This window comes from Cellulosimicrobium cellulans (assembly GCF_006539945.1).
In the GTDB taxonomy this organism is placed as follows: domain Bacteria; phylum Actinomycetota; class Actinomycetes; order Actinomycetales; family Cellulomonadaceae; genus Cellulosimicrobium; species Cellulosimicrobium cellulans.
On the sequence record NZ_BJNZ01000034.1, the window covers coordinates 1 to 52,319 of the forward strand.

Annotated in this window: 43 protein-coding genes; 24 read left to right on the forward strand and 19 right to left on the reverse strand. The window is 73.8% G+C overall.

Annotation, left to right across the window (positions count from 1 at the left end; translation table 11 throughout):
* Positions 1-364: 364 nt before the first annotated feature.
* Entirely contained in the window at positions 365-3,754 is a 3,390-nt protein-coding gene (locus CCE02nite_RS18350) for a 3-keto-alpha-glucoside-1,2-lyase-like domain-containing protein (protein WP_255318958.1), read from the reverse strand.
* Between the two features lie 154 nt (positions 3,755-3,908).
* The gene (locus CCE02nite_RS18355; protein ID WP_141391050.1) at positions 3,909-4,913 is read right to left on the reverse strand and encodes a LacI family DNA-binding transcriptional regulator; all 1,005 of its coding nucleotides are present in this window, start codon (positions 4,911-4,913) and stop codon (positions 3,909-3,911) included.
* A 304-nt stretch (positions 4,914-5,217) separates the two neighbouring features.
* Here CCE02nite_RS18355 and CCE02nite_RS18360 point away from each other — a divergent pair, with 304 nt between their 5' ends.
* The 8 genes from CCE02nite_RS18360 (at position 5,218) to CCE02nite_RS18395 (ending at position 13,679) form a co-directional block, all read left to right on the forward strand.
* Positions 5,218-5,505 (forward strand): adenine nucleotide alpha-hydrolase family protein, encoded by a 288-nt coding sequence (locus CCE02nite_RS18360; RefSeq protein WP_047231465.1) that lies wholly within the window; start codon positions 5,218-5,220, stop codon positions 5,503-5,505.
* A 473-nt stretch (positions 5,506-5,978) separates the two neighbouring features.
* A complete protein-coding gene (locus tag CCE02nite_RS18365; RefSeq protein WP_141391051.1) occupies positions 5,979-6,806 on the forward strand; it encodes a sugar phosphate isomerase/epimerase family protein in 828 nt (275 codons plus the stop codon).
* On the forward strand, positions 6,803-7,762 hold the full coding sequence (locus CCE02nite_RS18370) for an ABC transporter permease (RefSeq protein WP_255318959.1): 960 nt from the start codon (positions 6,803-6,805) through the stop codon (positions 7,760-7,762). Before CCE02nite_RS18365 ends, CCE02nite_RS18370 begins: the two co-directional genes overlap by 4 nt.
* A gap of 69 nt (positions 7,763-7,831) precedes the next feature.
* Positions 7,832-8,854 carry an ABC transporter substrate-binding protein gene (locus tag CCE02nite_RS18375; RefSeq protein WP_141391053.1) on the forward strand — a complete coding sequence of 341 codons (1,023 nt, stop codon included), beginning with the start codon at positions 7,832-7,834 and terminating at the stop codon, positions 8,852-8,854.
* Complete coding sequence (locus CCE02nite_RS18380; protein ID WP_218027157.1) at positions 8,851-9,666, forward strand: ABC transporter ATP-binding protein; 816 nt, start codon at positions 8,851-8,853, stop codon at positions 9,664-9,666. Before CCE02nite_RS18375 ends, CCE02nite_RS18380 begins: the two co-directional genes overlap by 4 nt.
* Positions 9,663-10,763, forward strand: coding sequence for a Gfo/Idh/MocA family protein (locus tag CCE02nite_RS18385; RefSeq protein ID WP_255318960.1), 1,101 nt, complete (start codon positions 9,663-9,665; stop codon positions 10,761-10,763). The genes CCE02nite_RS18380 and CCE02nite_RS18385 overlap by 4 nt, the downstream gene beginning before the upstream one ends.
* Positions 10,764-10,953: 190 nt before the next feature.
* Positions 10,954-12,561: a mannitol dehydrogenase family protein gene (locus tag CCE02nite_RS18390; RefSeq protein WP_255318961.1), complete on the forward strand. Its 1,608-nt coding sequence runs from the start codon at positions 10,954-10,956 to the stop codon at positions 12,559-12,561.
* Positions 12,562-12,563: 2 nt separating this feature from the next.
* Entirely contained in the window at positions 12,564-13,679 is a 1,116-nt protein-coding gene (locus tag CCE02nite_RS18395; RefSeq protein WP_255318968.1) for a mannonate dehydratase, read from the forward strand.
* A 28-nt stretch (positions 13,680-13,707) separates the two neighbouring features.
* Here CCE02nite_RS18395 and CCE02nite_RS18400 read toward each other — a convergent pair whose 3' ends face one another.
* Genes CCE02nite_RS18400 through CCE02nite_RS18410 form a run of 3 tightly spaced genes read right to left on the reverse strand, consistent with a single transcriptional unit; the run spans position 13,708 to position 17,341 of the window.
* Entirely contained in the window at positions 13,708-14,127 is a 420-nt protein-coding gene (locus tag CCE02nite_RS18400) for a TIGR03618 family F420-dependent PPOX class oxidoreductase (protein WP_141391055.1), read from the reverse strand.
* Positions 14,128-14,186: 59 nt separating this feature from the next.
* Entirely contained in the window at positions 14,187-15,368 is a 1,182-nt protein-coding gene (locus CCE02nite_RS18405) for a Gfo/Idh/MocA family protein (protein ID WP_255318962.1), read from the reverse strand.
* Positions 15,365-17,341 (reverse strand): DUF6807 family protein, encoded by a 1,977-nt coding sequence (locus tag CCE02nite_RS18410; protein ID WP_141391056.1) that lies wholly within the window; start codon positions 17,339-17,341, stop codon positions 15,365-15,367. The genes CCE02nite_RS18405 and CCE02nite_RS18410 overlap by 4 nt, the downstream gene beginning before the upstream one ends.
* Positions 17,342-17,582: 241 nt before the next feature.
* Between CCE02nite_RS18410 and CCE02nite_RS18415 the strand changes: the two genes are divergently transcribed.
* From CCE02nite_RS18415 to CCE02nite_RS18465, 11 genes are all read left to right on the forward strand, one after another.
* On the forward strand, positions 17,583-18,506 hold the full coding sequence (locus CCE02nite_RS18415) for a carbohydrate ABC transporter permease (RefSeq protein ID WP_141391057.1): 924 nt from the start codon (positions 17,583-17,585) through the stop codon (positions 18,504-18,506).
* Positions 18,499-19,476: a carbohydrate ABC transporter permease gene (locus CCE02nite_RS18420; RefSeq protein ID WP_141391058.1), complete on the forward strand. Its 978-nt coding sequence runs from the start codon at positions 18,499-18,501 to the stop codon at positions 19,474-19,476. The genes CCE02nite_RS18415 and CCE02nite_RS18420 overlap by 8 nt, the downstream gene beginning before the upstream one ends.
* A gap of 100 nt (positions 19,477-19,576) precedes the next feature.
* A complete protein-coding gene (locus tag CCE02nite_RS18425; protein WP_141391059.1) occupies positions 19,577-20,923 on the forward strand; it encodes an ABC transporter substrate-binding protein in 1,347 nt (448 codons plus the stop codon).
* A gap of 152 nt (positions 20,924-21,075) precedes the next feature.
* Entirely contained in the window at positions 21,076-22,500 is a 1,425-nt protein-coding gene (locus CCE02nite_RS18430; protein ID WP_304363338.1) for a Gfo/Idh/MocA family oxidoreductase, read from the forward strand.
* On the forward strand, positions 22,497-24,047 hold the full coding sequence (locus CCE02nite_RS18435) for a UxaA family hydrolase (RefSeq protein WP_141391060.1): 1,551 nt from the start codon (positions 22,497-22,499) through the stop codon (positions 24,045-24,047). Before CCE02nite_RS18430 ends, CCE02nite_RS18435 begins: the two co-directional genes overlap by 4 nt.
* A 76-nt stretch (positions 24,048-24,123) precedes the next feature.
* On the forward strand, positions 24,124-25,149 hold the full coding sequence (locus CCE02nite_RS18440) for a 3-oxoacyl-[acyl-carrier-protein] synthase III C-terminal domain-containing protein (RefSeq protein WP_141391061.1): 1,026 nt from the start codon (positions 24,124-24,126) through the stop codon (positions 25,147-25,149).
* A 130-nt stretch (positions 25,150-25,279) separates the two neighbouring features.
* The gene (locus tag CCE02nite_RS18445; RefSeq protein ID WP_141391062.1) at positions 25,280-26,329 is read left to right on the forward strand and encodes an aldo/keto reductase; all 1,050 of its coding nucleotides are present in this window, start codon (positions 25,280-25,282) and stop codon (positions 26,327-26,329) included.
* Positions 26,330-26,773: 444 nt separating this feature from the next.
* Positions 26,774-27,466, forward strand: coding sequence for a Rho termination factor N-terminal domain-containing protein (locus CCE02nite_RS18450; protein WP_141391063.1), 693 nt, complete (start codon positions 26,774-26,776; stop codon positions 27,464-27,466).
* Positions 27,463-27,663, forward strand: coding sequence for a hypothetical protein (locus CCE02nite_RS18455; protein ID WP_141391064.1), 201 nt, complete (start codon positions 27,463-27,465; stop codon positions 27,661-27,663). The genes CCE02nite_RS18450 and CCE02nite_RS18455 overlap by 4 nt, the downstream gene beginning before the upstream one ends.
* Positions 27,650-27,874: a hypothetical protein gene (locus CCE02nite_RS20685; RefSeq protein WP_174774936.1), complete on the forward strand. Its 225-nt coding sequence runs from the start codon at positions 27,650-27,652 to the stop codon at positions 27,872-27,874. Before CCE02nite_RS18455 ends, CCE02nite_RS20685 begins: the two co-directional genes overlap by 14 nt.
* A gap of 14 nt (positions 27,875-27,888) precedes the next feature.
* Entirely contained in the window at positions 27,889-28,152 is a 264-nt protein-coding gene (locus CCE02nite_RS18465) for a hypothetical protein (RefSeq protein ID WP_141391065.1), read from the forward strand.
* Between the two features lie 23 nt (positions 28,153-28,175).
* On the opposite strand, the gene CCE02nite_RS18470 is transcribed toward CCE02nite_RS18465, so the two are convergent.
* The 3 genes from CCE02nite_RS18470 to CCE02nite_RS18480 all read right to left on the reverse strand — a co-directional run bounded on the left by CCE02nite_RS18470 (position 28,176) and on the right by CCE02nite_RS18480 (position 30,909).
* On the reverse strand, positions 28,176-29,534 hold the full coding sequence (locus tag CCE02nite_RS18470) for an RNA polymerase sigma factor (protein WP_141391066.1): 1,359 nt from the start codon (positions 29,532-29,534) through the stop codon (positions 28,176-28,178).
* Positions 29,535-29,556: 22 nt separating this feature from the next.
* On the reverse strand, positions 29,557-29,994 hold the full coding sequence (locus CCE02nite_RS18475; RefSeq protein WP_141391067.1) for a YciI family protein: 438 nt from the start codon (positions 29,992-29,994) through the stop codon (positions 29,557-29,559).
* Positions 29,995-30,111: 117 nt separating this feature from the next.
* Positions 30,112-30,909, reverse strand: coding sequence for an ABC transporter ATP-binding protein (locus tag CCE02nite_RS18480; protein ID WP_141391068.1), 798 nt, complete (start codon positions 30,907-30,909; stop codon positions 30,112-30,114).
* A 260-nt stretch (positions 30,910-31,169) separates the two neighbouring features.
* Between CCE02nite_RS18480 and CCE02nite_RS18485 the strand changes: the two genes are divergently transcribed.
* On the forward strand, positions 31,170-33,452 hold the full coding sequence (locus tag CCE02nite_RS18485) for a SpoIIE family protein phosphatase (protein ID WP_255318964.1): 2,283 nt from the start codon (positions 31,170-31,172) through the stop codon (positions 33,450-33,452).
* Between the two features lie 23 nt (positions 33,453-33,475).
* Here CCE02nite_RS18485 and CCE02nite_RS18490 read toward each other — a convergent pair whose 3' ends face one another.
* From CCE02nite_RS18490 to CCE02nite_RS18520, 7 genes are all read right to left on the reverse strand, one after another.
* Entirely contained in the window at positions 33,476-33,949 is a 474-nt protein-coding gene (locus CCE02nite_RS18490) for an ATP-binding protein (RefSeq protein WP_218027158.1), read from the reverse strand.
* Positions 33,946-34,278, reverse strand: coding sequence for an STAS domain-containing protein (locus CCE02nite_RS18495; protein ID WP_255318965.1), 333 nt, complete (start codon positions 34,276-34,278; stop codon positions 33,946-33,948). Before CCE02nite_RS18495 ends, CCE02nite_RS18490 begins: the two co-directional genes overlap by 4 nt.
* A 223-nt stretch (positions 34,279-34,501) precedes the next feature.
* Positions 34,502-38,101: an RICIN domain-containing protein gene (locus tag CCE02nite_RS18500; protein WP_141391069.1), complete on the reverse strand. Its 3,600-nt coding sequence runs from the start codon at positions 38,099-38,101 to the stop codon at positions 34,502-34,504.
* Positions 38,102-38,274: 173 nt separating this feature from the next.
* On the reverse strand, positions 38,275-40,431 hold the full coding sequence (locus tag CCE02nite_RS18505) for a beta-galactosidase (protein ID WP_141391070.1): 2,157 nt from the start codon (positions 40,429-40,431) through the stop codon (positions 38,275-38,277).
* A gap of 108 nt (positions 40,432-40,539) precedes the next feature.
* Entirely contained in the window at positions 40,540-41,880 is a 1,341-nt protein-coding gene (locus tag CCE02nite_RS18510; protein ID WP_141391071.1) for an ABC transporter substrate-binding protein, read from the reverse strand.
* Positions 41,881-41,980: 100 nt separating this feature from the next.
* Positions 41,981-42,937 carry a carbohydrate ABC transporter permease gene (locus tag CCE02nite_RS18515; RefSeq protein ID WP_141391072.1) on the reverse strand — a complete coding sequence of 319 codons (957 nt, stop codon included), beginning with the start codon at positions 42,935-42,937 and terminating at the stop codon, positions 41,981-41,983.
* Between the two features lie 2 nt (positions 42,938-42,939).
* Positions 42,940-43,878, reverse strand: coding sequence for a carbohydrate ABC transporter permease (locus tag CCE02nite_RS18520; protein WP_141391073.1), 939 nt, complete (start codon positions 43,876-43,878; stop codon positions 42,940-42,942).
* A 175-nt stretch (positions 43,879-44,053) separates the two neighbouring features.
* Between CCE02nite_RS18520 and CCE02nite_RS18525 the strand changes: the two genes are divergently transcribed.
* The gene (locus CCE02nite_RS18525) at positions 44,054-45,121 is read left to right on the forward strand and encodes a LacI family DNA-binding transcriptional regulator (RefSeq protein WP_218027159.1); all 1,068 of its coding nucleotides are present in this window, start codon (positions 44,054-44,056) and stop codon (positions 45,119-45,121) included.
* A 334-nt stretch (positions 45,122-45,455) separates the two neighbouring features.
* Here the strand turns inward: CCE02nite_RS18525 and CCE02nite_RS18530 are convergent, their stop codons facing one another.
* A complete protein-coding gene (locus CCE02nite_RS18530) occupies positions 45,456-46,685 on the reverse strand; it encodes an ROK family transcriptional regulator (RefSeq protein WP_255318966.1) in 1,230 nt (409 codons plus the stop codon).
* Between the two features lie 102 nt (positions 46,686-46,787).
* Here CCE02nite_RS18530 and xylA point away from each other — a divergent pair, with 102 nt between their 5' ends.
* The gene (gene xylA, locus CCE02nite_RS18535; protein ID WP_141391075.1) at positions 46,788-47,969 is read left to right on the forward strand and encodes a xylose isomerase; all 1,182 of its coding nucleotides are present in this window, start codon (positions 46,788-46,790) and stop codon (positions 47,967-47,969) included.
* A 1-nt stretch (position 47,970) separates the two neighbouring features.
* Complete coding sequence (locus tag CCE02nite_RS18540; protein WP_141391076.1) at positions 47,971-49,566, forward strand: xylulokinase; 1,596 nt, start codon at positions 47,971-47,973, stop codon at positions 49,564-49,566.
* Between the two features lie 101 nt (positions 49,567-49,667).
* Here CCE02nite_RS18540 and CCE02nite_RS18545 read toward each other — a convergent pair whose 3' ends face one another.
* Together CCE02nite_RS18545 and CCE02nite_RS18550 are read right to left on the reverse strand one after the other, a co-directional pair.
* Positions 49,668-50,000 (reverse strand): hypothetical protein, encoded by a 333-nt coding sequence (locus CCE02nite_RS18545; protein WP_141391077.1) that lies wholly within the window; start codon positions 49,998-50,000, stop codon positions 49,668-49,670.
* Between the two features lie 119 nt (positions 50,001-50,119).
* Complete coding sequence (locus CCE02nite_RS18550) at positions 50,120-50,581, reverse strand: tRNA (cytidine(34)-2'-O)-methyltransferase (protein ID WP_141391088.1); 462 nt, start codon at positions 50,579-50,581, stop codon at positions 50,120-50,122.
* Between the two features lie 146 nt (positions 50,582-50,727).
* Between CCE02nite_RS18550 and CCE02nite_RS18555 the strand changes: the two genes are divergently transcribed.
* Positions 50,728-51,123: a YybH family protein gene (locus CCE02nite_RS18555; RefSeq protein ID WP_255318967.1), complete on the forward strand. Its 396-nt coding sequence runs from the start codon at positions 50,728-50,730 to the stop codon at positions 51,121-51,123.
* Positions 51,124-51,210: 87 nt separating this feature from the next.
* On the opposite strand, the gene CCE02nite_RS18560 is transcribed toward CCE02nite_RS18555, so the two are convergent.
* On the reverse strand, positions 51,211-52,128 hold the full coding sequence (locus tag CCE02nite_RS18560; protein WP_141391078.1) for a LysR family transcriptional regulator: 918 nt from the start codon (positions 52,126-52,128) through the stop codon (positions 51,211-51,213).
* Positions 52,129-52,319 lie beyond the last annotated feature (191 nt).

Here is a 52,319-nt window from a genome sequence, read left to right on the forward strand (position 1 = left end):
GCGTGCGGACCAGGGCGAGACGACGCCGGGCGGGGTGGGTGGTGGTGCCGCGTCGTGGCGGGCCTGGCGGGAGCCGCGAGGAACGAGCGGCGGATGGTAGACGCGGCACCACCACCCACCCCGCCCACCCAAGGTGACCAGATCGCCGTCGGGCAACGTGACCACGGCTCTACCTCGGCCGACCATGGCTCTACCTCGGCCGACCATGGCTCTACCTCGGCAGACCAGGGCTCTACCTCGGCAGACCAGGGCTCTATCTCGGCGGACCAGGGCTAGCGCGGCCCTGCCTCGGACGACGACGAAACCGGGGCCGCCTCGCGCACCGTGCGGCACGCGAGACGGCCCCGGGTCCGGACCGGGCTGGTCAGCCGCAGGACGGCTGGCCGTGCTCCGGGGTCGCGACGGTCTCCCGCTCGTCAGAGGTGTCGGACGGACGGGCGGTGACGGTCACGGATCCGGCCGTCGGGTCCTCGACCCCCCGGACGGCGAACGACTGGTAGGCGTTCTTGCCGGGGGCGACGTCGGTGAACGTCTTGGACCCGAACGGCGTGTCGAGGACGACGTCCAGCGGGACGGTGTCGTCGTTGAGCGCGCGCACGGTGACGTACGGCGTGCCCGCGAGGCACCGGACCTCGGCGGTCGCGGTGATCGCGACCTCCTCCTGGCCGGGCTCCTCCACGCTGGGGAGGCGCTCGATCCAGATGTTGCGGAACCGGGGGTTGAGGCCCGGGTCGCCGTGGTCCTGGAGCTTGATGTACCCCGACGTGGGTCCCTCCGCCCGGCCGTTGCCGGTCTTGCCGGTGACCGCGACGTCGTCGTGCACGACCTGCCCGTTCCACACGAGCGTGAGACGCGCGTCCTCGGTCTTCTTGCCGTCGGGGCCGAAGCGCGCACCCCGGAACGTGATGTCGTACGTCTGCCACGTGCCCATCGGGGTCGCCGCGTTCACGTCGGGAGCCCTCTGCAGGTAGATCGCCCCGGCGTGGTCGTTCCTGGGCGGGTCGATGCCGAAGGACTCGAGCACCTGGACCTCGTAGCGCTCCTGGATGTAGACGCCGCTGTTGCCGCGGGCCTGACCGGTCTGGGAGGGGGCGTGCTCGGGCTGGTACCACTCGACGTGCATCTGGAAGTCGTCGAACTTCTCCTTGGTGCGGATGTCGCCGCCGAAGGACTCCATGGACCCGTCCGCGACCGGCCACGTCGCGGGACCGCCGCCGTTGACCGCAGCCCACGCGTCGAGGTCGTCGCCGTCGAACAGGGTGGTGCGCTCGCTCGGCGTGACGGTGAGGCTGTCCAGGTTGACGTGACCGATGTCGTCGTCGTCGTGCCGGATCGTGATCGTGTTGGCGCCCTCGCGCAGCGGCACGGTCTCGACCTGCGTGGCCCAGGTGGACCAGGCCACCGTGCTCTCGAACCAGACCTGCTTGAGCTTCTCGCCGTTGACGTAGAGGCTCAGGTTCCTCGGCAGTGCCGTGGGGTCGATGTTCTGGCCGTTGGCGTAGCGGATCGCGAGGTCGTGCGGTCCCGCCTCCTCGGTGCGGACGGCGAACGTCGTCTGCGCGCCCGGCTCCCAGTTGCGGTCCACGAACCCGGAGCCCGAGTAGCCGGCGTGGTTGCTGTTCCACCCGGCGCCGCCGGTGATGTCTGCCGCCTCGGCCTCGTAGACCGGCGGTGCGACGGATCCGTCGGGCAGCCGGGTCAGCGTGTACCAGGCCTCCGTGCTCCACAGCTCGTTGCCGCTCTCCGACGCGAACGGGCGCGGGGAGTGGACGTTCACGACGCGACCGGCCTTCAGCCCGTCGATCTGCAGCGTCACCGTCTTCCGGTCGTCGGAGACGGTCGCGGCCGTGACCTCGAGGTCCTCCTCGTCGACCTTGGGGCCGCCGTACTGCGGGGTCGCGACGTAGCGCCACTGCGCGGCCGTGTACTTGGACGCGAGGTCCTGCGCCGTCTCCTCGGACAGCGGCTGCGTGTACTCGATCTCGAACCCGCCCTCGACGGCGCGCATCTCGAGCATGTCGAACGCGTTGTTGTCGTCGTACGTGAGCTTCTGCAGGCCGTAGGAGAGCTTGCCCGCCTGGCCCCAGTTGCCCGACCAGCCGATGCCGCCGACGTAGATCGCGCCGTCGGGGCCGACGCTCGTGCGGCTGACACCGGATTCCAGGCCCTGCGTCATGCGGAAGACGGCGCCCTGCTCCTGGCCCGCGACGTCCTCGAGGTAGGCGCGCTGGAGGCCGCCGTAGGTCACGTCGCCGATCGCCATCTGCCCGGCGAACACGCCCTCGGTGAGCACGACCGGGTTGCTCGGCGAGTTGGAGATCTCGCTGTGCGGCATCCACAGGACGGGCTCGGTGACGGGCTGGTCGTCGTACGGGCCGTCGGGGTTCGTGAAGTGGTTGTAGAACGCCCCCTCCTCGACGCGCACCAGCTTCGAGGTCGGGATGCGGACGCCCTGGTTGTCGGTGACGTACATGCCGCCGTCGACGCCCCAGCCGAGACCGTTGGGCGTGCGCAGGCCGCCCGCGACGTACTCGACCTCGCCGGTGTCCTTGCTGATCTTCATGACCGAGCCGCGGTTCTCCGCGAGCTGCGGGTCGAGCGAGTTGCCGCCGGGGATCATCGCGATGCCGGTCGTGACGTAGAAGTACCCGTCCTCGTAGAGCAGGCCGAACGCGAACTCGTGGTAGTTCTCGCCGAACGGCCAGGTCGCGAACGTGTCGTACTCGTCGGCGACCTCGTCGCCGTCGGTGTCGACGAGCGCGGTGAGGCCGTCCTTCTCGGAGACGTAGATCGTGCCGTCGACGTACTTGAGGCCCATCGGCTCCGTCAGGCCCTCCGCGACCTTCGTGTAGGTCACGTCGTCGGCGCCCGTGTCTCCCTGGACGTGGTCGATCAGGTAGACCTCGCCGCGCTGCGTGAGCCGGTCGCCGCCCCACGTGGAGATGGCCAGACGGCCGTCGGGCAGCCAGTCCATGCCCGTCACCTGGGGCTGGAATCCCTCGGGGCGCAGGTCGGTGAGCGTGTAGTCGGGGTGCACCTCGGTGAGCGGCAGGCCGTCGCCGGGGGCCTCGGTGACGCCCTCGCACTCCTTGCGGCCGGGCGACGTGACGCGTGTGACGTCGGCGTCGGTGCTCAGCACGGAGTTCGGCACGACGACGTAGCCCGACGCGCCCGGCGGGCGCCACTCGAGCTTGAGCCGCTGGTCGAACTCGCCGTCGAAGTGGTCGATGCGCAGTGCGCGGTAGCCCGCCTCGAGGTCGATCGACCCCTCCTTGGCCGTGGCGCCGTGGCGGCCCGGGTGGTCGACCACGAGCTCGTCGTCCAGCAGCAGCCGCGCGCCGTCGTCGTTCGTGATCCGGAAGTCGTACGTGCCGGCCTCGGGGACGTTCAGGTACCCCGTCACCTCGGTGACGAACTTGTCCGTGAGGCCGAAGTCGGCCGCCGTGGTCCAGTCGATGGTCGGCATGATCTTGTCGACGTTGGGCGTCTGCCCGGGCTTGAGCGTGCAGTAGTCGTCGAGGATGACCTGGACGTCGAAGACGCGCAGCGTCACGCCGGGCTCCTGCGGGCGGATGTCCGCCTGGGTCGCCGCGGGTGCGGCGGCCGGCGCCGCGGTCGGGACGGCGGCCTGGGCCGTGAGGACGCCGGACGGCACGGCCAGGGCGGCGAGCGCGGCGACGACGGCACGCCGTCTTCTGCGTCGGTGCCGGGGCGTGACGTGCGTGGGTGGTGCGTCGGTCGAGGGGTGTTCCATCAGCCTGCCTCTCCGTCGAGGACCGTGCGTCGGACTGCGCACAGGGCGCGCATCGGTGCGCTGTGCCGTCACTATCCGGGGGCGCGCGCGGTCCGGGCAACGAGTTGCCACTTGTTGCCCCTGGCCCGCCGGCGGCTGTGCCCGCGGGGTGCGGTCAGGCCGGGCGGCCGGTGGAGCCGCGCTCGACGAGCTTCGCCGGGAGCAGCGTCGGCCCGGCGGCGGGGGCGGGCGCCGTGCGGAGCTGGGCCAGGAGCCGCTGGACCGCGAACGACCCGAAGTGGCGCAGCGGCGCGGCGACGGTCGTGAGCGGCGGGGTGCAGAAGTCCGAGCCGAAGATGTTGTCGAACCCGACGATGCTCAGGTCGCGCGGCACCTCGACCCCGAGCCGACGCAGGCCGCGCATCGCACCGATCGCGATGAGGTCGTTGTACGCGACGGCCGCCGTGGCGGGGTGCTTGACGAGGGACTTGGCCGCGGAGAGCCCGCCGGCGAGCGTCGGCGCGAACGGGCCGATCCGCCGCGCCTGGACCTCGGTCTCGCGCGTCGCCTCCCGGAACGCGCGCCAGCGCATCCCGTCGGCCCACGACGCCTCGGGCCCTGCGACGTAGGCGAGGCTCGTGTGCCCGAGCCCGGACAGGTGCTCGACGGCGCTGCGCATGCCCTGCGCGTTGTCCGTCAGGACGCTCGGCACGTCGGTCATGTGCCGGTTCATGACGACGGTGGGTCGCTGCTTCGCCGCGACCCGGATCGAGGAGTCCGAGAGCCGGGACGTCGCGAGGATCAGGCCCTCCACGAGGGGCAGCGTCCGGTCGAGCGCGCGGCGCTCCGCCTCGTCGGACTCGTGGGCGTCGACCATGAGCAGCGTGTACCCGGCGTCGCGGGCCGTCTTCTCCGCGCCGCGGATGATCTCGAAGAAGAACGGGTTGGTCACGTCGGCCACGACGATCGCGAGCAGCGACGTCCGGCCCGTCGGCAGGCCCCGCGCCAGCGGGTTCGTGCGGTAGCCGAGCTCGTTGGCGACCTGGCGGATGCGCTCCGCGGTCTGCGCGTTGACGCGACCGGGACGCGAGAACGTCCGGGACACGGTCGAGGGCGCGACGCCGGCCGCCTGGGCGACGTCGTAGATCGTCGGGCTGGCACCATTGCCGGCTGAGGTCATGCGGTCGGACTGTAACGGCCCTGACAACGGTGGACAACAACCGGTTGTCGCCCTCGTGTCGCGGTCGTGCCGCGTGACCAGCCGGTACGCGCGCTGTGCCGGCCTCGTGCCCGCCCTGCCCGGGGCGCGTCCCGTGGCAACCCCACGGCAACCGACGGCAACTCCTTGACGGGCCCCGACGGGCATCCTCCAATGGCTCCGTGATCTCGCGTGCGAACGCGTCCCTGCGCCCGACGGCGGCACGTCGGCGGCCTGGACCCCGACCCTCCGGTGCCGTCGCGGTCGTGCCCGGCGGGCGGCGCGGATGAGCCGCACCGACCAGGCGCCGCCGGTCGACCTCGCCGTCGACCGGGCCCGCGACGGCGAGGCCGCCGTCCAGGTCGAGGCGGCCGAGAGCGAGCTGCGCCGGCTCGGCCTGGAGGACCTGCGGGTCCACCACCACGGTGACCTCGCCCGGGTCGAGGCACCCCAGGCCGAGCTGCCCGTCGTGGCGAGCGAGCCGCTGCGCGGCGAGGTCCTGCGGGCCGTCCGGTCGGCGGGCTTCCGGCTCGTCGCGCTCGACCTCGGCACCCCGGCCGATCCCGGCACCTGACGCGCCGGCGCACCCTTCGGGTGCCGTGCCCGGACCGCCACCCCCGCCGGCAGCCGTCGACGGTCCGTCGCCGAGACGTCACCGAACCGTCGCCGGGCGTCGCCCAGCGCCGCCGACCGGTGGCAACCCACGGCAACCGCGCCCTCCCGCGCCCGTCGCGCTCACGCACGGTCCAGCACCCGCGACCCGGTGCGCTTCGCGAACCGCCCGCTCGTCCAGCGCTGTCAGGTGCAACAAATGGCAACTCGTTGTCCATGCCATGGCCCGCACCTACTGTCCATGCCAGGCGCACGGAGAAAGAGCTCCGTGCGCAGGACCTCGACCACCGTCCCGTACGACCCCGCGTCCTCGCCTCACCGGCCCCGCCCCGCCCCTCCGCACGAGCCCCTCCCCGGGCCGGAGGCTGCGGCCGGCGGGCTCACGGTGCCGGCCGCGTCGTCGCACCAGGGCCACCAGCAGAAGGAGTGCGCAGGATGTGGACGCTCTCGGGCTTCGCGGACGAGATCTCGCCCGACGTCGAGACGCAGTGCGTCGTCGCCTCCGAGCTCGGGCTGGGTTTCGTCGAGCTGCGCAGCGCGTGGGGCACGAACGTGCTCGACCTCGACGACGACCAGCGCGAGCGGGTCGCGGGTCTCCTGCGCCGCCACGACCTCCGGGTCTCCAGCATCGGGTCTCCCGTCGGCAAGATCTTCGTCGACGACGACTTCGAGCCCCACCTCGACCGGATGCGGCACGCCGCGCGCGTCGCCCGGCAGCTCGAGGCCCCGTACGTGCGGGTGTTCTCGTTCTTCGTACGCCCCGGGACGGACCCGGCGTCCTGGCGCGACGTCGTGCTGCACCGGATGGCGGCGCTCGCCGACGTGGCGCGCGCGGCCGGCGTCGTGCTCGTCCACGAGAACGAGAAGGACATCTACGGCGACGTCCCGGAGAGGTGCCTGGACGTGGTCGAGTCCGTCGGGTCGCCGCACCTGGCGCTCGCGTGGGACTCGGCGAACTTCGTCCAGGTGGGCGTGCGGCCCTTCACCGACGGTTACGCGCTGCTGCGCCCGTACCTGGAGTACGTCCAGGTGAAGGACGCGCTCGCGGCGACGGGCGCCGTCGTGCCCGCGGGACGCGGCGACGGCGAGGTGCCCGAGACCGTGCGCGCCCTGCGCGACGACGGGTTCGACGGGTTCTTCTCGCTCGAGCCGCACCTGAGCGACGCCCACAGCCTCGGCGGGTTCTCGGGGCCGGAGCTGTTCACGGAGGCCTGGGAGGCCTTCACCACGATCCTCGACGCCGAGGCGGTGCCGTTCCGATGACCGACGCGCCCGGCCCGGGCGTCCCGCCGACCACCAGGACCACGACCATGGAGGACCGCACGATGACGACAGCCCAGGAAGCGCGGCCCGCCCCACCGGCGCCGCGCCCGCCCGCCTCCGCGGCCCGGCGCTCCGGTCCGCGCAGGAGCGGCACGACGTCTCTCGGGAGCCGGGCCCTCGCGGTCGTGTCGGCCGCCTGGAGGCCCGCCCTCGTGCTCCTCGCGATCTTCGCCGTGTGGTGGTTCGTCGCGTGGCGCGAGCTCGTCCCGGCCTACCTGGTCCCGTCGCCCGGCGCCGTGTGGGACACGATGGTCGAGGACTGGGCCATGCTGGCCGAGCACACCTGGGTGACCACGATGGAGACGGTCGTCGGGTTCGTGCTCGCGTCCGTGATCGGCGTCGCGACGGCCGTCCTGCTCGTCTACTCGCCGACGGCCGAGAAGTCGCTCTACCCGCTCATCCTCTTCGCCCAGGTGATCCCCAAGATCGCGATCGCCCCGATCCTCGTGGTCTGGTTCGGGTTCGGTGCGGCCCCCAAGATCATCCTCGCGGTGCTCATCGCGTTCTTCCCGGTCGTGGTCTCGGCCGTCGCGGGGCTGCGGTCGATCGACCCGGAGCTGCTGGAGATGTCGGCGACCATGGGCGCGTCGCGCTGGAAGACGTTCCGCAAGATCCGTTTCCCGGGGTCGTTGCCGCAGCTCATGTCCGGGCTCAAGGTCGCCGTCACGCTCGCGGTCGTGGGCGCCGTCGTCGGCGAGTTCGTCGGCGCCGACCGCGGCCTCGGGTACGTGCTGCTCCTCGCGAGCGGCAACCTCGACGCACCGCTCCTGTTCGCCGACCTCATCCTCATGTCGCTCATCGGCGTGGTGCTGTTCCTCCTGGTCGAGCTGCTCGAGCGGCTCCTCATCCCGTGGCACGCGTCGCGGCGCGGGAACCTCGTCCTCGCGTCCTCCTGACCCGCCCTTGACCCACCCCAGAGTTCGCCGCCCCGACGACGAGGCGGCGCGAGCAGAAGGAGTCTTCCCATGCGTGGTGCACGTCTGACAGTCTCGCTGGCCGTGGCCGGCGTCGTGGTGGCGGGGACGGCGGCCTGCGGGCAGTCGTCCGACCCGTCCGGGCCGGGGGAGGGCGAGGGCGGCCTCACCGAGGTCACCGTCACCCTCAACTGGGTGCCCTACGGCGAGCACGCGCCGTTCTACTACGGCGTCGAGCAGGGGATCTTCGAGGAGGAGGGCATCGACCTCACGATCCAGCCGGGCAACGGCTCGGGGAACACGGTCCAGCAGGTCGCGCAGCGCAACACCGACTTCGGCTGGGCCGACACCCCGCCGCTCGCGAACGCCATCAGCTCGGGGATGCCGGTGCGCAGCGTGGGCGTGTTCCTCCAGACCGGGCCCAGCTCGGTGGAGTTCTTCGCCGAGCAGGGCATCACCGAGCCCGCCGACCTGGTGGGCAAGACGGTCGGCGGCACGCCGGGCGACGCGATGTACGGGACGTTCCCGGCCTGGCTGGAGCTCAACGGCGTCGACCCGGCGGACGTGACCGTGGTCAACGTGGACGCGGCGGGCAAGATCGCCGCGCTCATCGAGGGCAAGGTCGACGCGATCCAGGGCTTCCACCACGACCAGGCGCCGACGATCGAGAACCAGACCGGCGAGGAGGTCGACGCCCTGCCCTTCGCGGACTTCGGGATGAACCTGCTCGGCACCGGGCTGGTGGCCAACGAGAAGCTCATCGCGGACGACCCGGAGCTCGTCGAGGCGATGGTGCGCGCGACGTCGCGCTCGTTCCTCGCGGCGTCGGAGGACCCGGACGCGGCGGTCGCGGCGATGGCCGCGGGCGCGGAGCAGGCGCCCGACGAGGCGGTGCTGGCGGCCCAGCTCGCCGCGACGATCGACCTGCTGAACCTCGAGGACGCTCCTGCCCCCGGCGTGAACACCGAGGAGCAGTGGACGGACACCCTGACCTTCCTGTCCGAGAACACGGACTTCGACGGCGGCACGACCCCGGCCGACTTCTGGGACGGCGCGTTCGGGGCGGACCAGTGACCGCGACCGAGCTCGACGCCCGCGCCGACGCGGTCGACGCCGATCCCATCATCGAGGTCCGCGACCTCACGATGCGCTTCACGTCGAAGCGGTCGGAGACCGTGGCGCTCGACGACGTCTCCCTGAGCGTCCAGCCGGGGGAGTTCGTCACGATCGTCGGGCCTTCCGGCTGCGGCAAGTCGACGCTGCTGAAGATCGTCGCGGGCCTCACGGCCTACACCGAGGGCGAGGTGCGCCTGTACGGGCAGCGCGTGACGCGCCCGCAGCGCGACATCGGCTTCGCGTTCCAGCGCTCCGCGCTGCTGGAGTGGCGCGGGGTGCGCAAGAACATCCTGCTCCAGGCGGAGATGCGGGGCATGGACAAGCGCCGGGCGCAGGAGCGCGCGGACGCGCTCATCGCGCTGACCGGGCTCACGGGCTTCGAGAAGGCCCTGCCGCACGAGCTGTCCGGCGGCATGCAGCAGCGCGTCGCGCTGTGCCGGGCCCTGCTGCACGAGCCTCGGGTCCTCCTCATGGACGAGCCGTTCGGCGCGCTCGACGCCCTCACGCGCGAGCAGATGAACATCGAGATGAACCGCATCTGGCGCGAGACCGGCACGACCATCGTGCTCGTCACCCACTCGGTGCCCGAGGCGGTGTTCCTCGGGAGCCGCATCGTGGTCATGAGCCCGCGCCCCGGACGGATCGTGGAGACCCTCGAGCCCGGGCTGCCCGACGAGCGCGACTACGGCACGACGCTCGTCGACCCGCGGTTCACGGGTGCTGCCGAGCGGCTGCGCGACCTGCTCGGCGCCAGCCACGTCGCCGAGTGAGCGGGCCCGTGCGGGGGTCCGGCGTCGGCGTCGGGATCGTCGGGATGGGCAGCATCGGCGTGCTGCACGCCCGGGCGCTGCGCGACCTGGCACCGCGGGCGCGGCTCGTCGCGTACAGCGGGGGGTCGGCCCTCGACGAGGACCTGACCCCGTCCGGGCACGCCGTGCAGGTGGCGCCGGACGAGGTGGTCCGCCACGAGGGCGTCGACGTCGTGGCGGTCTGCACGCCGAGCGGGAGCCACGCGCGCCTCGCGCTCGCGGCGCTCGAGGCGGGCAAGCACGTCGTCGTGGAGAAGCCGCTCGCGGTGACCGTCGAGGACGCGGTCCTCGTCGAGCGCGTGGCGCGCGAGCGGGGCCTGGTCGTCTCGATGGTCTCGCAGCGCCGCTTCGAGCCCCAGCACCAGGCGCTCCGGCGCGCGCTCGACGACGGCGCGCTCGGCGAGCTGCGCCTCGTCGCGACGCACGTGCCCTGGTACCGCGACGACGACTACTACGCCGCCGCGGCGTGGCGGTCCTCCACGGCGGAGGGTGGCGGGTCGCTCATGAACCAGGGCGTGCACAACGTCGACCTCCTGCGCTGGTTGTGCGGGCCCGTCGAGTCGGTCACGGCCCAGGCCGGGACGCTCGCGCGCGCCGCGTGCCCGGTGGTCCCCGGGCCGGGCGGCGGCGACGACACCGCCGAGGACACGACGGTCGCGACGCTGCGCCTGGCGTCGGGCGCGCTCGGCGTCGTCACGACCACGACGGCGACGCCTCCCGGGTTCCCGGCCACCCTCGCGCTCCACGGGTCCCGCGGATCGGTGGAGCTCGCGCAGGACGAGGTGCTCCGCTGGGACGTGCCAGGCGTCCCGCCGCCCGCGTCGGGCAGCTCGGCGGGCGGCGCGGCGGACCCTCTCGCGATCGGTCATGCCGGTCACCGCACCCAGTGGGAGCGGGTGCTCGCAGCCCTCGAGGGCGCCGCGCCGCCTCCCGTGGGTGCGGCCGACGCGGTCGAGACCGTCCGGCTCCTGTGCGCGATCCGCGAGGCCGCCGCGACCGGGCGGGCCGTCCGCCCGGCCGACCTCGCGGCGCCCGGGCCGGCGACGCCGCCGCACTGACGCTGCCGGCACCGTGACCCGGAGCGCATCGGTGCCACCGAGCCTGCGAACGTTTGCACGCAGTGGTCGTGAACCCTCACCGCGAGCAGTGCTGCTATGACTACAATCGTTCGCATCAGTCCCCGGGGCCTGTCCCCGTCCCGATCGCCGGCGACACCCGTCGCCGACCCCGACACCCGCAGGAGGTCGCGTGACCGCCCCGACCGACGTCCCGAGCCGACCCGGACCGGCGTCCCACGCCGAACCGCCGGCCGACACCGCGCGACCGCGCCTGCACCGCGACGCGCACCCCGCGTTCCCGCCGGCTCCCGTCCGTCCGACGCAGGTGGGGATCGTCCACCTCGGCATCGGCGCGTTCCACCGGGCGCACCAGGCGGTCGTCACCGAGGACGCCGCACGGGCGACCGGGGAGACGCGCTGGGGGATCCTCGGCGTGACGCAGCGCACCGCGTCGGTGCGCGACCAGCTCCGGCCGCAGGGCGGGGTCTACACCGTGCTGACGGTCGGGCCCGACGGCGCGTCCCCGCGCGTCGTGGGGTCGGTGACCGACGTCGCGTGGCCGGCGGAGGAGACCCCACGGGTGCTCGCGGCGCTCGCCGCTCCCACGACCCACGTCGTGACGCTGACCGTCACCGAGAAGGGCTACGCGCGCCGCGCCGACGGCCGCCTCGACGTCGCCGCCGTCGCGGCCGACCTCGACGTGCTGCGCCGCGAGGAGGCGTCCGCCGGTTCACCGGACGCGGGCGCGGACGTCGCGAGCGGCGAGGCGGCCGGCGTCGCCGCGGCGACCAGCGCCGTCGGGCTCCTCGTGCGCGGGCTCGCCGCGCGCCGTCGGGCCGGGGGCGCGCCCCTGACCGTGCTGAGCTGCGACAACCTCGCCGACAACGGGCACGTGCTCGCGCGGCTCGTGGGGGAAGCGGTCGACGCCGCGCTCCCGGGCGCCGACGGCGACGCGCTGCGCGCCTGGATCGCCGCGTCGGTGACCTTCCCGTGCAGCATGGTCGACCGGATCGTGCCCGCGACCACGCCCGCGCAGCGCGACGAGGTCGAGACGCTGCTCGGTGCGCGCGACGAGGGCCTGGTCGTCGCCGAGCCGTTCCTGCAGTGGGTGATCGAGGATCGCTTCGCCGGCCCGCGCCCCGCGTGGGAGCGGGGCGGGGCGACCCTCACGCGCGACGTCGCGCCCTACGAGCGCGCGAAGCTGCGCCTGCTCAACGGCGCGCACTCCTACCTCGCCTACGCGGGCTCGCTCGCCGGGCACGCGACGATCGCCGAGGCCGTCGCCGACCCGGCGCTCGCCGCAGGCGCCCGGGCGCTCCAGGCCGACGCGCTCGCGACGCTCGAGGCGCCCGACGGCGTCGACCTCGCCGCGTACGCGCAGACGCTGCTCGACCGGTTCGCCAACCCCGCGACGGGGCACACGACCCGGCAGGTCGCGATGGACGGGACGCAGAAGATCCCGTTCCGCTGGGGTGCGACCCTCGCCGACCTCCTCGCCGCGCGGCCGGGCGCCCCGGCGCCGCACGGCGTCGTCGCGGCGCTCGCGGCGTGGGCCGGGTACGTCGTCGCGGAGTCGCGGGCCGGGCGCACGGTGGACGACCCGCGCGCCGACGCGCTGCGGGCGGTCGTGGAGGGCGCGTCGGACGACGCCGCTGCGGTCCGTGCGCTCGTCCTCCTCCCCGGCCTGCTGCCGGGCGTCCCGGAGGAGCGCCTGCCCGAGGTGGCCGACGCGGTCGTCGGCGCGAGCACGACCACGACCCGCACGACGAGCACGAGGAACGAGGAGACCGCGCCGTGAAGATGGGATTCCGCTGGTACGGCGAGGGGAACGACACGGTCACGCTCGACCACGTGCGCCAGGTGCCCGGCGTCGAGACGATCGTGTGGAGCCTGCACGGCAAGCAGGCCGGCGAGGTGTGGGAGCAGGCGGAGATCGACGCCGAGGTCGCGAAGATCACCGGCCTGACGGACGAGGCGAGGGCGCGCGGGATCACCCGCACCTTCGACGCCGAGGTGGTCGAGTCCGTCAACGTGCACGAGTCGATCAAGCTCGGCAAGACCGTCCTCGGGCGCAGCCGCGACGAGGCGATCGAGAACTACGTGACGACGATCCGCCGGCTGGGCCGGGCCGGGGTGAAGGTCGTCTGCTACAACTTCATGCCGGTCTTCGACTGGCTGCGCACGGACCTGTGGCACCCGCTGCCGGACGGATCGACCGCGCTGTTCTTCGAGCGGGCCGTCGTGGACGAGCTGTCGCCCCAGAGCCTCATCGCCGACATGGAGGCGAACACGCACGGGCTCACGCTGCCCGGCTGGGAGCCCGAGCGGCTCGCGAGCTTCACCGAGCTCGACGCCGCCTACGAGGGCGTGACGCGCGAGGACATGTACGCCCACTACCGCTACTTCCTCGACGCCGTGATCCCCGCGTGCGAGGAGGCCGACGTCAGGCTGGGCGTGCACCCCGACGACCCGCCCTACGACGTCTTCGGCTGGCCCCGCGTCGTGTCGACCAAGGACGACCTCGCGCGCGTGCTCTCCCTGAACGACAGCCCGTACCACGGCCTGACGCTGTGCCTCGGCAGCTTCTCCGCGAACCCCGAGCAGGACGCGGTCGACGCCGTGCGCACGTTCATGGACCGCATCCACTTCACGCACGTGCGCAACATCAAGCACCTGGGGAACGGGGACTTCACCGAGGTCGCGCACCGCGCGTGCGAGGGCAGCGTCGACACCACGGGCATCATGCGCGCGTACGCCGAGGCGGGCTACCAGGGCTACGTGCGTCCCGACCACGGCCGGCACCTGTGGGACGAGAACACCACCAACAAGCCCCGGCCCGGCTACGGCCTCTACGACCGCGCGCTGGGCATCCAGTACCTGCTGGGGGCGTGGGACGCGTTCCGCTACGACGCGTGACGGCGCGCCGTCGCCCGGGGAGCGTGGTTCACGCGCTCTCCGCGGCGGCCTTCGCCTCGCCCCAGCCGTACCAGCGCTCGACCGCGATCCACGCGCTCACGCGCGGGCTGTGCCGGTTCGCGTACTCGTGCCCCGTGTAGTGGCGCGAGATCCGGTCGATGTCGGCCAGGCCCTCGTCGGCGCGCAGCTCCGTGACGCGCCCGACCAGGGTCACGTGCGTGTACCAGTTCTCGTCGAGCACGGTGAGCGAGACGCGCGGGTCGTTCCGCAGGTGCTTGAGACGCACGCGCGACTCGTCGAGGTTGACGAGCACGCGACCGTCGTCCTCCCAGACGTACCAGGTGGCGGCGGTGACGGGAGCGCCGTCGGAGCGCACGGTCGCCATGACGGCGGCGTTCGGGCGGCGCAGCAGCTCGACGAGAGGGGCGGGCAGCGGGGGGCGTGACACGACGGTTCCTCCAGGCGCGGGACGGCGGGACGTCCCGACGCTACGTCACGCGGGGACCGTCAGCGCGTCCAGGGCGCGCCGAGCTCGGTGAACGTCCGGGCCGTGCGAGCGGCCTCCTCGCACCACCGCGCGACGTCGTCGACGACGGGGCGGCGGTCGTCGCCCTCGCCGGTCCACGTCACGGCGCCCGGGTCGAGGGCCCGCGGGTCCGCGGCCGTCCGCACCGCCTCCATGACGCGCATGAACGCCCCGGTGTCGCGCACGTCGCACGCGAGCCGACGCTCCGGGTCCCTCCGGGCGGCGAGCAGGTCCTCCAGGAGCCCGGTGCGGCCGTACGTCTTCTCCACGTGCGCCCGGGTCGTGCGGACGAGCACGCGGTCGTGCTCGTACTCGAGCGTGACCTCGCCGTCCGTCCCGAGCACGAGCACCTGGGCCGGGGTGCGCTCGGGCGCGCAGAGGGTGAGCCCGAACCCGTAGGGCAGGCCGTCGCGCGCGACGACGCGCAGCGACGAGGTGTCGTCGGCCTCGATCGGGTTGGCGCGCCAGAGGTCGGTCACGACGTGGGCGACGTCGTCGGCCGTCCGCGCGCCGCCGATGCGCAGCGCGGTCGCGACCGCGTGGGCGAGGGGGTTGGTGACGACGCCGTCCACGACGTCGCGCCCGTCGAGCCGGCGTCGGCCCGCCCACGGGGCGCGGCGCCAGTAGCCGGTCGTCCGCACCCACGTGCCGACGGCCCCGATGCCCACGACGTCGCCGATCTCGCCGTCCGCGACGAGCTCGGCGACCGCGTCCACCGCGTGCGAGCCGAAGGTCTGGAAGCCCACCTGGCACCGGCGGCCCGTGCGCTCGGCCACCTCGACGAGCGCGAGGTGCTCCGCGAGGGACGCGACGGTCGGCTTCTCGAGCAGGACGTCGACGCCCGCCTCCATCGCGGCGCGCGCGAGCGGGAGGTGGGTCGGGATCGGGGTCGAGATCACGACGACCTCGGGGCGGACGGCCGCGTCGGACGACGAGAGCAGGTCGCCCAGCGTGGGGAACCAGGGCGCGGGGGCGTCGTCGGGGCGACGCGGATCGACGACCGCGCTCAGCCGGACGCGGCCCTGCTCCGCGAGCGCGGCGACCGTGCGCAGGTGCGACCCGCCGTGGCCGTGCACCCCGACGACGGCGACCGGGACGGCCGCCTGCCCGGGGTCGAGCACGTGGTTGGTCCCGGGCGTGGCAGCCCGCAGGGCCCCGCTCACCGGACGCGGTCCGCGAGCGCCGCGGCCTCGTCGAGGTCGAGCCCGCGGTCGACGAGCACGGCGCGCGCGCCCGTCTCGAGCGTGCCGCCCGCCGGGATGGTGCGGGGCGAGTCCCAGGCCAGGGCCGGGCCGGCCCCGGGGTACTCGGCGGCACGCAGGAACCACGGCACCGTCTCGCCCTGCTGGACCAGGAGCAGCGTCGTCGTGTGGGAGGGGTGCTCCTGCACGAACGCGACCCACGGAGACGTGCTGCCGTGAGCGCTCTCCTCGCCAGGCCCGTGCGCGCTGAGCACGGTCGTCGAGGCGGCCGTGCGCAGGCGCCAGAAGAAGCCGCCGTATCCGGCGCCCGGGCGGCCGTTGGTCGCGGGCGAGCCGATGACGAGCGCGCCGCGCTCGGCGCGCAGGGTCGAGCGCCAGTCGAGGACCCACGACTCGTCGTCGAGGATCCACGCGTCGAGCCGGCGGTCCTCCTCGAGCTGGGGGACGCCCTGCTCGTCGTGCCAGCGGACGCCGTCGTGCAGCAGGTGCTGCTCCACGGGGTCGACGGCGAGCGCGTGGCTCACCTGGCGACCGTGGTTGGGCAGGAGCGTCGGGCCGACGTCGGCGACGAACGTGCGACCGCCCCAGTACGACGTGCCGTTGACGTCGGCGACGGCCATCGAGGCGCCGTAGTGGTGGCGGTGGTCGACGGGCCCGGCGTCGGTGAGCGGGACGCCGGCGAGCGTGTGGACCGGGTGCAGGAAGGAGCGCGGTGCGTGCACGGCGGGGATGCGGTCGCCCTGCTGGTAGCGGGCCAGGCGCAGGTCGCCGGCGCGCAGGACGACGGCCTCCCCGTCGGGCGTCCAGCGGACCTCGCGGGACGCTGGCTGTGCCGATCCGGCTTCGGCGCTCTCTGCGACGACCGCACCGACGGGCTCGGCCGGGGGGACCACGCGGGCGCGGGCGACCTGGCGCGGCACGGGCCCCGTCGTCGCGCGGACCTCGAGCCGGGGCTCGAACCGGGTGGTGCGGGACGTGGGAGCCGAGTCGTCGATGAGGGCGGACAGCTCCTTCCAGGCGTGGCGGCCGAGCTCGGTCTGCGGCACGGCGACCGTCGTGAGCGACGGCGTGGCGAAGCGCGCGAGCTCGATGTCGTCGAAGCCGACGACCGACATGTCCTTGGGCACGGCGACGCCGGCCTCGTTGAGCCCGGCGAGCAGACCGAACGCGACGAGGTCGTTGAACGCGACGACGGCGGTCGGCCGGGCGGTGAGGACCTCGTCGACGGCGGCGTGGCCGGCGGCGATGTCGGGCCCGGCGGGGAGCTCGACGAGCTCGAGCTCGGGCGTGCGGTCGAGCACGCGGCGCAGCCCGGTGCGGCGCAGCGCGTCGGACGCGCTGCCGGGTGGTCCGGCGAGGTAGGCGACCCGGCGGTGGCCGAGGGAGAGCAGGTGCTCGAGCACCTGGGCCGCGGCGTCCGCGTAGTCGACGACGAGCGACGGCACCGCCGCCTCGCCCGGGTGCGCGAGCTCGCGGTTGACGAGCACCACGGGCGCGACGTCGGGGACGAGCCGCGCGAGCTCGGCGGCGGGCATGCGCGGGGAGACGAGCACGAGGGCGTCGCAGCGCAGCCGTGCCTCGAGCGCGATCGCGGCCTCCTCGGTGGGGTCCTCGGCGGTGTCCGCGACGAGGACGCGGTACCCGGCCGGGGCGGCCGCCGAGGTGACGCCGCGCAGGATCTGCTGGAAGACCGGGTTGCCGAGGTCGGGAACGACGAGCGCGACCGTGTTGGTCCGCCCGAGCGACAGGCTCCGCGCGACGTTGCTGGGCCGGTAGCTCAGGTCGGCGGCCGCCTGGCGGACGCGCGCGCTGATCTCCGGGTCGACCGTCGCGCGGCCGTTCATGACGCGCGACACCGTCGCCCGGGAGACGCCTGCGGCGGTCGCCACGTCGGCGATCGTCACCCCGCCTCGCCGTGTGCTCACGCTTGCCATCGTTCTCCCTCGAGTCGTGGTCCGCGCGTCGCGGGCACGCACGGCAGCGTGGTGCCCGCGCTCGCCGGGGTCGGCCGGTGCTGCGCGATGACCTGACGGTACACCATGGGAAACCGGTTCCACATGTGCTACGGTCCTCACCCAGCAACCGGTTTCCCCTCGACGGGGGAACGCAGGACTACCGATCGACGACGACCGGAGGGTGACGGATGACCGGCACGAGGTGCGAGGAGGGTCTCGCATGGCGGTGACCGAGCTCGCGAGAGGGACCGCCACGCGGCGGCCCGGACGCAAGAAGGGGGACGGGAGGGTCGCAGCGCTCTTCCTCGCCCCCTGGTTCGTGGGCCTCGCGCTCATCACGGCGGGCCCCATGGTCGCGTCGCTGTACCTGTCCTTCACGGACTACAACCTGCTCCAGGCTCCGAGCTGGATCGGGTGGGACAACTACGAGCGGATGTTCGCCGACCCGCGGCTGCTCAACTCGCTCCAGGTGACGTTCACGTACGTGTTCGTCTCCGTGCCGCTCCAGCTCGCGGCCGCGCTCGGCCTCGCGCTCCTGCTCGACAAGGGCCTGCGCGGGCTGGCGGTCTACCGCTCGATCTACTACCTGCCCTCGCTGCTCGGCGGGAGCGTGGCGATCGCGATCCTGTGGCGCCAGGTCTTCGGCGCGGACGGTCTCGTCAACCAGGTCCTGGCGCTCGTCGGGATCGAGGGGCAGGGCTGGGTCTCGCACCCCGACTACGCGCTGGGCACGCTCGTCGCCCTCAACGTGTGGACCTTCGGGGCTCCGATGATCATCTTCCTCGCCGGGCTGCGCCAGATCCCGCGCATGTACTACGAGGCGGCCTCGATCGACGGCGCCGGCCGGTGGCGCCAGTTCCGCTCGATCACGGTGCCGATGCTCACGCCGATCATCTTCTTCAACCTCGTGCTCCAGCTCATCAACGCGTTCCAGTCGTTCACGCAGGCGTTCGTCGTGAGCGGCGGGACCGGTGGGCCGGCCGACTCGACGATGTTCTACACGCTCTACCTCTACCTCAAGGGCTTCGGCTCGCTCGAGATGGGCTACGCGTCGGCGATGGCCTGGTTCCTGCTCCTGATCATCGGCGGGATGACGTTCGTCAACTTCCTCGCCTCGAAGTACTGGGTCTTCTACGATGACTGACACCACGCACCCCGCCACGGGGATCCCCACCGATGCCGCCGTCCCCGAGGACGCGGCCCCCGGCGCCCGCTCCCGGTCGACGCTCTCCCAGCTCGCGGCCGACGCGCCGCCCACCGCCCCGCGACCCCGGCGCCGTGCGCAGTCGGCCCGGGCCCGGTCCGTGCTCAAGCACGTGCTGCTCATCGCGTTCGGGCTCGTCATGCTGTATCCGCTGCTCTGGATGCTCGCGAGCTCGTTCAAGCCCTCGGCGCTGATCTTCCGCGAGCCGGGCCTCATCCCGTCGGCGGTCGACCTCGGCAACTACACCGACGGGTGGAACGCGCTCACCCACCCGTTCGGCCACTACCTGCTCAACTCCGCGGTCGTGGTGCTCGGCTCGGTGCTGGGCAACCTCGTCTCGTGCTCGCTCGCCGCCTACGCGTTCGCCCGGCTCCAGTTCCGGGGCCGCGGGGTCTGGTTCGCGATCATGCTCATGTCGATCATGCTGCCGATCCACGTCGTGATCGTGCCGCAGTACGTGCTGTTCTCCTCGCTCGAGTGGATCAACACGTTCCTGCCGCTCATCGTGCCCAAGCTGCTCGCGACCGACGCCTTCTTCATCTTCCTCATGGTCCAGTTCTTCCGCGGGATCCCCAAGGAGCTGGACGAGGCCGCGCGGCTCGACGGCTGCGGCCACGGCCGGATCTACCTGCGCATCATGATGCCGCTCGCGCTCCCGGCGCTCGCGACGACGGCGATCTTCACCTTCATCTGGACCTGGAACGACTTCTTCAGCCAGCTCATCTTCCTGACCAAGCCGGACATGTACACGGTCCCGATCGCGCTGCGCACCTTCGTCGACGCCACGGGCCAGAGCTCGTGGGGGCCGATGTTCGCCATGTCGATCGTCTCCCTGGTCCCCGTGTTCCTCGTCTTCCTCTTCGGTCAGAAGTACCTCGTCAAGGGCATCGCCACGACGGGGATCAAGTAGCTCCTCCGGCCCGCGGGCACCCGCCCGCGGGCCACCCGGTGCCGACCGGCACCGCTCCGCACGACAGAACGACGACGTCCCGTCACGCACAAGGAGAGTCATGAACACCTCGATCCACCGCTCGCGCCGGATCGGCGCACGCCGCACGGCGCTGGCCGCCGCACTGACCGTCGGTGCCCTCGCCCTGACCGCCTGCGGCGGCGACGGCGGCGTCGCGAACCCGGGCGGCGACGACGAGTCGTCGTCCGCGGAGTCCGGGCCGGTCCAGATCCGCTTCTCGTGGTGGGGCTCGGACACGCGCCACCAGACGACGCAGCAGATCATCGACCTCTTCGAGGAGGAGAACCCCGACATCACGGTCGTCGCCGACTACACCGACTGGGGCGGGTACTGGGACAAGCTCGCGACCTCCGTCGCGGCCGGCGACGCACCCGACGTCATCACGCAGGAGGAGCGCTACCTCGCGGACTACGCCTCGCGCGGCGTCCTCGCGGACCTCGGGGAGCTCGACATCGACACGAGCTCGATCGACGAGTCGGTCGTGGGCTCGGGCGAGACGGGCGGGGCGCTCTACGGCATCCCCACCGGCGTCAACGCCTACGCGGTGCTCGCCGACCCGCAGGTGTTCGCCGACGCCGGTGTCGAGGTGCCTGACGACGCCACGTGGACGTGGGAGGACTACGTCGAGGTCTCGAACGCGGTGACCGCGGGGTCGGCCGACGGCATCTACGGCACCCAGGACTACGGCTTCAACGAGGCCGGGCTGTCGATCCTCGCGCGTCAGCGCGGCGAGGCCCTGTACACGCCCGAGGGCGAGCTCGGCGTCTCCGCGGAGACCGTCGCGGACTTCTTCCAGCTCTCCCTCGATCTCCAGGCGGGCGGCGGCCAGCCCGACGCCGCGCGGTCCGTCGAGCTCGAGGGCGCCGGCCCGGAAGGCTCGCTCCTCGGGACCAACCAGGGCGCCATGGGCATGTGGTGGACCAACCAGCTCGGCGCCATCAGCACCGCGTCGGGTCGCGACCTGGAGCTCCTGCGCCTTCCGGGCGAGTCCGAGGGTGAGCGCACGGGCATGTACTTCAAGCCCGCGATGTACTACTCGGTCGCCAAGACGTCCGAGCACCCCGAGGCGGCTGCCAAGTTCGTGGACTTCCTGCTCAACGACCCCGAGGCCGGCGCGCTCATGCTCTCCGACCGCGGCCTGCCCGCGAACACGGAGGTGCGCGCGGCCGTCAAGGACAGCCTCTCCCCGGCCGACAAGCAGGCCGCGGACTTCCTCGAGGCGCTCGGCGCCGACGTCGTGGACGGCCCGCCCGTCCCGCCGCAGGGCGCCGGCGACGTCGTCGAGATCCTCAAGCGCATCAACACCGAGGTGCTGTTCGAGCAGAAGTCTCCGCAGGACGCTGCGACGCAGTTCCTCGACGAGGTGGGCGCGGCCATCGGGCAGTAGCCCCGCCGTGGCGTCCCGCCACCCCTGACCGGCCGGGCCGGTCCGTCGCCCCACGGACCGGCCCGGCCAGGCCCGACGAGGACTCGCACCGGCACGACCCCCAGACCGTCGCACAGACCCCGCGCCCAGGACCCCGAGAGGACCGCAGACCCGTGCACCACCCCAGCACCACCCCGACCGAGACCGCGACGCCCCGCCGCCCCCGGCGCTACGCCGTCGCCGGCACCGGGCACCGCGCCCGCATGTTCGTCGACGCGCTGCTCGGTGAGCACCGCGAGGACGGTCACCTGGTCGCGTGGTGCGAGCCCAACCCGGTGCGCGCCGCCTGGTACGACCGTCGCCTCGAGGCCGCGGGCCTCGGTCCGCTGCCGCGCTACGAGCCGTCCGACCTCGGCCGGATGCTCGCCGAGCAGGCCGTGGACGCGCTGGTCGTGACGACGCCCGACCACGCCCACGCGGACTACGTCGTCGCGGCGCTCGGGGCCGGTGTCGACGTCGTGTGCGAGAAGCCGCTCACGACCGACGCGGCCGGGATGGCGCGCATCCGCGCGGCCGCCGAGCGCTCGTCGGCCACGCTCACCGTGACCTTCAACTACCGGTACTCGCCGCGCAACACCGCGCTGCGGCGCGTGATCGCCTCGGGCGAGATCGGCGACGTCGTCTCGGTGCACTTCGAGTGGCTGCTCGACACGGTCCACGGCGCCGACTACTTCCGGCGCTGGCACCGCGACAAGGCCGCCTCGGGCGGGCTCGCCGTGCACAAGGCGAGCCACCACTTCGACCTCGTCAACTGGTGGCTCGACGACGTCCCCGAGACCGTCGTCGCGCGCGGCGGCCTCCGCTTCTACGGCGACGACGGCGCCGGGCGGCCCCCGGGGGACCGGCCCGGCCTCGGGCGCGACGCCGCGCCGGACGACCCGTTCGGCATCGACCTCGCCGGGGACGACACGCTGCGCGCGCTCTACCTCGACGCGGAGTCCGAGGACGGCTACGTGCGCGACCGCGACGTGTTCGCGCCCGGCGTCACCATCGAGGACACGATCGGCGCGCTCGTCGGCTACCGCCGCGGCGCGACCCTTACCTATGCCCTCACCGCGCACAGCCCCTGGGAGGGGTACCGCGTCGCGGTCAACGGCACGCGCGGCCGGGTCGAGCTCGACGTCGTCGAGCGCGCCCACGTCGAGTCCGGGCACGCCGCCGAGGCCCTCGGGCCCGACGGCAAGAGGCGCCCGGTCGTGGACCCGAGCGCCGTGCACGACCCCGGTGCGGGCGACGTGCGACCCTACGGTGCGCGGCTCGTCGTGCAGCGGCACTGGGAGCAGGCGCGCGAGGTCGTCATCGAGGAGGGCGAGGGCTCGCACGGGGGCGGCGACCGCCTGCTCCTCTCCGACGTCTTCCGGGGGGCGGGCGAGGACCCTCTCGCCCGCGCGGCGGGCTACGTCGACGGCCTGCGCAGCGTCGCCGTCGGCGTCGCCGCGAACCGCTCGCTCGAGACGGGGCAGGTCGTGCGGACCGCCGACCTCGGCGTGTCGCTCGAGCGTGCCGCGGCACCCCGACCCGAGGCGGTGCCGTCATGACCGCGGCCGCGCGCACGGCCGACACGCCACTGCTCGTCCTGCGGCCCGAGGACGACGTCGCCGTCGCGACGCGCGACCTCTCGGCCGGGGACGTCGTCGATCGCCCCGGGGGCGGGACGGTCGCCGTGCTCGACGCGGTCCCGCGCGGGCACAAGGTCGCGCTGCGGGACGTCCCCGCGGGCGGTCCCGTGCGCAAGTACGGGCAGGTGATCGGCGTCGCGACGCGCGACGTCCGCGCCGGCGAGCACGTGCACACGCAGAACCTCGGGTACGCGCCGGGGGAGCGCGAGCACGAGCTCGCCACGGTGCGGACCAGGCTGGCGGCGCCGCCCGGACCGCGCCCGACGTTCCGCGGCTACCGCCGCGCCAACGGCGCGGTCGGCACGCGCAGCTACGTCGCGATCCTCACGTCGGTCAACTGCTCCGCGAGCACGGCCCGCATGATCGCCGACCAGTTCCGCGGCCTCGCGCTCGACGCCTACGACGACGTCCACGGCGTCGTCGCCCTCACGCACCAGTCGGGGTGCGGGCTCGTGCCGACGAGCGAGGGCGCCCAGGTGCTCCTGCGCACTCTGCGCGGGTACGCGGCCCACCCCAACGTCACGGGCGTCCTCGTGCTCGGCCTCGGCTGCGAGATGATCGCCGTCGACACCGTGCTCGCCGGGGCCGACCTCTCGCCCGACACCGTCGTGCGCACGCTGACCATCCAGGACACCGGCGGGGTGCGGGCCACCGTCCGCGCGGGCGTCGAGGCGGTGCGCGAGATGGTGGAGGAGATCGACGCGCGCTGGGAGCGCACCGACTGCGACGTCGCCGACCTCGTGCTGGGGCTCAACTGCGGCGGGTCCGACGGCTACTCCGGCATCACCGCGAACCCCGCGCTCGGGATCGCGTCCGACCGCCTCGTCGCGTACGGCGGCACGTCGGCGCTCGCGGAGACGCCCGAGGTGTTCGGCGCCGAGCACCTGCTCACGCGGCGGGCGGTCACGCCCGAGGTCGGGCAGCGCCTGCTCGACCGGCTCGAGTGGTGGCAGGGCTACGCCGCAGCCGGGGGAGGGACGCTCGACAACAACCCGTCGCCCGGCAACAAGGCCGGCGGCCTGACGACGATCCTCGAGAAGTCGCTCGGCGCCGTCGCCAAGGGCGGGCAGGCCGACCTCGCCGCGGTGCACGAGTACGCCGAGCCGCTGGACACGCGGGGCTTCGTCTTCATGGACACCCCCGGCTACGACCCCGTCTCCGTCACGGGCCTCGTCGCGGGCGGGGCGACCGTCGTGTGCTTCACGACGGGCCGGGGCTCCGTGTTCGGCTGCAAGCCGACCCCGAGCATCAAGCTCGGGACCAACAGCGAGCTCTTCGCGCGCATGGGCGACGACGTGGACATCGACTGCGGGAGGATCGTCGACGGCGTCGCGACCCTCGAGGAGGTGGGCGACGAGATCTTCGCGCGCATCCTCGCCGTCGCCTCGGGGGAGCAGACGGCGAGCGAGGAGCTCGACCTCGGCGGCGAGGAGTTCGTCCCGTGGCAGCTCGGCACGGTCACCTGACCCCGTCGCCGGCCACCCCCCGGCCCCGACCGACGGCTGTTCTGACGACCGTCGGCTGCGTGACATGATCGACCACATGCTCACTCCCGCTACCGGCGCGGCCGGGTCGCGCATCGTCGGCCTCGGTCACTTCCAGCCCGAGAAGACGCTGACGAACGACGACATCGCGCAGCTCGTCGAGACCAACGACGAGTGGATCCGCTCGCGTACCGGGATCGTCACGCGGCACGTCGCCGACGACGACACGACGGTCGCCGACATGGCCACCGCGGCGGCACGCCACGCGCTCGACGACGCGGGCGTCGACCCCGGGGAGGTCGACCTCGTCATCGTCGCGACCGCCACCGCGACCGACCGCTCGCCCAACACCGCGGGCCGCGTCGCGTACCACCTGCGCACCGGCGTCATGCCCGGGCAGTCCACGCCCGAGGAGGCGTCCGAGCTCGACCTGCGCGGCGTCGTCGGGCCCGCCGTGCTCGACGTCAACGTCGCCTGCTCCGGGTTCGCGCACTCCGTCGGTCTCGCCGACCAGGCGATCCGCACCGGCTCCGCCCGCACCGCCGTCGTGGTCGGCGCGGAGAAGCTCACCGCGTTCACCGACTGGACCGACCGCAGCACGTGCATCCTCACGGCCGACGGCGCGGGCGCGGCCGTGCTGCGCGCGACGGACGAGCCGGGCGTCGGGCCCGTGACCTGGGGCTCCGAGCCCGACCTCACGCCCGCCGTGCTCATCGAGTCGCCGGCCGACAAGTTCGCCCAGGACGGCCGCGCCGTCTTCAAGTGGGCCATCACGCGCGCCGCCGACCGCGCGCGCTCCGTCGTGGAGCGCTCCGGCGTCTCGCTCGACGACATCGAGGTCCTCGTCGCGCACCAGGCGAACCTGCGCATCATCGAGCCGCTCGCGAAGTCGCTGGGGCTGGAGTCCAAGATCGTCGTCACCGACATCGTCGAGTCCGGCAACACGTCCGCCGCGTCCATCCCGCTCGGGCTCTCCAAGTGGTGGCACGCCGGCAAGATCCCCGCGGGCGTCCCGGCCCTGCTCTTCGGCTTCGGCGGCGGGTTCGCCTGGGCGGGCCAGGTCGTGGAGACCCCGACCCGCTGACGAGCGGTCGTCGTCGGCGCGCCGCCGACGCGCACCGGCGAGCCGCGGGTCACGTCGGGGATCGTCGACCCCGTGCTCGTCGTGCGGGACTTTGCCTAGCCACCCCGTGGCGGAGAGGCAGAATGGGCACATGCCTCTCGCCCCGCGCTACGTCGCCGCCGACGATCGATACGACACCATGACCTACCGCCGGACGGGGCGCAGCGGCCTCGACCTGCCCGCGATCTCGCTCGGGCTGTGGCACAACTTCGGCGACGTGAACCCGTTCGAGACGCAGCGCGCCGTGCTGCGCCGCGCCTTCGACCTCGGGATCACGCACTTCGACCTGGCCAACAACTACGGCCCGCCGTACGGCTCCGCGGAGGAGAACTTCGGCCGCCACCTCTCGCAGGACCTGGGCGCGTACCGCGACGAGCTCGTCATCTCCTCCAAGGCCGGGTACGACATGTGGCCCGGACCGTACGGCGACGGCGGCTCGCGCAAGTACCTCCTCTCGTCGCTCGACCAGTCGCTGACGCGCATGGGCCTCGACTACGTGGACGTCTTCTACCACCACCGCCCGGACCCGAGCACGCCGCTCGAGGAGTCCATGCGGGCGCTGCACGACGCCGTCCAGCAGGGCAAGGCGCTCTACGTCGGCGTCTCGAACTACTCGCCGGCCCGCACGCGCGAGGCCGCCGCGATCCTCGCCGACCTCGGCACCCCGCTGCTCATCCATCAGCCCAGCTACTCGATGCTCAACCGGCACGTCGAGGACCCCGCGCACGAGGACCGGTACGACGGCGTCCAGAGCGAGTCGCTGCTCGACGTCGTGGGCGACCTCGGGGTCGGCACCATCGTGTTCTCGCCGCTCCAGCAGGGCCTGCTCACCGACCGCTACCTCTCCGGCTCCGCGCCCGAGGGGTCGCGCGCGGCACGCCCCGACTCCCCGTTCCTGTCCGAGCAGAACCTCGACGAGTCCTACCTCGAGAAGGCTCGCGCGCTGAACCAGATCGCCGCCGGCCGCGACCAGACGCTCGCGCAGCTCGCCCTCGCCTGGGTCCTGCGCGACGACCGCGTCACGTCAGCCCTCATCGGCGCGAGCAGCGTGCGCCAGCTCGAGAACAACGTCGCGGCGCTCTCGGCACCCCCGCTCACCGCCGACGAGACCAGCGCGATCGAGTCCGTCCTCGCGAGGTAAGGACCCTTCTCCTCCTCCGCCGCGTGCCGGCGGGGCGCTGACCGCGTGCGTGCGCGGCCGAGGTGCAGTCTGCTGGTGACGAGGGGGCGTGTCGTGGCCGGTGCCGCGGGCGACCCCACGGGTCTGCCCTCCGCCCCTGGCCGCGGCCGTCCCGAGCGGTCGTGGCGGTCGTCGAGCAGGTGCTGCCGAAGCGACCCTCGCCGAGGTGAGGAGGAGCCGATGTCCAGATCCAATCCCATGGTCTGGCTGGGACGCACGGCGAAACGTGGCCTGGCCGATCTCCCGCGCAACGTCCTGTGGGCGTTGGACGCCGGGGTGGCCGGTCCGGCGAGGTCTGCCGGGCACAGCGTCCAGGCAGCGGGGCAGCGCGCCGCGACCGCGGTGGCGGACGTCAACCCTTTCGGGGACGGGGTCGACCGCCGGTCGAACCGCGTGGACTCTGCGATGGAACGCGTGCACGAGCTCGAGCTGCGCGCCCATGACGCCGCCAGAGATGCGAAGGAGCGGGCCGACGCAGCACGTGCCGCGGAGGAGGAAGGCGACCGGCAGGTTGAGGCGGCGCGCCGCGACGGTGAACGTGAGGTCGCCCAGGTGGTCGCGGAGTCGCAGCGCGAGGCCGACGACTACGTCGCGGCGAAGCGTGCGCAGGCGGAGCAGGTCAGCGCCCGACGCGTCGCCGAGACCGAGGAGCAGGTCCGCCGACGGGTGGAGCAGGCGGAGGAGCAGGCAGAGCTGGCTCGCAGCCGGGCGGAGCAGGCCATCGAGCAGGCTCGCCGGGAGATGGCGAAGGCTCGTGAGCTGGCGGAGGAGGCGGCGGTCGCGGCACGGGCCGCGGCCGACGAGGCCCGTGCGCGGGCGGAACGCCTCGCCGACCAGGCCGAGGAGGAGGCCGAGCGGGCACGGCGGAGGGTCGACGACGCGGACGCGAGACGGGAGGCGGCGGTCACGGAGGGCCGCAGGCTCGGGGCCGACGCGGACACCGACCCGCTGGACCTCGACGACATGACCAAGGAGAAGCTGCTCGCGCTCGGCCGGGAGATGGGTCTGGAGCTGAGCTCCTCGATGCGCAAGCACGAGGTCGTCTCGGCGATCCGCAAGCATGCCGACGAGCACGACCAGGAGGCGAGAGCATCATGATCACGCTGTTCCGCAGGAAGACGTTCCTCGACCGCGTGCGGGAGTCGCTCGGCCACCAGCGCAAGCGACCCGGATCGGGAGCGGTGCGACCCGCGCTGGTCACGCTCGGCTCGCTGGCAGCGGTCACCGCCGCGAGCGCCGCCGTCTCGGCGATCCGCACGCGGCAGGAGCAGGGAGCCCACGATGATCGGGGGTAAGACCTTCGGGCACGTGGTCTTCTTCGGCCTGGGCTACCTCGCGGGTACGCGTGCGGGCCGGGAGCGCTACGCCCAGATCGAGGCGGGCGCCCGGGCACTCGTGGCGCGGCTGCGCGAGCGTCTCGAGGAGACCGACGGCGGTGCGCCGTCGGCGTCCCGGTCGCGGGCCCGTGCGTCGGAGCCGGACGACGACATCACCCTCGGCGGCTAGCCGGGAGCGCCGTCATGCGGATCGAGATCCATCTCCTGGCGCGGCTCCTGCGCATCCCTCTCCTGCGGGTCGAGGGCGTCGTCGACATCCACGACGGCGTGGGGGCGGGCGGTCGCGGCACGATCGAGGTCACGCGGAGCCGCCGGCCTGCCGCGCTCCGTGGTCCGTCTCGCGCGGACCTCCCGACCCCCGCCCTGCCCGTCGGCCGCGACCTCGCGGCCGCTGAGGCCATCGTCTCGACCTTGGGACGAGCCGTGCACCGCGAGAGCCTCTCGTAGCCGTCGCGTGGCGAACCGGCGGGCTACTGCGCCGCCCGGGGTCGCGCCTCGTGGGCGGACGACGCGGCGGCGGCGCGTTCGAGGAGGAGCTGGCGTTCGTGGCGGGTCGGGGCGAGGCCCGCGGCGCGCTCGAGCACGTCCGCTGCCTCGGCGTGCCGGCCCAGTCGGGTGAGGAGGTCGCCGCGGACCGCGCCGTACAGGTGGTGGCGGGCGAGGCGCGGGTCGTCCGCGACGGCGTCGAGGACGACGAGCGCGGCCCCGGGGCCGTCCGCGTAGCCCACGGCCACGGCGCGGTTGAGCTCGACCACGGGGGAGGGTGCGACGGACGCGAGCGCGTCGTAGAGCGCGACGATCGCGTCCCAGTCGGTGTCCGCCCACGCCGCGGCACGGGCGTGGCACGCGGCGATCGCGGCCTGGAGCGAGTAGGGGCCGAGCGCCTTCCCGGCACGGGTGCCGAGCGCGAGCGCGCGGTCGAGCGCGGCGAGGCCGAGCCGCACGAGGAGCCGGTCCCAGCGGGCGCGGTCCTGGTCCTCGAGGAGCACGGGCTCGCCGTCGGGGCCGGTGCGCGCGGCGAAGCGTGACGCCTGGAGCTCCATGAGCGCGACGAGCCCGTGCACCTCCGGCTCGCCCGGCAGCAGCCCGGCGAGCACGCGGCCGAGGCGCATGGCGTCCTCGGCGAGCTCGCGCCGCACCCACGCGTCGCCCGACGTCGCGGCATACCCCTCGGTGAAGACGAGGTACACGACCTCGAGCACCGCGGGCACGCGGGCGGCGAGCTCGCCGGCCTGCGGGACGTCGAAGGGGACGTTCGCCTCCGCGAGCGTCCGCTTCGCGCGCGAGATGCGCTGCCCGACGGTCGCGGACGGGACGAGGAACGCGCGGGCGATCTCGTCGGTCGTCAGGCCTCCCACGAGGCGCAGCGTGAGCGCGACGCGGGACTCGCGCGGCAGCACGGGGTGGCACGCGACGAGGACGAGCGCGAGCAGGTCGTCGCCCACGGGGTCCTCGACGATCGCGTCGGTGGCCGGGACCGACCCCACGAGGACGGCGCCGCCGTCGCCCGCGTGCGCGACCGTCGTCGTCCCCCCGCCGGACCCCGCACCGGGTGCGGCGAGGTCCGCCGCGAGCCGCGCGTACTTCTCGTCGCGCGTGCGCTCGCGGCGGACCAGGTCGACGGCGCGGCGGCGCGCGACGGTCGTCAGCCAGGCGCCGGGGTTGTCCGGGACGCCCTGCTCGGGCCACTGCTCGAGCGCGGCGACGAACGCCTCCTGGGCGACCTCCTCGGCGAGGCCGACGTCCCGCAGGGTCCGGGCCAGGCCCGCGACGAGCCGGGGCGACTCGATGCGCCACACGGCCTCGACGGTGCGGGAGACGTCGGTCATCGCCGTCCTCGCCCGGTGATCCTCAGGAGCCCTGCTGGGCGCGGATCTGCTCGGCGAGGCGCTCGTCCTTCTCGCGCTGCTCGGGCGTGTACTCCGCGCCGAAGTCCTCGACCTCGAAGATCGGCCGGATCTCGAGGACCTCCTCGAGCCCCATGCTGGGGTCGCTCGGGCACTTGCGGGCCCACTCGACGGCCTCCTCGAGCGAGGAGACCTGCCAGATCCAGTACCCGGCGACGATCTCCTTGGACTCGGTGAACGGACCGTCGACGACCGACGTCTCACCCCCGCGGAACACGACGCGCGCGGCCTTGGCGGTGGGCTGGAGGCCCTGGCCGTCGAGCATGACGCCCGCCTTGACGAGCTCCTCGTTGTACGCGCCCATCTGGGCGAGCATCTCCTGGGTGGGGGCGATCTTGTCCTCGTCGGCCCCGGTGCCCTTGATCATGACCATGACCCGCATGACGTTCCTCCTCGGTGAGTGCCTCCTCGACCCTAGTGTCGTGAAGGCGCGTTCACCCTGACGTCGGACGGCGACCCCCGGTTTTCGACACGTACCGCCGACGAGTTCTCCGGAGCGTCAGCGGAAGCGCTGGACGGCGAGCGGGGCGGCCTCCGCGAGCCCCCGCACGGCCGGGTGGTCGGCGCCCGGGGTGGTGCCGGCGAAGACGTCGCGCAGCGACCCGGAGGCGACGAACGTCCCGTCGGCGAGCACGTGCACGGAGGGGCACATCCGCTCGACGAGCTCCAGGTCGTGCGAGACGAGCAGCACGGCGGTGCCGAGCTCGGCGGTCGCGTCGGCGAGGCGCCGCACGACGTCGCCGCGCATCGCCGGGTCGACTGCGGTGAGCGGCTCGTCGAGCAGCAGGGCGCGCGGGCGCGTGGCGAGCGCGACGGCGAGCGCGACGCGCTGCTTCTCCCCGCCCGAGAGCGAGTGGATCGTGCGCGGCGCGTACCGGGGCTCGAGCGCGACGTCGTCGAGCAGGTCCTCGACGGACCGCCCGCTGGGGCGGCCGGCGCGCCGCGCGTCCTTGAGCGCCGCGGAGAGCGTACGGTCCACGGTCCAGCGCGGGTCGATGCCGATGCCCGCGAGGCCGTCCTGCGAGACGCGCCGGACGTCGGCGGTGAACTGCTTCTTGTCCCGGCGCGACAGCTTGGTGACGGTCCGCCCGGCGTACGTGACGTGGCCGGCCGTCGGCCGCACGAGCCCGACGAGCGAGCGCACGACGGTGGACTTCCCGGCGCCCGACTCGCCGACGATCCCGACCGGCGGGGCGCCGGGCACGACGTCGAGGTCGATGCCGTGCACGACGTCGGGCCCTCCGTAGCCGGCCGCGAGGCCGGTGGCGCGCAGGATCGGGGTCGTCGTCGTGCTCATGGGTCACCTTCTGGTCGTCGGGGCCGGGCGGGCGGTCCGGGGCCCCGCTCGTCCGACGAACGACGCTACCGCGGAGTTCCGTGGCGTCGCTCACGCGGGGCCGTCACCTCCCCGCGCGGCGCCACGACGCAGGGCCCGTTCAGGTCCGGAGCCCCGGGCGCGGTAGCCTGGGGCACTCGACCCGGATCCTCGAGCCCAGGTGGTCCGTCGACCCGCACGCGGCATCCTGCCTGAGTGCGGCGACTCGGACGGAGGACCACGTGACCAGGACGGTCGACGAGCCGGAGCTGCTGGCGCCCGGCGAGGCTGTGGACCTCGACAACTGCGCGCGCGAGCCCATCCACGTGCCGGGCATGATCCAGCCGCGAGGCGTCCTGCTCGTCGTGCGCGAGTCGGACGGCGTGCTGCTCCAGGCGTCGGCCAACGTCGAGCGGCACCTGGGAACCCCTGCCGAGGAGCTCGCGAACCGCCCGCTCGCGGACGCGCTCGGCGCGGTCGCGGCGGGCCGGGTCCTCGACCACGCCGCGAACGTCGGCGACCTCGCCATGCGCAACCCCGTCACGCTGACGCTCGACCGCAGGGACGGGGCGCCCCTCGCCGTGGACGCCGTGCTCCACCGGCCCCCGCTGCCCGCGGACGGTCCGGGGACGGAGCCGGTGCTCGTCGTCGAGCTCGAGTCCGCGGCGGGCGCGCGCCCCCTGACGTTCCCCAACACGTACCTCGCCGTGCGGCACGCGCTGCGCGATCTCGAGCGTGCCGCGACCCTCGACGAGCTGTACGACGACGCGGCCCGGCACGTGCGCGAGCTCACCGGGTTCGACCGCGTGATGATCTATCGCTTCGACGACGCGTACAACGGCGAGGTGGTCGCCGAGGCACGCCGTGAGGACCTCAACGCGTTCCTCGGGCTCCACTACCCGGCGTCGGACATCCCGCCGCAGGCCCGCGCGCTGTACGAGAAGAACTGGATCCGCCTCATCGCGGACGTCGACTACGAGCCGCAGCCGATCGTGCCGACCCTGCTGCCGACGACGGGGGCCCCGCTCGACCTCACGTACTCCACGCTGCGCAGCGTCTCGCCGATCCACCTCGAGTACCTGCGCAACATGGGCGTGCGCGCGTCGATGTCGATCTCGCTGCTGCGCGAGGGCAGGCTGTGGGGTCTCATCGCGTGCCACCACTACGCAGGTCCGCACGAGCCGCCGTACGAGGTGCGCACGGCCGCCGAGTTCCTCGGGTCGGCGCTCTCGGTCCGCCTCGTCGCGCAGGCAGAGGACGAGCGCGACGCCGAGGTGCGCCGCGCGGAGGGTGTCCTCGCCCACCTCGCCGCCGACAGCCGCGACGAGAGCGTCCCGATCGGCACCGCGCTCACCCGCTCGGGGTGGCTGCGGCGCCTCGTCCGGGCCGACGGCGCGGTCGTCGTCGCGGAGCGCGGCCTCATCAAGGTCGGCAACGTGCCCGACGAGGACGGGTGCCGCGCGCTCGTGGCCTGGGTGCTCGGTCACGACGAGGACCTCGTGGCGACCGAGGCGCTCGGCCGGGACGCGCCCGACGTCGCGGCGCTCGCGCCCGACGTCGCCGGGGTGCTGGGCCTCGTCCTGCCCGAGGGCCAGGTCGTCGTGTGGGTGCGCGACGAGGTGCTGCGGCACGTCGACTGGGGCGGCGACCCGTACAACAAGGCGATCGCGATGCGCGAGGGCGAGACGGTCCGCCTGAGCCCGCGCAAGTCGTTCCAGCGTTGGCGCGAGGTCGTGCGCGGCCAGAGCGCGCCGTGGACGTCGGACCAGAAGGACGTCGCGACCTCGCTGCGCGGCCACCTCGTGGAGGCGCTCTACCTGCGCGGGCGCAAGGCCGTGCGGGCGACGGAGGAGCTCCAGCGCAGCCTCCTGCCGGCGCTCCTGCCCGACGTCCCGGGCTGGACCCTCCAGTCCCGCTACGAGTCCGCCGGCACCGGCCTGGTCGGTGGCGACTGGTACGACGCCCTCGTGCTCCCCTCGGGCCGGCTCGCGCTCGTCGTCGGCGACGTCACGGGGCACGGCCTCCAGGCGGCCGCGACGATGGGCCAGCTCGGCACGACGCTGCGCGCGGCGCTCGTGAGCACGGGATCGGCGGTCGACGCCGTGGCGCGGCTGGGCGAGGTCGCCCGCTGGACGCTGCCGGGCGAGGTCGCGACGCTCGCGGTCGCGCTGCTGGACCCGGCGAGCGGCGTCGTCGAGCACGTGTCGGTGGGCCACCCGCCCCTGCTCGTCGTCGGCCCCGACGGCAGCACCGCCTGGACCGAGAGCGCGAGCGTGCCGCCCCTCGGGCTCGTCGACCGGGTGCCGACCGCACGGCGCGTGCAGATACCGCGCGGGGGTGCGCTCGTGCTCTACAGCGACGGTCTGATCGAGCGGCGGGGAGAGTCGATCCGGGACGGCCTGGACCGGCTCGCGGCGGTCTTCTCGACGGGACCGGACGTGGACGTCGACGGCATCGTCACCGCGGCGCGCGACCCGCGCTCCGCCGACGACGCGACGCTGCTCCTGGTGCGTCGCGACGCCTGAGGCGGTTCGCTCCGGGTCGGCGGTCAGCCGACGGGCAGCAGCGCGCTGCGCACCGAGGCCCCGGCACGGAAGACCGGGACGTCGAACCGCGCCCACACGTGCTTCTCGCCCGTGCCGGCCCGGCACCAGCCGACGGCCGTCGACGCCCGCTGCGCGAGCACGAGGCCGAACCCGCCGGCGCCCGGCGAGCGCCGTCCGGCGACCACCGGCGCGTCCGGCGAGTGGTCGACGACGTCGACGACGAGCTCGCGCCCGTCGCTGAGCAGCCGGACGCGCGTGGGCGGCAGGCCGTGGCGCAGGGCGTTGGTGGCGAGCTCGCTCGCGACGAGGACGACGCGCTCCGGCGTGGCCTCCAGCGCGCGGTCCGGCGGGAGCGGACCGCCGGTGAGCAGGCGGTGCAGGCCCTCGCGCAGCGTCGCGAGGTCGCCCAGGCCGCGCAGCGACCAGGAGCCGATCTCGACGAAGCCGACGGGGACCGCGGCGTGCTCGACGCTCACGCGTCGTCCTCGCCGGTCGGGTCGTCCACGAGCTCGAAGAGGTCGACGACACCGCTGAGCTCCAGCAGGTCGCGGACGCGGCGCGGGACGCGCTCCAGGACGGGCGCCCCCGAGCCCGCGGTCGCGGCGTGGTAGAGCAGCCGCAGGCCGCCCGAGTCCATGAAGGTCACGTCACCGAGGTCGACGTGGATGCGCTCGTTCGCGGACTGCGCGATCCGCAGCAGCTCGTCCTCGCGCCTGGCCTGGACCGCGGCGTCGATCTCGCCTCGCATGGTCCAGCGCGTGCCGCCGCTCGTCGTCAGGACATCGCCGCTCGTCGTCGGGGTCACCGTGGTGCGCTCCTCCTCGTCCCGACACGGTGCCGGGCACCCGGGACACGGTACGCGGACCTGCCGACTCTCGCTCTGCGATCCGTCGCGTGGCGCGGATCTCTTCCGGTCGGACCCGGACCCGGACCCGGGCCCGGGCCCGGGTGCCGGTCCCGCCGGACGGCGACGGGCCCGGACGACGTCGCGGACGACGTCGGCCGGGCCCGTGGCGGGGCCGGACGGCTCAGCAGGTGCGTGCGTCGAACGCCACCTCGACGGGCTCGAACCCGTCGACCGTCACGACGGCCGTCCCGGCGGGGACCGACGCCGCGCGCGACGCGAACGACTGGTACGCGTTCGCGCCCGGGGCGACGCCCGTGAACGTCCGCGTGCCGTACGGCGTCGCGAGCGTCACGTCGAGCGGCGCGTCGCCGTCGTTCGTGGCGCGGACCGCGACGTAGACCTTGCCGGCCAGGCACCGCGTCTCGGCGACGGCCGTCACCGGCGCCGCGCCGGCGTCCGCCGTCCAGCGCAGCTCGTACGCCCGCTCCGTCCCGTCCTCGGCGGTGACGCGCACCGTCGTCGTCCCGGGCACGGCGTCGGCGGCCTCGACCGCGACGGTCGCGTACGGGTCGTGCGCGGCCGCCTCGACGACGGGCACCGTACCCGTGACCGGCACGTCGTACGCCGTCACCGCGGGGTCGAACCCGGCGAGCGGCTCGCCGTCCACGGTGATGCCCGACGCCGTGGCGTCGGTCCCCGTGCCCGGCACCTTGGCGAGGACCTCGATCTCGGAGACGACCATGTGGGTGTTCGCCCGCGCCGTGAGGACGACGCGCACGGACGACGTCCGCACGTCCGCCGGGATCTCGACGGCCGGCGCCGGGCCGTCGGGCGACGCGTCCACCGTGACGGGCGCGCCCACGTCGGTCCAGGTGCCGCCCACGAGGGCCTGGAGCCGGACGGACTGCGCCCAGCTCGCGCTGGACCCGTCCTTCCAGAACCGCGTCACGACGCCGGTGACGTCCCGGTCGGCCGGGAGCGTGACCGTGAGCGTGTCGGACGACCGCTTGGTGCCGGACACCCAGTTCGACCAGGCCTTGTCCGTGAGGTTGCCGTTGACGACGCCCCCGACGGCGTATCCCGGCTCGGTGAACGTCGCGCTCGCGGTCGTGCCCGTGGCGAGCGCGCCGTTGGCGGACGCGGCCTCGGTGACCTGGACGCGGACGGTGGCCGGGAGAGTGGCGCCCGACCCGGCGTCGGCCGTGCCCGTGAGCTCGACGACGCCGACGGCGTCGTACGCGCCCGCGGGGGCGTCGTCCCACACCACGGGGCGCTGGACCTCTGCACCGCCCGCGGCGACCGCGGTGACGGTCGCGGGCAGGGCCGGGGTGCCGCCCGCGTACGCCTTGGCGCGCGCGGGGAGCGTGGAGGTGAGCTCGTCGACGACGACGGTCGCCGTCGCGGCGACCTCGCCGCCGGTCGGGGTCCCCACGGTGCCCGGGACCTCGACGGTGCCCGCCTCGGCCCACGCGTCGTCGCCCGGGAGCTCCCAGGTCACGGGGAGCGCGCCGCGCGCCCCGTCGCGGTAGACGGGCGTGACCGTCGCGGGCAGCTCGGGCGCGGTGCCCGGCGTCGTGAACGCCTGGACGGGCTCGGTGCCCAGGACCGTCTCGTCGACGATCCGCCAGCGCTGGTTCACGCCCGAGTTCGCGAGGTACGTGCCCACGGGGGACCCGTCGGCCGTCGCCTGGCCGCCGACCTCGAGGAGGGTCTTCGAGGACGCGTTGACGAGCGTGAAGGTGCCGTCACCGGTCGTCGAGAGGATCCACTGCGCCGCGAGCGGGGTGTCGGCGACGTCGGCGGGCGCGTCCTGGAGGACGGCGGACGTGTCGGCCGCGACGGCGAGCTGGCGGCCCGTGGCAGCGTTCGTCACGGCGTAGCGCGTGCGGTGCGTGCCGGAGCCCTCGGGGGCGCCGAGCGCGGTGAGCTCCCACGCCTGCTCCGCGACGGGCGCGTCGGTGCGGATCACGACGCCCGTGCCCGACGCCGACGGCGCGAGCGAGCGGTCCGCCTGCACGCCGTCGAGGCGGTACGCGTGACCGTCCTGGACGAGCGCGGCGTCGTCCGCGACGCCCGAGACGCCGTCGACGACGAACGTCGTCACGGACTCGGCCGGCACGACGAGCGTCGCGCTCGGACCGTTCTCGTCCGTCTCGACGGCCACCGGCTCGCCCTCGACGAGGTAGCCGGCCGTGCTCGTGACCACGGGGGTGACGGTCGCATCGGACCCGACCGCACCGAACTTCGACAGGTCGAGCGTCACGGCGCGCCCGGCCTTCGTGGCGTTCACGTGCACGACCGTCGCGGACCCGCCGTCGGCGGACACCGCGGCCGTGCTGCTGGCGTCGTCCGAGCGGATCAGCGAGTCGCCCGGCTCGATGTAGTGCGTGAAGTTCTGGGTCGCCCAGTACTTCGTGTTCGTGTAGATCGGGCACGTCTCGAGCGTGTCCTCGGCGGTGCAGTCGAACGGGATCTGGATCTCGCCCCAGTTCATGCCGTTCGCGCTCTCGCCGCCGGGCGCCATGTTCGCGTAGTCCTCGACCGGCTGCCAGAACACCCACGCGCTCGGCTCCAGCTCGCGCAGGTCGTCGACGATGTGCTGCGCGCTGCCGAGGCCGGACTCCATGGTCTCGAAGTCCTGGCCGGTCGAGCTCCAGTTGCCGCCGACCTCGCTCATCCACAGCGGCTTGTCCTCGCCCTTGGCGATGTCGCGGACCGTCGTGCGCTGGCCCGTGCCGTAGGTGTGGACGTTGAGCTGCGACACCTGGTCGCGGACGGACTGCGGGTACGCGTTCCAGTTGGTCGCGAACGTGCCGGGGTTGGTCTCGTCCATCGCCGAGATGACGGCGTCGGTCGAGGAGCCCTCGAGCGCGGCTGCGAGCGCCGGGACGACCTTCGCATGGAGCGCCGGGCCCATGTGGGCACCCTCCTGGCGACCCCCGGTCGGGTTGCCGTCGCTGCCGAGCTGGGTGCCCCAGTAGTTGGTGTTGGGCTCGTTGAACGGGTCGATCGTGTCGACCTCGATGCCGTGCGCGTCCTCGAGGCGCTCGGTCACGCCGACCATGTAGGCCGCGAAGTCGTCGATGCTCTCCGTCTTGAGCTGGTCCGCGGTCGAGCTGAAGCCGCCGGAGACGTACCCGCTCACGGTCATGAACCAGGGCGGGGAGTTGCTGAAGGTCTCCCAGTGCGTGACGTCGTCCTTGATGCGGTCGACCCACCAGCGCTGCGTCGCGTCGGCGTCGGGGTCCCAGTGGTCCGGGTTCTCGGGGTCCCACCAGTCGACGTCGGTGCGCGTCGTGCCCTCGGGCGCCTTCCACCAGCCGTCGACGGCGCCGCCGGCACGCAGGTAGTCCGGGACGTCGGGCGCGTTGCCGCCGCCGACGTTGTAGCGCGCGATGTTGAGGTTGAGGCCCTCGTCGCCGAACACCATGTCTGCGAGCCGGTCGCGGATCTCGTCCGGGTAGCCGCCCGTGGCGTTGGCGAACCACACGAGGCTCGTGCCCCAGCCCTCGAACGGCGCGCCCGCGTACGACGGGTCGGGCGTCACGGTGACGCCCGCGGCGTCCGCCGCGGCGGGCGCCGTGCCGGTCGCGGCGACCGCGCCCAGGGGCGAGGCCTGCGCGGGCAGGGTCGCGAGCGCGCAGCCCGCGACGAGCGCCCCGGCCCCGAGGCCCGCGACGACGCGGGCCCCCGTCCGGCGGGCGGCCGCGCCGCCCGGGCTCGTGCGGCGAGGACCGGGTGGTCCACCCCGCGTGGTCGTGTCGGTGTCGGTCGGGCTCATCCCTGAGCCACCTCCTTCGCGTCGCTGCGAACCGGCGGGGTGCACCGGGTGCGGGTCGTTCCCGCGGGGGATCTGTCTGCCGAGGTAGAGGCGCGGTTTCGCGAGGTAGAGGCGTGGTCATGACCTGGCCTCTACCTCGGCCTACCTGGCCTCTACCTCGGCCTACCTGGCCTCTACCTCGGCGGGGCGGGGTCCGACGGGCGGCGGACGACGGCGACGCCGCGCGGCTCGAGCAGGAGCGCGCCGGCCGCGTCGCTCTCGTCTGTGCCCGACGGCGCGAGGCGGCGGCCCGCGAGGACCTCGCCCGCGACGTCGGGCACCTCGACCGGGCGCGCCGTGCGGTTGACGAGGAACCAGAAGTCGTCGGTCCCGTCGGTGCGCACCGCGAGCTCGACGTCGCCGCGGACGGCGGCGGGCAGCTCGCTGCGCACGCCCGCGTCGTCGAGCAGGCGCGAGAGCACCGGGACGAGGCCGAGGCGGCCGAACCGGGTGGAGACGTACGCGGCGGAGCCCGCGCTGTCACCGGACCGGACGGTGCGTCGTGTCACCGCGGCGCGCCCGGCCTGCTCGCCGGTCTTGTACCAGCCCAGCACCTCGACGTCCGGGTCGACGACGTCGACCGGCTCGGTCCACAGGGTTCCCTCGAGCTGCTCGCCGGCAAGCTCGACCGTCGCGCTCTCGCCGTCCAGCAGCGGGGCGAACTCCTCGACGCGGATGCCGAGCAGGTCGCGGAGCGCACCCGGGTAGCCGCCGAGCCACGCGTGGTCGTCCTGGTCGACGACGCCGGAGAAGTAGGTCGTCACGAGGTGACCGCCGCCCTCGACGAACGCCGTGAGACGGTCGCGCAGGTCGGTCGGGACGACGTGCAGCACGGGCGCCACGACGACGTCGTACCCCGCGAGGTCCGTGGCCGTCGGCACGACGTCGGCGCGCACGCCGAGCGCGAGGAACGCCGAGTACCAGTCGAGCGCCTCCTGGCGGTAGCGCAGCCGGTCCGTGGGGTGGGAGTCGAGCTCGCTCGTCCACCACGAGTCCCAGTCGAAGACGATCGCGGCGCGCGCGGGCTTCTGCTCGCTGCCCGCGACGGGCGCGAGGTCGCGCAGCGTCGCGCCGAGCGCGACGACGTCGCGGAAGAGGCGCGAGTGCTCGCCCGCGTGGGGGAGCATGCCGGAGTGGTACTTCTCGGCGCCCGCTGCGGACTGGCGCCACTGGAAGTAGCAGACCGCGTCGGCGCCGTGCGCGACGTGCGTGAGCGAGTCGCGCGCGAGCTCGCCCGGCTTCTTCGCGACGTTGACGGGCTGCCAGTTCACCGCGCTCGTCGAGTGCTCCATGAGGAACCACGGCTTGTGCCGGGCGATGCCGCCCGTGAGGTTCGCGGAGAACGACAGCTCGTCCAGGGCCTGCGGCCCGGGGAGCACGTAGTGGTCGTTGGAGACGAAGTCGAGCTCGTCCGCCCAGGCGGCGTAGTCCATGCCCTTCGTCTCGCCCATGACCATGAAGTTCGTCGTCACGGGGACGTCCGGCGTCATGCGGCGCAGGATCTGGGCCTCCGCGCGCAGGTACTGCCGCAGCGCGTCGGACGAGAAGCGCTTGAAGTCGAGCTGCTGCGTCGGGTTCGGGTGCGACGCCGCGAGGCGCGGCGGGAGGAGCTGCTCCCACGCGCTGTACCGCTGCGACCAGAACGCCGTGCCCCACGCGTCGTTCAGCGCGTCGAGGGTCGTGTAGCGCTCGCGCAGCCACGCCCGGAAGGCCGCGGCGGCGTCGTCGGAGAAGTCGTCGACGTTGTGGCAGCCCAGCTCGTTGGAGACGTGCCAGGCGACGAGCGCCGGGTGGTCCCCGTACCGCTCGGCCATGCGCTCCACGAGGTGCAGCGCGTGCGACCGGAAGATCGGCGACGTCGGGCGCCACTGCTGGCGCGCGCCGGGCCACAGCGTCTCGCCCGTGCGCGTCTGCGGCAGGATCTCGGGGTGCTTCGTCGTGAGCCACGGCGGCGGCGAGGCCGTCGCCGTCGCGAGGTCGACGGTGATGCCGTTCGCGTGGAGCAGGTCCATGATCTCGTCGAGCCACGCGAAGTCCCACGTGTGCTCCGTCGGCTGGATCCGCGCCCACGAGAAGATCGCGAGCGAGACCACCGTGACGCCCGCCTCGCGCATGAGGCGCACGTCCTCGTCCCAGACCTCGCGCGGCCACTGGTCCGGGTTGTAGTCCGCGCCGTAGGACAGGCCCGACGGCGCGTACGCGTCGGTCGCTCCGACGACCGCGGCCGTCGTGCCCGGCGGCGTGTGCGGCCCGGGACGGCGCAGCCAGCGGAACGGGGTGGGGGTGGACATGCAGGCTCCTCAGATGCTCGCAGAGCGGTGGGCGGCGCGGTGCGCCGCCGGTGGGGGGGGGTCGCGTGGTCGTGCCGGGCGGCACGACCACGCGACCGTGGGGGCAGGTCACTCGTTGACGGTGAAGCCCTGCTCGGCGCCGTACTTCGCGGACGCGTCCTGCCAGGCCTTCAGGCCGTCGGCGAGGGTCGTGCCCGAGACGTACGCCTGGCCGACCGTGTCGTTGAAGATCGAGTTCGCGTAGACCTGGAAGGGCAGGTACGACCAGCCCTCGACGACGTCGGACGCCGACTGCGCGAGGACCTCGTTGATCTTCTGGCCGCCGAAGTACTCGGACTCGTAGCCCTGGAACTCGTCGGACTCCAGCTCGGCCGTCGTGGCCGGGAACGCGCCGCCGTCGACGCGCGCCTGCACGCCGTCGCCCGCGTTCGCGTACTCGAGGAAGCCGTAGGCGAGCGCCTGGTTCGTGCTCGCGGCCGGGACGGACAGCGCGGAGCCGCCGTTCTCGGCGCTCGCGGACGCGCCCTCCTCCCACTGCGGGAGCGGGGCGACGCGCCACTTGCCGGCGCCGTCGGGCACGCCCGACTCGAGGTTCGCGGGCATCCACGCGCCGATCGCGAGCGTCGCGATGGTGCCGTTGCCGAGGCCCTGGTACCACTCGTCGCTCCACGAGCTGACCGGCGCGAGCAGGTCCTCGTCGATGAGCGTCTGCCAGGTCTCGGCGAACTTCGTGCTGCCCTCGTCCGCGAGGTCGATGGTCACGTCGGTGCCGTCGACCTGGAACGGCTGGCCGCCGGCCTGCCAGATGAGGGAGGTCGTGAAGCCCGCGTCGCCCGTGTCGTTCGTGATGTAGACGTTCGGGTCGGCCGCGTGCAGGGCGCGCGCAGCCTCGACGAAGCCGTCCCACGTCGTCGGCACCTCGATGCCGTGCTGCGTGAAGACCTCCTCGTTGTAGAAGAGGGCCATGGGGCCGGAGTCCATGGGCAGGCCGTAGATGCCCTCGCCCTGCTGGACCGCGCTCCACGGGCCGGGCGTGAACGTCCCGTCGAGCTCGTCGGCGCCGAACGAGGACAGGTCGGCGACGGCGTCCGAGAGCGCGAACTGCGGGAGCGCGTAGTACTCGACCTGCGCGACGTCGGGCACGCCCTTGCCGGCCGCGATCGCGTTCTGGAGCGCCGTGTACTGGTCGTTGCCGGTGCCGGCGTTGACGAGCTCGACGTCGACGTTCGGGTACTTCGCCTCGAAGTCGGTGACGACCTGCTCGAGCGTGGGCTCCCAGGCCCACACCGTGAGGCTGCCGCCCTCCTCGAGAGCCGCCGCGACGTCGTCGGCCGAGCCGGCGTCCGCGCCGGAGTCGTTGCCGCCGCCGGAGCTGCAGGCGGCCAGGGCCAGCGCGACGACGCCGGTGGCGGCGACGGCGCGCAGGGCGCGGGTGGTACGGATGGACATGAGGGTTCCTCTCACTTCGTCGTCAGACGGATCGGGCGGGGTGGGGTCGGGGGGCCGGTGACCGGGCGGGCCGCGCAGGAGCGGGCGCCCGGGCGGCGGGTCACTCCTTGACGGACCCGGCCGCGAGGCCGGACTGCCAGTAGCGCTGGAGGAGCAGGAAGGCGGCGACGAGCGGGAGGATCGTCAGCAGCGAACCGGTGATCACGAGGTCGAAGATCGCCTCGCCGCCGGCGGTCGCGGCCTGCGCGTTCCACGCGTTGAGGCCGAGCGTCAGGGGGTACCAGTCGGGGTCCTTGAGCATGATCAGCGGCAGGAAGTAGTTGTTCCAGGTCGCGACCATGGTGAAGAGCAGGACGGTGACGATCCCGGGGGCGAGCAGGGGCAGGGAGACCTGGAAGAACGTGCGGCCCTCGCTCGAGCCGTCCATGCGCGCGGCCTCGAGCAGCTCCGTCGGGATCGACTCGGCCGCGAACACCCACATGAGGTAGAGGCCGAACGGCGAGATGAGCGACGGGATGATGACGGCCCACGGGGTGTTGGTGAGGCCCATCTGGCTGAACATGAGGAAGGTCGGGACGGCGAGCGCGGTGCCCGGGACGGCGACCGCGCCGATGACGGTCGCGAAGACTCCGCGCTTGCCCGGGAAGTCGAACTTGGCGAGCGCGTAGCCGCCGAGCACGGCCAGGAAGGTCGCGCCGCCGGCCCCGAGCACGACGTACAGGAGCGTGTTGGCGAACCAGCGGCCGAAGATGCCGTCGTCGTAGGTCAGCGTGCGCGCGATGTTGTCGAACAGCGCGAAGTCACCGCTGAACCAGAGCCCGAACGAGGAGAACAGGCTCGACTGCGTCTTGGACGCGTTGACGACGAGCCAGAACAGCGGCACGAGCGCGTAGAGCAGGACGATCCCGGCCAGGACGGTCATGAGGACGCTGCGGCGCGGGCGGGCGACGCTGTGCGGGGCGCGCGAGCGCAGGCGCACGGGCTTGCGCGTCGTGGCGCTCGTCGTCGTGCGGGACGCGGCGGGGACCGCCGGGGTCGAGGGGGTCGTGGCGGTCATCGTCAGGCCTCCTTGCGCATGCCGCGCAGCTGGACGACGTAGGCCACGATCATCGTGAGGACGCCCATGATGATGGCGACGGTCGCCGAGTAGTTGTACTGCTGGCCGGAGAACGACAGCGAGTACGCGTACAGGTTCGGGGTGAAGTACGTCGTGATGGCGTTCGGCGCGAGGCTCTGCAGGATGCTCGGCTCGTTGAAGAGCTGGAACGAGCCGATGATCGAGAAGATCGTGGCGATGACGAGCGAGCCGCGGATCGCGGGGATCTTGATGGCCCGCACGACCTGCCACTGGGACGCCCCGTCGAGCTCGGCCGCCTCGTAGAGCGACGTGGGCACGACGCGCAGCGCCGAGTAGAAGATGAGCATGTTGTAGCCCACGAACTCCCAGGTCACGATGTTGCCGATCGACAGCAGCACCCAGTCCGGGGACAGCGGGTTCGCGATCGACGTCCCGAGAGCGTCGTTGATGTTCGCGACGAGGCCGAACCGCGTCCCGTACATGAATCCCCACATGAGCGTCGCGACGACGGCCGGGACGGCGTAGGGGAGGAAGATCGAGATCCGGAAGAAGTTGCGCCCGTAGAGGCGCCCGGAGTCGATCGCGAGCGCGACGAGCAGGGCGATGCCGAGCATGATGGGCACCTGGACCACGAGGAACAGTCCGACGCGCGAGACGCCCGACCAGAACTGCGGGTCGGAGAACGCGCGGGCGTAGTTCTCGAACCCGACGAACTGCGTGCCGCCCACCATCTGGGTGCGGAACAGGCTGAGGTAGATCGAGTAGGCGATCGGCGCGAGGAACACGAGCGCGAAGACCGCCATGAACGGCCCCACGAAGCCCCATCCGGTCCACGAGCGTCGTCGGCGCCGGGGCGGGAGGGACGAAGGAGCGCCGACCGGTGGCCGGTGCCCTGCCACGGGTGGGGACGTCGTCGTCATGCTGGGGGTCCTCGTCATCGGGGGACGGCGACGTCGGTCGTCGCCGGTGTTTGCGTAAACATGAGCATGGCACGAGGTTCGGTGTTTACGCAAACATCGCCTACGCTGGTCCGTGACCGGCCACGATGTCGGTCCGGCCCAGGTACTGTGCCGACACCACGAGGACGAGGACGCCATGACCGACGGGCTCGACGACGAGACCCCCGCCCTGACGCGCACCGGGGGAGCTGCCGTCCGCACGGCACGGCGCGTCTCGATGGCCGACGTCGCACGCGTCGCCGGGGTCTCCGCGCAGACCGTCTCCCGCGTCTCCAACGGGCACCCGGGCGTCGTCGAGGCGACGCGCTCGCGCGTGCTCGAGGCCATGACCGAGCTCGGCTACCGGCCCAACAGCGCCGCCCGTGCGCTCAAGAGCGGCTCCTTCCGCACCATCGGCGTCATCCTCTTCTCGCTCGCGACCACGGGGAACGTCCGCACGCTCGAGGCCATCGCGACGTCCGCTGCCGTCGAGGGCTACGCCATCACCGTCATCCCCGTCGCCGCGCCGACGCAGGACGGCGTGCACGGCGCGTTCACGCGCCTGGGCGAGCTCGCCGTCGACGCGATCATCCTGCTCATGGAGGTCCACCTCCTCGACGTCGCGCGCGTCAGCCTGCCGCCCGGCGTCCAGGTCGTCGTCGCGGACTCCGACGCGGGCGAGAGCTATGCCGTCGTGGACACCGACCAGGCCGACGGCACGCGCCAGGCCGTGCAGCACCTGCTCGACCTTGGCCACGAGACGGTGCACCACCTCGCCGGCCCCGCGCTCTCGTTCGCGGCAGAGCGCCGCACCTCCGCCTGGCGCGCCACGCTCGAGGAGGCCGGGCGCGACGTGCCGCCCATCGAGCGGGGCGACTGGTCGCCGTCGTCCGGTTACGAGGCCGGGCTGCGCCTCGCGCAGCGCGGCGACGTCACCGCGGTCTTCGTCGCCAACGACCAGATGGCCCTCGGGCTCGTGCGCGCCCTGCACGACTCGGGCCGGCGCGTACCCGAGGACGTGAGCGTCGTCGGGTTCGACGACCTGCCCGAGTCCAGCGAGTTCCTGCCCCCGCTCACGACGGTCCACCAGGACTTCGCCGAGGTCGGACGTCGGCTCGTCGAGCAGGTGCTCCGACAGGTCCGCGAGGGCGTCTACGAGACCGGCACCCGCCTCGTCCCGACCCGCCTCGTCGAGCGCGCGAGCACCGCCCCGCCCCCGAGGTAGAACCCTGGTCGCGCGAGGTAGAGCCCTGGTCGCGCGAGGTAGAGCCCTGGTCGCGCGAGGTAGAGCCGTGGTCGCGCGAGGTAGAGCCGTGGTTGCGCGAGGTAGAGCCGTGGTCACGTTGCCCGACGGCGGTCTGGTCACCTGGGGTGGTCGGGGTGGGTGGTGGTGCGAAGGGGCGTAAGAGCCGCGCTCCGAGAACCCCCTACCCGAAAGACCACGGTGACGGCGCGGCAGCCCTGAGCACCGAGACCACCCCCGCCGCGGACCCGACCACGCGCGTGAGACCCGACCAGGTTCTACCTCGCGTGACCAGGGATCTGCCTCGGCGAACGGGTCAGTCGTCCGCGACCCAGGCGCTCGGGTCCTCGACGACGGCGCGCAGGACCTCGCGCGCGCCGCCGGTGAGGGCCGCGTGGTCGCCGACCGGGGCGGGGAGGAGGACGACGTCCGTCCACGGGGCGGCGAGGACGCGCGTGCGCAGCTCGGCCTCGGCCGCGGCGCGCAGGTACGGCAGGAGCGCGGGGTAGATGCCGCCGAGCAGGACCGTGTCGATGTCGACGAGGTTCACGTAGTCGGCGAGCGCGCTGCCGAGCGCGGTCCCGGCCTGCTCGACGACGGCGAGCGCGGCGGGCTCCGCGGCGTCGAGCGCGGCGACGAGCGTCTCGGTGGGGGCGTCGACCGGAAGTCCCGCCCCGCGCAGGAGCGCGTCCTTGCCCGCGTACTGCTCGAGGCAGCCGGTCGCGCCGCAGCGGCAGCGCGGGCCGCGCGGGTCCACGACGACGTGCCCGACCTCGCCCGTCCAGCCGTGGCGACCGTGGAAGAGCCGGCGGTCGACGACGATCGCGGAGCCGATGCCGACGTCGCCGGACACGTAGAGGTAGGTCGACGGCGCAGGGTCCGAGGCGTCGTCGGGCACGACGCCGCGGCTCGCCTGGGCGAGCGCGGCGAGCTTGGCCTCGTTGCCGATCTCGACGGCGACGTCGGGGCCGAGCCCGAGGAGTCGGACGGGGTCGAGGTGGGACCAGCCGAGGTTGGGCGCGACCTCGAGCCGCCCGGCGCGCGTGTCGACGAGGCCGGGGAGGGCGAGGCGGGCTCCCGCGACCGTCATGCCGTCGGCGCGGACGGCCGTGAGGAGGTCCTGCGCGATGCGCCCGAGCCGGGCGAGCACCTCGGCGGGGTCGCTGTCGTGCAGGTCGTCCGGGTCGACGTGCTCGGCGACGACGGCGCCGGTGAGGTCGAGCACGCGGCCGCCGAGGTAGTCGACGTTCACCTCGAGGCCGAGCCCGACGAGGGAGCGCGGTGCGGGCGCGAGGGGGACGGCGGGCCGTCCGGCGCGCTGCGGGGTCGCCGGCGGGAGCTCGGCGACGATGCCCGCGGCGACGAGCCGGTCGACGAGGGTCGAGACGGTCGCCCGCGTGAGGCCGCTCGCCGCGGCGATGTCGGCGCGCGAGCAGGGCTGGGCGGACTCGAAGACCGCGCGGGCTACGAGGGCGAGGTTGTGCTCGCGCAGCGTGGCCTGCCGGGCTGCTGGGGGACCCGTGCGGGTCGCGACGCTGCGGTTCACGGTCTTGACCTTACCGACCCGGGCGGATAAGTTCATCCGTAAGACAAAAATAGGCCGTCGACGCGACGATCGCGTCACGGCCCTCTCGACGAGGAGACCACCGTGGCCGACGAGACCACTCAGGACATCAACTTCTCCTTCGGTCTGTGGACCGTGGGCTGGACCGCGCAGGACCAGTTCGGCAGCGCGAGCCGTCCCGCGCTCGACCCGGCCGAGTCCGTGCGCCGTCTGGCCGACCTCGGCGCGTGGGGCTTCACGTTCCACGACGACGACGTCGTGCCGTTCGGCGCGGACGACGCCGAGCGCACCAAGCGCCTCGACGCGGTGCGCCAGGCCGCGCAGGACACGGGCCTCGTCATCGAGATGGTGACGACGAACCTGTTCAGCCACCCCGTGTTCAAGGACGGCGGCCTCACGTCGAACGACCGCGGCGTGCGCCGCTACGCGCTGCGCAAGGTGCTGCGCAACGTCGACCTCACGGCCGAGCTGGGCGCCAAGACGTTCGTCATGTGGGGTGGCCGCGAGGGCACCGAGTACGACGGCGCCAAGGACCTGCACTCCGCGCACGAGCGCTACGCCGAGGGCCTCGACCTCACCGCGGCGTACATCAAGGAGAAGGGCTACGACCTCAAGATCGCGCTCGAGCCCAAGCCGAACGAGCCCCGCGGCGACATCTTCCTGCCGACCATCGGCCACGCGCTCGGCCTCATCGCCAAGCTCGACAACGGCGACATCGTGGGCCTCAACCCGGAGACGGGCCACGAGCAGATGGCGGGCCTCAACTACACGCACGGCCTCGCGCAGGCGCTGTGGGCGGGCAAGCTCTTCCACATCGACCTCAACGGCCAGCGCTCGATCAAGTTCGACCAGGACCTCGTGTTCGGGCACGGCGACCTGCTCTCGGCGTTCTTCACGGTCGACCTGCTCGAGAACGGCTTCCCGAACGGCGGCCCCACGTACACGGGTCCGCGCCACTTCGACTACAAGCCGTCGCGCACCGAGAACGAGGTCGGCGTGTGGGACTCCGCGCGCGCCAACATGGAGACCTACCGTCTGCTCGCGCGCAAGGCCGCGGCGTACCGCGCCGACAGCCGCGTCCAGGAGGCGTTCGCGCACTCCGGCGTGTTCGAGCTCGGTCAGTCCACGCTGGGCGAGGGCGAGTCCGTGGCCGACCTCCTCGCGGACCGCAGCGCGTACGAGGAGTTCGACGTCGACGCGGCGGCGAACCGCGACTTCGGCTTCGTGCGGCTCAACCAGCTCGCGCTCGAGCACCTGATCGGCTGAGGTGACGACCGACGCCAGGACGTCCGACGCCGGCGGCGAGCGCACGCTCGTCGCCGGCGTCGACACGTCCACGCAGTCCTGCAAGGTCGTCGTGCGCGACGCCGCGACCGGCGCGCTCGTGCGCACGGGCTCGGCCAAGCACCCCGACGGCACGGAGGTCCACCCCGACGCCTGGTGGGACGCGTTCCGCGAGGCCGCGTCCGCGGCGGGCGGGCTCGACGACGTCGCGGCGCTCGCCGTCGGCGGCCAGCAGCACGGCCTCGTCGCGCTCGACGCGGACGGCAAGGTCGTGCGCGACGCGCTCCTGTGGAACGACACGCGCTCGGCCCCGGCGGCGCGCGACCTGATCCGCGAGCTCGGCGAGGCCCGGCTCGCCGAGGGCGTCCCCGACGCCCACGACCGGGTCGAGTCCGCGACCGAGGCGGGCGCGCAGGCGTGGGCCGACGCGATCGGGTCCGTGCCGGTCGCGTCGCTCACCGTGACGAAGCTGCGCTGGCTGCGCGACGCCGAGCCGGAGAACGCGGCGCGCGTCGCCGCCGTCGCGCTGCCGCACGACTGGCTCACGTGGCGCATCGCGGGGTACGGCCCGGCGGGCGACGAGTCCGCGCCGCTCGGCCCGGACCTCGACGCCCTCGTCACCGACGCGTCCGACGCGTCGGGCACGGGCTACTACGACGCGACGCGGGGCGACGGGCCCGACGGACGGGGCGCCTACCGCCTCGACCTGCTGGAGCTCGCGTTCGGTCGTACCGACGTCGTGCTGCCGCGCGTCGTCGCTCCCGCCGCGACGGCGGGCGTCGCGCACGCCTCGGTCGCCGGTGCGGTCGTCGAGGGCGGCACGCTGCTCGGCCCCGGAGCGGGCGACAACGCGGGCGCGGCCCTCGGGCTGGGCATGGTCGCGGGCGACGTCGCGGTGTCGATCGGGACGTCGGGCGTCGTGTCCGCCGTGACCGACGACCGCACCGCCGACGGCTCAGGCCTCGTCAACGGGTTCTCCGACGCGACGGGCCGGTACCTCCTGCTCGCGGTGACGCTCAACGCGAGCCGGGTGCTCGACGCGGCGCGCGCCGTGCTCGGCGTCGACCACGCGGGGCTGTCGCGGCTCGCGCTCGGGGCGCCCCCCGGCGCGGACGGGCTCGTGCTCGTGCCGTACCTGGAGGGCGAGCGCATGCCCAACCGGCCCGACGCGTCGGGCACGCTGCACGGCATCCGGCTCGGCACGTCGACGCCGGAGCACCTCGCGCGCGCGTACGTCGAGGGCATGCTGTGCGGCCTCGCGGACGGGCTCGACGCGCTCCGGGCGCTCGGCGTGCGGGTCGAGCGCGTGCAGCTCATCGGCGGCGGCGCGCAGTCCGAGGCGGTCCGGCGCATCGCGCCGCAGGTCCTCGGCCTGCCCGTCACGGTCCCCGAGCCCGGGGAGTACGTGGCCGACGGCGCCGCGCGCCAGGCGGCGTGGGTCCTCGCCGCGCACGAGGCGGGCGGCTCCGGGGCGGACGTCGCCCCGCCCACCTGGGCCGCGTCGTCGGCCACGGTGGTCGAGGCCGACCCGGTCCCCGCGATCCGCGAGCAGTACGCGGCGGTGCGCGACCTGGTCTGACCCGGACCCACCCCGCTCCCCGCTGGGTGCATGAATTAGTCGCGTCCGAGGCCCCCGGACGCGACTATTTCATGCACTCAGCGGGGGCAGGAGGTGGGTGGTCAGAGGATGCGGACGACGGGGCCCGTCACGCCGGCCTTGCGGCCGACCGCGGCGGCACCGGTGACGCCCCAGACCGGTCCGGCGATCTCCACCGACGCGACCGACGTCGTCGAGACCGACCGGTCGAGGTTCATCCCGTAGGCGGAGCCGTAGACCTCGAGCAGCACCCAGTCGCACGTGCCCGCGCTGACGGTGAAGACGTTCCCGGTCCGGGTCACGTCGAACGTGCAGGGTCCGCCGTCGTACGGCGCGGCTGCCGCGGACGGTGCCACGGCGACGGCCGCGGCGACGAGGGCGGAGACGACCAGGGCGCGCTGGCGTGTGGTTCGCATGGAGCTCCTTCGCTCGGGGTGGTGGGCCTGCCCGGCCCGGCCCCAGTCCACCTCGTCGCGCCGCGCCCCGGCATCCGGGAAAACCCGGCTCGTGACCCGTACCCGGTACGCGGTCTCCCTCACGCGCCCCCGGCGAAGCCCGTCTGCCGCCACGCCTCGTAGACGGCGATCGAGGCCGCGTTGGTGAGGTTGAGCGAGCGGCGCCCGGGCAGCATGGGGATCTTGAGCTGGTCGGTGATCCGCTCGTGGGCGAGCACGTCGTCGGGCAGGCCCGTCGGCTCGGGGCCGAACAGCAGGACGTCGTCGGGCCGGTAGGTCACGTCCGTGAACGACGTCGTCGCGCGCGTCGTGAACGCGAGCACCCGGCCCGGCAGGGTCGCGAGCGCGGCGTCCAGGTCCGCGTGGACCTCCACGCTCGCGAGGTCGTGGTAGTCGAGGCCCGCGCGACGCAGCTTGGGCTCGTCCAGGTCGAAGCCGAGCGGCTCGACGAGGTGCAGGCGCGCCCCGGTCACCGCGGCGAGGCGGATCGCGTTGCCCGTGTTGCCGGGGATGCGCGGCTCGTAGAACACCACGTGGGGCAGGGTCGACGGCGGTCGGGCGGCCGGGTCGGCGACGTGCGGTCGCCAGTCGGTGCCGGGGTCGGGGGTCTCGCTCACGCACCGATTCTCGCAGCGTCGGGCGAGGGTAGCGTCGATGCTGTCGTCGACGACCGACCGAGGAGGCTCCCGTGCCCGTGACCGTCCACCGCGACGCCGTGATGGCCTGGGTCGCCGCGTACGAGGAGGCGTGGCGCGCGAGCGACACGGCCGCCGTCGAGCGGCTGTTCACCCCGGACGCGACGTACCTGCGCTCGCCGTACGACGAGGAGCCGTTGCGCGGGCACGACGCGATCCGCGGCTTCTGGACCGCGGACGAGGGCGCGACCTTCACCGTGACCGCGGAGCCCGTCGCGACCGAGGGCCACGACGCCGTCGTGCGCCTCGAGGTCCGCTACCTCGCGCCCGAGGAGCAGGAGTACCGCGACCTGTGGGTGCTCCGGTTCGCCCCGGACGGGCGCGTCGAGCACTTCGAGGAGTGGCCGTACTGGCCGGGCCGGTCGTTCACGGCGTCGGACGGGTCGTAGCGCCGCACGGACGCGCCGGATCGCCGACCGGTCCCTCTCTCGTCGTCGTCACACTGGTGTCTGCGTGACCTCACGACCCTCTCCTCCTCAGGTCGAACGGGAACCCACCAGATCGACACGCGCCCGCGCGACCTCGTGCAGCGTGTCGAGGACGGCCCGGGCCGGGGGCGTGCCCACGACGGCGTCGCGCAGCACCGCGTGGATCGAGCGCACCGGGGCGGGCCGGACCACCGGGACCGCCACGAGCCCGGGGGGCAGGTGCGCGGCGCCGAGCGCGGGCAGGACCGTGAGGCCGACCCCGGCGCCGACGAACGCGATCGCCGTGGGGTAGTCGTGCGCCTCGACGTGGAACGGCGGGCTGAACCCGGCGGCCGTGCACGCCTCGACGAGGGTGCGGCGGCACCAGCCGCGCGCGAAGTCGTTGTCGACCCAGCGCTCGTCGCGCAGCTCGGCGAGCTCGACCTCGCCGCGGGACGCCAGGGGGTGGTCGTCGCGCAGCACGACGACGTACGGGTCGTCGAGCAGGTGGTGCGAGCGGAAGCCGCCGCCCGGGTCGAACCCGCGCGGGGCGACGACGAGCTGCACGTCCGCGCGCGCGTCGGGGTCGTCGGGGATGGTCTCGCGCAGCTCGAGGTCGATCCGGACGCCGGGGAAGTCCGCCGTGAGGCGGCGCACGACCTGCGGCAGCCACGCGGCGCCGACCGAGGCGAAGTAGGCGACGGACAGCGACCCGGTGCGCCCGGCCCGCAGGTCCGCGACGACGGCCTCGGCCTCGCCGAGCCGCGCGAGCACGCCGTCGGCCTGGGCGGCGAGCGCGAGCCCTGACGCGGTGGGCCGCACGCCGCGGCCGGCCCGTTCGAGGAGCGTCAGGCCGGTCTCGCGCTGGAGCGCGGCGACGTGCTGGCTCACGGCGGACGGCGTGTACCCGAGCGCGGCCGCGGCAGCCTGGACCGACCCGCTCGCGACGACGGAGCGGAAGACGCGCAGGCGGTGGACGTCGAGCACGGTCCCACGCTACAGCCGCACTGAATCGAGCGGTAGAAGAAATCGCTGGTGCTGAACGGTGCGACGGGCGACGATCGGTGCGTGACCGCACCCGAGACCCCGACGACCGCACCCGTCGACGCCGCCGGTTCGGCTGCCCCGGCAGCGGGCCTCGCCCCCGGGCCGCCCCCGGCGCGCGGGTCGGCCCGGCG

Coding starts and splice junctions, on each gene's coding strand:
- CCE02nite_RS18350 (WP_255318958.1), bottom strand. CDS start 3,754: ATGGAACACCCCTCGACCGACGCACCACCCACGCACGTCACGCCCCGG.
- CCE02nite_RS18355 (WP_141391050.1), bottom strand. CDS start 4,913: ATGACCTCAGCCGGCAATGGTGCCAGCCCGACGATCTACGACGTCGCC.
- CCE02nite_RS18360 (WP_047231465.1), top strand. CDS start 5,218: ATGAGCCGCACCGACCAGGCGCCGCCGGTCGACCTCGCCGTCGACCGG.
- CCE02nite_RS18365 (WP_141391051.1), top strand. CDS start 5,979: ATGTGGACGCTCTCGGGCTTCGCGGACGAGATCTCGCCCGACGTCGAG.
- CCE02nite_RS18370 (WP_255318959.1), top strand. CDS start 6,803: ATGACCGACGCGCCCGGCCCGGGCGTCCCGCCGACCACCAGGACCACG.
- CCE02nite_RS18375 (WP_141391053.1), top strand. CDS start 7,832: ATGCGTGGTGCACGTCTGACAGTCTCGCTGGCCGTGGCCGGCGTCGTG.
- CCE02nite_RS18395 (WP_255318968.1), top strand. CDS start 12,564: ATGGGATTCCGCTGGTACGGCGAGGGGAACGACACGGTCACGCTCGAC.
- CCE02nite_RS18410 (WP_141391056.1), bottom strand. CDS start 17,341: ATGGCAAGCGTGAGCACACGGCGAGGCGGGGTGACGATCGCCGACGTG.
- CCE02nite_RS18415 (WP_141391057.1), top strand. CDS start 17,583: ATGGCGGTGACCGAGCTCGCGAGAGGGACCGCCACGCGGCGGCCCGGA.
- CCE02nite_RS18420 (WP_141391058.1), top strand. CDS start 18,499: ATGACTGACACCACGCACCCCGCCACGGGGATCCCCACCGATGCCGCC.
- CCE02nite_RS18425 (WP_141391059.1), top strand. CDS start 19,577: ATGAACACCTCGATCCACCGCTCGCGCCGGATCGGCGCACGCCGCACG.
- CCE02nite_RS18435 (WP_141391060.1), top strand. CDS start 22,497: ATGACCGCGGCCGCGCGCACGGCCGACACGCCACTGCTCGTCCTGCGG.
- CCE02nite_RS18440 (WP_141391061.1), top strand. CDS start 24,124: ATGCTCACTCCCGCTACCGGCGCGGCCGGGTCGCGCATCGTCGGCCTC.
- CCE02nite_RS18445 (WP_141391062.1), top strand. CDS start 25,280: ATGCCTCTCGCCCCGCGCTACGTCGCCGCCGACGATCGATACGACACC.
- CCE02nite_RS18450 (WP_141391063.1), top strand. CDS start 26,774: ATGGAACGCGTGCACGAGCTCGAGCTGCGCGCCCATGACGCCGCCAGA.
- CCE02nite_RS18455 (WP_141391064.1), top strand. CDS start 27,463: ATGATCACGCTGTTCCGCAGGAAGACGTTCCTCGACCGCGTGCGGGAG.
- CCE02nite_RS20685 (WP_174774936.1), top strand. CDS start 27,650: ATGATCGGGGGTAAGACCTTCGGGCACGTGGTCTTCTTCGGCCTGGGC.
- CCE02nite_RS18465 (WP_141391065.1), top strand. CDS start 27,889: ATGCGGATCGAGATCCATCTCCTGGCGCGGCTCCTGCGCATCCCTCTC.
- CCE02nite_RS18470 (WP_141391066.1), bottom strand. CDS start 29,534: ATGACCGACGTCTCCCGCACCGTCGAGGCCGTGTGGCGCATCGAGTCG.
- CCE02nite_RS18475 (WP_141391067.1), bottom strand. CDS start 29,994: ATGCGGGTCATGGTCATGATCAAGGGCACCGGGGCCGACGAGGACAAG.
- CCE02nite_RS18480 (WP_141391068.1), bottom strand. CDS start 30,909: ATGAGCACGACGACGACCCCGATCCTGCGCGCCACCGGCCTCGCGGCC.
- CCE02nite_RS18500 (WP_141391069.1), bottom strand. CDS start 38,101: ATGAGCCCGACCGACACCGACACGACCACGCGGGGTGGACCACCCGGT.
- CCE02nite_RS18505 (WP_141391070.1), bottom strand. CDS start 40,431: ATGTCCACCCCCACCCCGTTCCGCTGGCTGCGCCGTCCCGGGCCGCAC.
- CCE02nite_RS18510 (WP_141391071.1), bottom strand. CDS start 41,880: ATGTCCATCCGTACCACCCGCGCCCTGCGCGCCGTCGCCGCCACCGGC.
- CCE02nite_RS18515 (WP_141391072.1), bottom strand. CDS start 42,937: ATGACCGCCACGACCCCCTCGACCCCGGCGGTCCCCGCCGCGTCCCGC.
- CCE02nite_RS18520 (WP_141391073.1), bottom strand. CDS start 43,878: ATGACGACGACGTCCCCACCCGTGGCAGGGCACCGGCCACCGGTCGGC.
- CCE02nite_RS18525 (WP_218027159.1), top strand. CDS start 44,054: ATGACCGACGGGCTCGACGACGAGACCCCCGCCCTGACGCGCACCGGG.
- CCE02nite_RS18545 (WP_141391077.1), bottom strand. CDS start 50,000: ATGCGAACCACACGCCAGCGCGCCCTGGTCGTCTCCGCCCTCGTCGCC.